The 50755-nt window shown below is 45.8% G+C and carries 39 protein-coding genes (1 of these 39 running past the window's edge); 15 read left to right on the top strand and 24 right to left on the bottom strand.

Going from position 1 to position 50755, the window contains the following annotated elements; translation table 11 throughout:
- Nucleotides 1-117: 117 nt before the first annotated feature.
- The 12 genes from R7R78_RS13385 to R7R78_RS13330 all read right to left on the bottom strand — a co-directional run bounded on the left by R7R78_RS13385 (nucleotide 118) and on the right by R7R78_RS13330 (nucleotide 13326).
- Nucleotides 118-762: an START domain-containing protein gene (locus R7R78_RS13385; protein WP_017820098.1), complete on the bottom strand. Its 645-nt coding sequence runs from the start codon at nucleotides 760-762 to the stop codon at nucleotides 118-120.
- Between the two features lie 77 nt (nucleotides 763-839).
- Nucleotides 840-2024, bottom strand: coding sequence for a multidrug effflux MFS transporter (locus R7R78_RS13380; protein WP_225473773.1), 1185 nt, complete (start codon nucleotides 2022-2024; stop codon nucleotides 840-842).
- Nucleotides 2021-2665, bottom strand: coding sequence for a recombinase family protein (locus tag R7R78_RS13375; protein ID WP_005383444.1), 645 nt, complete (start codon nucleotides 2663-2665; stop codon nucleotides 2021-2023). The genes R7R78_RS13380 and R7R78_RS13375 overlap by 4 nt, the downstream gene beginning before the upstream one ends.
- A gap of 146 nt (nucleotides 2666-2811) precedes the next feature.
- Nucleotides 2812-3819, bottom strand: a complete 1008-nt coding sequence (locus R7R78_RS13370) for a LacI family DNA-binding transcriptional regulator (RefSeq protein WP_005374731.1) — start codon at nucleotides 3817-3819, stop codon at nucleotides 2812-2814.
- Between the two features lie 217 nt (nucleotides 3820-4036).
- Entirely contained in the window at nucleotides 4037-5770 is a 1734-nt protein-coding gene (locus tag R7R78_RS13365; protein WP_206970575.1) for a sodium:solute symporter family transporter, read from the bottom strand.
- The gene (locus tag R7R78_RS13360) at nucleotides 5763-6758 is read right to left on the bottom strand and encodes an ester cyclase (protein ID WP_017634491.1); all 996 of its coding nucleotides are present in this window, start codon (nucleotides 6756-6758) and stop codon (nucleotides 5763-5765) included. The genes R7R78_RS13365 and R7R78_RS13360 overlap by 8 nt, the downstream gene beginning before the upstream one ends.
- Before the next feature lie 49 nt (nucleotides 6759-6807).
- Nucleotides 6808-7782, bottom strand: a complete 975-nt coding sequence (locus R7R78_RS13355) for an ester cyclase (protein ID WP_017820104.1) — start codon at nucleotides 7780-7782, stop codon at nucleotides 6808-6810.
- A 524-nt stretch (nucleotides 7783-8306) separates the two neighbouring features.
- Complete coding sequence (locus tag R7R78_RS13350) at nucleotides 8307-9587, bottom strand: TRAP transporter large permease (protein ID WP_225473771.1); 1281 nt, start codon at nucleotides 9585-9587, stop codon at nucleotides 8307-8309.
- Nucleotides 9584-10147 carry a TRAP transporter small permease gene (locus R7R78_RS13345; protein ID WP_025768663.1) on the bottom strand — a complete coding sequence of 188 codons (564 nt, stop codon included), beginning with the start codon at nucleotides 10145-10147 and terminating at the stop codon, nucleotides 9584-9586. Before R7R78_RS13345 ends, R7R78_RS13350 begins: the two co-directional genes overlap by 4 nt.
- A gap of 58 nt (nucleotides 10148-10205) precedes the next feature.
- A complete protein-coding gene (locus R7R78_RS13340; RefSeq protein ID WP_225473769.1) occupies nucleotides 10206-11201 on the bottom strand; it encodes a TRAP transporter substrate-binding protein in 996 nt (331 codons plus the stop codon).
- A 268-nt stretch (nucleotides 11202-11469) separates the two neighbouring features.
- Complete coding sequence (locus R7R78_RS13335) at nucleotides 11470-12426, bottom strand: LacI family DNA-binding transcriptional regulator (RefSeq protein ID WP_025768661.1); 957 nt, start codon at nucleotides 12424-12426, stop codon at nucleotides 11470-11472.
- Nucleotides 12427-12576: 150 nt separating this feature from the next.
- The gene (locus R7R78_RS13330; RefSeq protein WP_005374748.1) at nucleotides 12577-13326 is read right to left on the bottom strand and encodes an HpcH/HpaI aldolase family protein; all 750 of its coding nucleotides are present in this window, start codon (nucleotides 13324-13326) and stop codon (nucleotides 12577-12579) included.
- A 289-nt stretch (nucleotides 13327-13615) separates the two neighbouring features.
- Between R7R78_RS13330 and hisD the strand changes: the two genes are divergently transcribed.
- The 4 genes from hisD (at nucleotide 13616) to R7R78_RS13310 (ending at nucleotide 17447) form a co-directional block, all read left to right on the top strand.
- Nucleotides 13616-14908 carry a histidinol dehydrogenase gene (gene hisD, locus R7R78_RS13325; protein ID WP_005374756.1) on the top strand — a complete coding sequence of 431 codons (1293 nt, stop codon included), beginning with the start codon at nucleotides 13616-13618 and terminating at the stop codon, nucleotides 14906-14908.
- 1 nt (nucleotide 14909) lies between these two features.
- On the top strand, nucleotides 14910-15644 hold the full coding sequence (locus R7R78_RS13320; protein ID WP_025768659.1) for an SDR family NAD(P)-dependent oxidoreductase: 735 nt from the start codon (nucleotides 14910-14912) through the stop codon (nucleotides 15642-15644).
- A gap of 83 nt (nucleotides 15645-15727) precedes the next feature.
- Nucleotides 15728-16732, top strand: a complete 1005-nt coding sequence (locus R7R78_RS13315) for a cupin (RefSeq protein ID WP_005374765.1) — start codon at nucleotides 15728-15730, stop codon at nucleotides 16730-16732.
- A gap of 1 nt (nucleotide 16733) precedes the next feature.
- Entirely contained in the window at nucleotides 16734-17447 is a 714-nt protein-coding gene (locus R7R78_RS13310; RefSeq protein ID WP_054576565.1) for an alpha/beta fold hydrolase, read from the top strand.
- Between the two features lie 69 nt (nucleotides 17448-17516).
- Here R7R78_RS13310 and R7R78_RS13305 read toward each other — a convergent pair whose 3' ends face one another.
- The 3 genes from R7R78_RS13305 to R7R78_RS13295 form a co-directional block, all read right to left on the bottom strand.
- Complete coding sequence (locus R7R78_RS13305) at nucleotides 17517-18602, bottom strand: porin (protein WP_054576566.1); 1086 nt, start codon at nucleotides 18600-18602, stop codon at nucleotides 17517-17519.
- A gap of 177 nt (nucleotides 18603-18779) precedes the next feature.
- Complete coding sequence (locus R7R78_RS13300) at nucleotides 18780-19796, bottom strand: nuclear transport factor 2 family protein (protein WP_005374772.1); 1017 nt, start codon at nucleotides 19794-19796, stop codon at nucleotides 18780-18782.
- A 101-nt stretch (nucleotides 19797-19897) separates the two neighbouring features.
- Complete coding sequence (locus R7R78_RS13295; RefSeq protein ID WP_053303918.1) at nucleotides 19898-21193, bottom strand: MFS transporter; 1296 nt, start codon at nucleotides 21191-21193, stop codon at nucleotides 19898-19900.
- Between the two features lie 339 nt (nucleotides 21194-21532).
- Here R7R78_RS13295 and R7R78_RS13290 point away from each other — a divergent pair, with 339 nt between their 5' ends.
- Together R7R78_RS13290 and R7R78_RS13285 are read left to right on the top strand one after the other, a co-directional pair.
- Nucleotides 21533-23074, top strand: a complete 1542-nt coding sequence (locus tag R7R78_RS13290; RefSeq protein WP_225473766.1) for a sodium:solute symporter — start codon at nucleotides 21533-21535, stop codon at nucleotides 23072-23074.
- An 11-nt stretch (nucleotides 23075-23085) separates the two neighbouring features.
- Nucleotides 23086-24456 carry an L-serine ammonia-lyase gene (locus R7R78_RS13285; protein WP_167415830.1) on the top strand — a complete coding sequence of 457 codons (1371 nt, stop codon included), beginning with the start codon at nucleotides 23086-23088 and terminating at the stop codon, nucleotides 24454-24456.
- A gap of 78 nt (nucleotides 24457-24534) precedes the next feature.
- Here the strand turns inward: R7R78_RS13285 and glgX are convergent, their stop codons facing one another.
- A complete protein-coding gene (gene glgX, locus R7R78_RS13280) occupies nucleotides 24535-26526 on the bottom strand; it encodes a glycogen debranching protein GlgX (protein WP_033906651.1) in 1992 nt (663 codons plus the stop codon).
- 446 nt (nucleotides 26527-26972) lie between these two features.
- On the opposite strand from glgX, the gene R7R78_RS13275 reads away from it, so the two are divergent.
- From R7R78_RS13275 to R7R78_RS13255, 5 genes are all read left to right on the top strand, one after another.
- Nucleotides 26973-28244 (top strand): maltoporin, encoded by a 1272-nt coding sequence (locus tag R7R78_RS13275; protein ID WP_005374784.1) that lies wholly within the window; start codon nucleotides 26973-26975, stop codon nucleotides 28242-28244.
- A gap of 100 nt (nucleotides 28245-28344) precedes the next feature.
- Nucleotides 28345-29154 carry a MalM family protein gene (locus tag R7R78_RS13270; RefSeq protein WP_005374786.1) on the top strand — a complete coding sequence of 270 codons (810 nt, stop codon included), beginning with the start codon at nucleotides 28345-28347 and terminating at the stop codon, nucleotides 29152-29154.
- A gap of 316 nt (nucleotides 29155-29470) precedes the next feature.
- The gene (locus R7R78_RS13265) at nucleotides 29471-29977 is read left to right on the top strand and encodes a hypothetical protein (protein WP_017634473.1); all 507 of its coding nucleotides are present in this window, start codon (nucleotides 29471-29473) and stop codon (nucleotides 29975-29977) included.
- Between the two features lie 120 nt (nucleotides 29978-30097).
- On the top strand, nucleotides 30098-31711 hold the full coding sequence (locus tag R7R78_RS13260; protein ID WP_225473765.1) for an alpha-amylase family glycosyl hydrolase: 1614 nt from the start codon (nucleotides 30098-30100) through the stop codon (nucleotides 31709-31711).
- Nucleotides 31712-32042: 331 nt separating this feature from the next.
- A complete protein-coding gene (locus R7R78_RS13255; protein WP_225473762.1) occupies nucleotides 32043-33659 on the top strand; it encodes an endonuclease in 1617 nt (538 codons plus the stop codon).
- A gap of 99 nt (nucleotides 33660-33758) precedes the next feature.
- Here R7R78_RS13255 and pulA read toward each other — a convergent pair whose 3' ends face one another.
- Nucleotides 33759-37748, bottom strand: a complete 3990-nt coding sequence (pulA, locus tag R7R78_RS13250) for a pullulanase-type alpha-1,6-glucosidase (RefSeq protein WP_225473760.1) — start codon at nucleotides 37746-37748, stop codon at nucleotides 33759-33761.
- A 546-nt stretch (nucleotides 37749-38294) separates the two neighbouring features.
- On the opposite strand from pulA, the gene R7R78_RS13245 reads away from it, so the two are divergent.
- From R7R78_RS13245 to pdxY, 3 genes are all read left to right on the top strand, one after another.
- A complete protein-coding gene (locus tag R7R78_RS13245) occupies nucleotides 38295-39491 on the top strand; it encodes a tetratricopeptide repeat protein (protein WP_042522199.1) in 1197 nt (398 codons plus the stop codon).
- Nucleotides 39492-39631: 140 nt separating this feature from the next.
- On the top strand, nucleotides 39632-39820 hold the full coding sequence (locus tag R7R78_RS13240; protein WP_005374817.1) for an AbrB/MazE/SpoVT family DNA-binding domain-containing protein: 189 nt from the start codon (nucleotides 39632-39634) through the stop codon (nucleotides 39818-39820).
- A 101-nt stretch (nucleotides 39821-39921) separates the two neighbouring features.
- Nucleotides 39922-40791, top strand: a complete 870-nt coding sequence (pdxY, locus tag R7R78_RS13235; RefSeq protein ID WP_042522192.1) for a pyridoxal kinase PdxY — start codon at nucleotides 39922-39924, stop codon at nucleotides 40789-40791.
- Between the two features lie 65 nt (nucleotides 40792-40856).
- On the opposite strand, the gene sstT is transcribed toward pdxY, so the two are convergent.
- From sstT to malT, 7 genes are all read right to left on the bottom strand, one after another.
- The gene (sstT, locus tag R7R78_RS13230) at nucleotides 40857-42074 is read right to left on the bottom strand and encodes a serine/threonine transporter SstT (RefSeq protein WP_213869934.1); all 1218 of its coding nucleotides are present in this window, start codon (nucleotides 42072-42074) and stop codon (nucleotides 40857-40859) included.
- Nucleotides 42075-42430: 356 nt separating this feature from the next.
- A complete protein-coding gene (gene rsgA / locus R7R78_RS13225) occupies nucleotides 42431-43507 on the bottom strand; it encodes a ribosome small subunit-dependent GTPase A (RefSeq protein ID WP_225473757.1) in 1077 nt (358 codons plus the stop codon).
- 275 nt (nucleotides 43508-43782) lie between these two features.
- Nucleotides 43783-44091: a PTS transporter subunit EIIB gene (locus R7R78_RS13220; protein WP_005384641.1), complete on the bottom strand. Its 309-nt coding sequence runs from the start codon at nucleotides 44089-44091 to the stop codon at nucleotides 43783-43785.
- Nucleotides 44081-44695, bottom strand: coding sequence for an SCO family protein (locus R7R78_RS13215; protein WP_017820122.1), 615 nt, complete (start codon nucleotides 44693-44695; stop codon nucleotides 44081-44083). Before R7R78_RS13215 ends, R7R78_RS13220 begins: the two co-directional genes overlap by 11 nt.
- A gap of 9 nt (nucleotides 44696-44704) precedes the next feature.
- Entirely contained in the window at nucleotides 44705-45130 is a 426-nt protein-coding gene (locus R7R78_RS13210; protein WP_017820123.1) for a hypothetical protein, read from the bottom strand.
- A 243-nt stretch (nucleotides 45131-45373) separates the two neighbouring features.
- Entirely contained in the window at nucleotides 45374-46291 is a 918-nt protein-coding gene (locus R7R78_RS13205) for a DUF368 domain-containing protein (RefSeq protein WP_017820124.1), read from the bottom strand.
- A 578-nt stretch (nucleotides 46292-46869) separates the two neighbouring features.
- On the bottom strand, nucleotides 46870-49578 hold the full coding sequence (gene malT / locus R7R78_RS13200) for an HTH-type transcriptional regulator MalT (RefSeq protein ID WP_225473755.1): 2709 nt from the start codon (nucleotides 49576-49578) through the stop codon (nucleotides 46870-46872).
- Between the two features lie 734 nt (nucleotides 49579-50312).
- Here malT and R7R78_RS13195 point away from each other — a divergent pair.
- A protein-coding gene (locus R7R78_RS13195) for a glycogen/starch/alpha-glucan phosphorylase (RefSeq protein WP_005374836.1) crosses the window boundary here: on the top strand, nucleotides 50313-50755 show its 5' portion. The gene runs 2011 nt beyond the window's last position; only the first 443 of its 2454 coding nucleotides appear in the window; its start codon is at nucleotides 50313-50315; its stop codon lies off the right edge, out of view.

The raw sequence follows: 50755 nt of genomic DNA, 5'->3' as shown, positions 1-50755 counted from the left end.
TTGGCGCTGGACTAAACAAAGGCCCCCTTTTAGGGGGCTCACACAAAGCCACCTTCTTTAGAAGGTGGTAATTTACTATTATGTACCGTATTAAAAAGCGAGTGGGAAGAGCGACGCTTACTCATCTATTTGAGGATGAGAGTATTGCTGATATTCAGGTAACTCTTTTCTTAAATTACTAAATGTCGCCCATGCACTTTCTTTTGAGAGTTTGTTGATCAGCCAGTTTGGCAATAGACCTCCGGGGTCAGCAAACGCCTTGTATTCCACGAGTGTTGTATCGTTTGTGAGTTTTTGTAACTCCCAAGTCGCATCAACCGAGCGAATTCGAACATAACCATTTTGTTCAGCAAGATATGAGTCAGGTGCGCTTTTGATTTCTATCGTGAATCCCAGCTCATCGACCCAGTACTTTGAGTAGGTGACCATATCCCGATTTTTGGCAGGCCATGGTGCTTTAAACTGGGTGTAAACGATGTTCTCGGTGGCCGATATCTGATTTAAAACCCGGCTATGACTGGCATTGTCAATCCAGTTCGGGATATTGTCACTGTCTTCCAGTAGCGTTAAAAATGCACCATAGCTGGTGGGTGTGAACATCCGGGCACGGATCTCAACTAAACCGTCACTATGTTCTCGGGAGTAAATTGTGATTCCATTCTTGTCACTCTCGAACTGCCAGTTCTCGTTGGCGCTCGCATCAGTGCCAGCGGATATCAATGTGGCGAGTGTTAAGGCGCCCATTCTTAAATGCAACATCATGTTAGTATCCGCCAACTTTTCCTAAATTTAAGTTTATACGATTTGTCGTAACTATAAGGACAATAGTATGTTTTTTGTTATCGTTCTGAAGGTTGCTCTGCACTGAAGCCACGTTGAATGTTGGTGAAGGTAAGCGATGCAAATATTACGATAACGATCGCTAGATGCCATGCTTGACTCAATCCAAGCTGCACCAGAGTTAAGCTGACCAATGAGGAGACGACCATTTGTCCACCACCAGACATTGCCGCTGCGGCACCTGCTTGCTTTTTATAAGGTTGCATTACCATCGCTTGTGCACAAGGTAGGGCAATACCATTACCCAAGATCATTAATAGCTGTCCTAGCATCAGAAATAGAGGCTCAACAGGACAGAAAAATAACCATATTGCGGCAGCGAGGTGAAGAAATGGGGTGCAGAGCAGCATTTTTTTATTGCCAATAATTGGCCTTACTCGGTTACAAATCGTGGTACCACATAACATACCCAAAGCGGGAATGAGCGCCCACATCGCGTATTGAGCGGAGGTCATACCAATTTGATCTTGCATGATAAATGGCATCACAGAGACTGTTGTAATCATTAAGCTGAAGTTTAACCAACTGATACTGGCGAAACTCATAAAGTAACGAGACGTAAGTAAGTTCTTGTATTGGAACAACATTTTTCGGGGTGACGGAATGACAGAACGTTTTGCGATGGTTTCTGTGAACTTAAAGGCGATGATTACCCAGGCCAGCGAGACATAGCCCAACAGAGAAATAAACACCATACTCCAACCGAAGTGGAAGTTGATAAAGCCGCCAATCACAGGTGCAATAAGTGGCGTGATTGAAGCCGCCATGGCGATGTAAGACATTGCCACTGGGAGTTCATCCCCGCTAAATCTATCTCGAGTCGACGCCCTCGCGAGTACCGCGCAGCATCCTGTACCTAACCCTTGTAAAAAGCGCCCCATCACCATCCCTGTATATGTGTCACTGAAGAAAATAATCATCAGCAGACCAGACATCGCGATGAGTAAACCGGTAAGTAATACTCTTTTTCGTCCTAAAGCATCTGACACTGGCCCGTAGATAAATTGAGAGGGGCCAAAGCCGAGCAAATAAATACTCACAAGTAGTTGAGCTTGGTCGAGGGAGATGGAAAAGTCTTTTGCTATCCATGGCAAAGAGGGCATGACTAGCCCCATGCTCAACTGGCCAACACTAATAATAAGACAGGCGAGTAGTATAGTATGAAAGTTGATTGGGCGACTCATGACTGGTCTCCATTCAAACAACCTTTTTGGCGTCGTGATCTTAAGCCGCCTTCGTCATCCACTTCATTTAGCTTTGCTTTGACCCGCTTCACAGTCGATAGACTGACTTCGCATTGCTCTGCTACGTTTTGCAATGTGTAGCCTTCTAGCAGTAACGTTGCGATCTGTTGGTGTTTGGTTTTGTTTGCGGGGCGGCCGCGAAACTTCTGTTTCCATAACTCTGGCTGCTCTTTAATGGCCTGTCGCCCTTGCTCTGCGGCAAACAGGCGATGTTCAGTCTGCACTTTCCCATATCCAGATAACACTGTGAGTAGTGTTTGAGTTTGAACAGAACCTGGATCAAAAGTTATTGATTCACATACAGTTTTCAATGTTACCCCTTTATCGAGTAGCATTTTTATCGTGTTCAATGCTTGACTAAAGTCGCGACCAAATGCGGTCAGCCACCAGAGCACAATCGTATCCCCAGCTCTGACGGAATCGAGCAGTCGTAAGAATGCCTCTCTCTCGGTTGGAGGCATGCAACCACGAACCTTATCCTCAAAGTGCTGAGCTTCGGGCGCAAAAGCTTTTAGAGTATTAAGGTGCTCTTGGTAAGCTCGATTTTTTGGCGAATAACGAGTGTAAAGATACGTGGTCATAAGGATTATGAGCCTCTTTTTGTTTGGTTCATATAGTGTAATGGCTCATAAATATACATGGGTTCATTAATGCTTACAACACTAAATGAGCCGTTTGGGAGTCAGAGGCAAATAAAAAAGCCAACCGAATGGCTGGCTATAGCTATTTAAGCTTTTGTTGTCTGTCGCTCGATTAACTTCACTGGCACCATCATTTTTACTAGGCTGCCGTTTTTCGTATTAATTTGATCAACAATGATCTTCACGCACTCGCGAGCGAGGCGACGGAAATCCTGGCGGAATGTGGTTAATTGATAGCTTAACCATTCTGTCTGAGGAATATTATCAAAGCCAATGACTTGTAAGTCCTGAGGAATGCTCAACCCGCATTCTATACGGGCGATATCCATGACCGCCATCGCAAGGTTATCGGTTGCACAGAACACCGCTTCAGGCCGATTTTTGTCTGCCAGTATGGCACGGACTTTATCAAGTGAGCTCGCGTAGTCATAGCTGGCTTCAATGATGCGTGGCGTCTTGCCGGTTAGGTCTTCAAATTCAGAGCAGAAGCCGCTTTGACGTTCGTCATTCGTAAAGGTTGGCACTTCTCCCGTCAAATAAACCGCGTTCTTCACGCCACTTTTGTGCAGAAGTTGCGCAGCTTGTTGGCCTGCTTCGTAGTTGTCACTGATAACGTAGCTACTCCTAGTACCTTCAACAACTCGTGCGTATTGAACAATTGGGATATTAAACTCTTCACATTCTTCATAAAGGGACTTATTGAAGGTTGCGGAAGCGGCAATGACACCATCGACGCGATACTGGAAGATATTTGGGATTGAGTGGCCCTCTTCTTCATCCACTTGCCATGGAATCAATACGGCAGAATAACCTTTTTTCTGTAACTCACTGGAAATTAATTGCAGTGTTTTCATATGGATAGGGTAATCCGCATCAGGAAACACTAAACCTATCAATTTCGATTCGTTTGTGGTCAGGCTACGTGCAAAGGCGTTAGGGCGGTAGTTAAGGGCTTTAGCCGCTTCAAAGACTTTTTGCTTGGTCTTTTCGGATACTGAGCTACCCGGAACAAACACGCGCGATACAGTAGATTGAGAGACGCCTGCCATCTTTGCCACATCTTTTGATGTGACTACGTGTTTAATTGATTTCATGAATAAAACTTAGTTGCCAGTAATTGAGGTCATAAGACTAGCATAAATAGGTACGTATTCATAAATGTTCTGACGGGGTATCCTAAGTAGAATAATGGCTTTGGAGTGTTAAAAAGCAAAATGTGGGTTAACCCATTTAGTTTGCTTTGAGCTAGCACTAGATCTAGTGCGTAGATACTGTCCGTTTGTTGGACGTACAGTATCTACGTAAAGAACATTAATTTGCTTGTTTGACTGCAACTTTACGTTTCGGGGAGAGGAGTGAATACCCCATGTATCCGATGCAAGCGGTTGCGACAAGAATAGAGCAGCCACGCATAAAGTTAATCAGCATAGGAGCGTTGTCGGTAAACGCGTTGATTCCCCATAGCATCACGAGTGAGAATACAAACATTACTAGCAAGCCATAACACGGTGCATCGATTTTACCAGGAATGACGTACCATCCATCTTCCTTAATCGGCTTGTTTAAACGAGCGTACTCCGCTTGCTGGCCTTTAATTGTGTAAAGGTGCATTTCTTCCTGTTTGCCTGTTAGGAGAAGGCTTGCGGCGTAGGCGACAACGGCATTCACAAGGACGCCAATCACGCAATACCAAGGCCACGCAATATCGGTCGCAACGGCTACATACCAAATCACCAAGAAGCTAGCAGCAACGCCAATCAACAAGCCTTTTTCAGTAATGTGTTTTGAGTAGAACCCAAGGACAAACATACAGAAGCTCGCACCGACAAAGTAAGAGCCTGCCTTACTCAGCACTTCCAGTACCGAGCCTGTGCTGGTGGCAAACATGATTGCTGGAATGATGACCAAAATTGCCCATGCAACTGTAAAGAAGCGCGATACCTTCAAGTAATGCTCTTCCGACTCGTTTTGCTTGTAGAAGCGTTTGTAAAAGTCAGCCACAGAAACGGTCGCCATTGAGTTAAATGCGGAATCGAGACTCGACATACTTGCCGCCAGAATCGCAGCGGCAATGATGCCCATCAAGCCTGGCATTCCATATTCACTCGCATAATGAAGAATGATGGTATTGCCGTTTTCAAACTCTTTACCGTCGTAATAAGCGTTGAACAGGACGCCAAGCAAGATAAAGACAAAGTAAATAAAGAAGGCCACGTAGCCCATCATCAACATTGCCTTTTTCGCATCGCCCATGTTTTTCGCGGCCATACAGCGTTGTACCATCATCTGGTTACCGCCATACACGGTGGTGTGGAACATCGTCATTGCGATAACGCCGGCCCATACCGTCGTTACTTGGCTTAGGTCAAAACTTGTTTGTAGGGCATCTGTCATTCCTTTCGCTTTGAGTTCTGCCATGACCTCCGTCATCGGGGCAGGCATGCCATTCCACACGGCTTCAATGATGATGAATGCGCCAATAAATAAGATTACTGCTTGAATCACATCGGTCCAAATGACAGCCGCGATACCGCCCATTACGGTGTAGATAAGGGCAATTGCAGTGACGATCATGATGCAGTACATCACGTCGATACCAGTAATGAACTCTAAAATCATTGCTGTCGCGTAGAGTACGGCTGCCGAGCTCAATGCTTGTTTGATAAGGAAGATAAACGACAAAGTCAGTCGTGAAGCCTTACCGAAGCGTCGTTCTTGATACTCGTAGATGGAGGTTAAACCGTTGTTGTAGAAAAACGGCATAAACACAGCCACGATGAAGAAGATCACCAGCGGATAATTGAGGTGAATCGCGATAACCGACAGGCCTTCTTTGTAAGACCAAGCTGGCCCGCCAAGGAAAGACATGGCACTCACGTAAGTACAAACGACAGAAATACCGATCGCCCACCAAGGGATGCTCTTATCACCCAAAGCGAATTGGCTAGCTGAAGTGACTCGCTTACCAATCACCGCACCCAGTACTAGCGTTAGGGCGATGTATCCCCCAAGGATGCTCCAGTTAAGTGCGCCAAACTCATGCATAATTAGGTCCTTCTAACTGTTCTTTCATTTGTGCAAACACGTCATAGCCAAGTTGCAGCAGGATATGAACGATGTCGATCGCCACCCAGTTTTCCTTCAGTAAATCGCCTTCGCGTCGCCAAATGTCCATAACGCGAAGTTCGATGTGTTTTCCGGTTGGGGCAAGACCGAGCCAGCCACTGTGACCAGTGTGAGTACCATGCATATGTGGCCAACCACCTGTGGATACGTAGTCATTTTTGGCCAAAAAATTGACCTCAATATCGACACTTCGATCTGGGAACGCAAACACAAATGGCGCTTGATGGTGGTTACGGAAACCTTTGATACCGCGCGTAGTACCAATACCAGCAGGGCCGTACCACATGAAGTCATTGTGCCAGTAGTTTTCTAAATCCATCGAGAAAAGATCTTTGCCATCAAAACGACCCAAGCAAGACAGCATATCTTCAACCAGCTGGGCGCTCTTTTCACTTTCTTCCAAAGACACAACAGATTGTTGAATACCGTTAGAAGTTGCAGGAGAAGGAACCAAGCCATCGTGACCTAAGCTTTTACGAAGAGGGTTGCAGCCTGCTTGATTCATCGCGTCGATGAAGTCTGGGATCATGTAAGATTCGGTGATTTGGTCGTTCTCCACACACACCATTTCGGTGTAACGCAAGTAGAGTGTTTTCCCTGTTGCTGGGATGCCAAACAGTGGTTGTTCAAATGTACCGATAAAGTAGCCGGTAGAGTTGTACCAAGTGCGGCCTTCGTATTCGCCGTGCATAACAATTATTGGTCGGCGCTCGGCGTCAGGCAAAGCATTAACAAGTGGTGAGAGGAAAGATTCGTGGGTTGCATCTGGGCCATTAAGATCGTTCACAGGGTGCGCCACGCACCATTTTACGTCAGGGTTCAAAGTTTGCAGAGCGGCCTGTTTTTGCTCGATGTCTGCGGCTTTGAAGTAGTTCTGGTAGAACTGTTCGATGATGTTGAGTGACATGTTGCTTCCTTACTGTCTGTGATTTTAATAAATAGTGTTTAGTCAGCCGTTAGCCTTGCTGAAGCAGGATTTGCTTCCAGATTGCGGTCTCGTCAAACAAAGTGAATTCGCGACGAAGACCCCAAGGGCCAAACTCAGCGTGGCTGATCCCCATGATGTAAACCTCTTTTCCTGAAGGCTTACCAAACATCCCATATCCCTCATGCTTACCGTGCAAAGACCATCGAATTGCCGCGCGTGGTGACATCATGTCGTCATCTCGGCCAATACGATGGTGAACGGTAAATTGAGCATTTGGGAAAGACGCACGAAGTGCCATCCAAAAATGATCGACTTCCGAGTGTGATAGGGCAGTTTGACCGCCAGTGTATTCGCCGATGCAAGCGCGGTCGTACTCTTTCGGTACTATTGAGAACTCGGCATTCATAAGGCTTCTGAGAATTGCTTCGTATCGCTGACCATATTCGTTGTCGTTGCCTACGCCCAAATAAGGTCCAGGAATGTCGACTTCAGGTGTGAACGGAAATGGGCTTGATTCCACGCCACCTTCAAATTCGATTTGTTGGCGTGCAAACTCTTCTGACGTCATGCCCAGTTGCTTCGCGATATCGGCTTGATCGCGAACCAACCATTCGTCATTGATTTGGTTATTGATAGCGTGGCAATCTGCGATAATACGGAAACGAAGTTTGCGGTTCGAGGCTTGCCCGTAGAAGCCGTTGCCACTGTGTGTTGCAGTAGAGATGATTCGATGAGAAGAAAGCATGCCTTGTTCCGGGGTGCCTGACCAAATGACGTCTTCGCCATATAGCGTGCGATCGGGAAACTCGGCCAGTGTCGCCATTGTTGCACTGATCACCCCTTCGTTTCCTTGAACGATAGAGAGTGGAGTACGCACAACAATGTCGGGAGAGTAGTAGTGTTCTAAGGTGTTTAAACCTCGGTCTTCCCAAATCTCTTTTGTGATACCAAGAATGTAGTCGGGAAAATCACGCCACTTTTCATCGAAGCCAACCATGGCCATAAATCACCTCCGTAATTGAATAATTATGTTTGAATTATGTTTTGATTACGTATTCAAAATATATCATGTTGCCATTTTGTCAACGGATTGTTTTTCGATTGTTTAAATAGCGTGCTGATGATCAGGTTTTTAACAATTGAGCGGAAAATAAACTAAAAAAGTACAGGAGAGATGGAAGCTATCTCTTATCGAGACGTGTTAATAAGAAAGGAGGTCAAAGTTTTTTGTATGAATTTCATAATATCTTATTGTTTTTTAATCGCTTAATTTATTTTGATCTGTTTGAATGGAAACAAATGATTAAGCCAAAACTGATAATCATGCAGATCAAGGCACCCAAATAGACTTTATCGCTAATATTCAGCTATTTTGGTGTCAATTATCCTTATATCTTTCAAATTTTCCTTTTGCATACGAATGCTTAAAGGCTTTTTTATTAAATCGGAAGTAGATAACGAATAAGCCACTAGAAAGGTGTTTATCTAGTGGCTATAACAGTCATAAGCGCTCTATGAGTGCAACGATCAGGATAAAAGCGCAGGTAACGATAGCGAGATGGCAGGGATGAAGGTAATCAACATCAAGGCCACTATCATTGCACCAATCCAACCCATGATGGCTTTAGAGAGCGACTCTATCGGTACTTTGCCTACCTGACTTGCCATAAACAGGTTGGCACCCAGAGGAGGCGTAACAAAGCCAATGGCTAAGTTCACGATCATCACGATACCAAAATGAACTGGGTCCATGCCGAGTGCTGACGTAATGGGTAACAGAATTGGTGTGAGAATAACAATCGCTGCCAGCGTTTCCATAAAGGTACCGACGAGCAACAACAGGACATTGATGCAAAGCAGTATCAGAAGTTTGTTTTCGGTAATCGATAGAATGAACTGAGCGATCTCAGTCGGCAGACGCTCTAGCGTCAATATGCGGCCAAACGTCACGGACGCACCCACAATGACGAGCACTGCGCCAACTAACAGTGACGACTCTAGAATGATTTTCACAACTTGCGCTGGTTTGAGCTCTTTATAAACAAACATGCCAAAGAATAAGCCATAGAGCACGCCAATCGCTGCGGATTCGGTAGGCGTGAAGATACCGGAATAGATACCGCCGAGAATGATTACGGGTAGTAGCATTGCCCAACTGGCTTCTTTTAGTGCATCAAGACGCTCTGACCAAGTGGCTTTGCGTTCGTTACCTGTGTAGCCCCGCATTTTTGACACAATTAGACAATAGCCGATCAATACCATACCGACGACCAAGCCAGGAATGATGCCTGCCATGAACATTTTAGTTACCGAGACTTCAGCTGTGATCGCGTAGACGATCATCACCACAGAGGGTGGAATAATGACGCCAATTCCGCCGGAGGACGCGATTAAAGCACCTGCAAAGCTGCGGTCGTAGCCTTTCTTCACCATCGAAGGAATCATCGTCAGGCCGATAGCGGCAACAGTGGCAGACCCTGTACCAGAGATGGATGCGAAGAACATACACGCCACAATGGCCACGATACCAAGCCCGCCAGTAAAGTGGCCAAAGAAGACCTCCGCCACATGCAATAATCGTTTTGAGATCCCTCCTTGGCTCATAAGGTTACCTGCTAAGGTAAAAAGAACGACGGCGAGGAGAGGGAAGGAGTCGAGCCCTGTCACCAAGCCTTGTACTAAAAACTCGATGTTAAGGAATGGCAGGCTTAATATCGCGACCATACTGGCTGCCGCCAGAGCAATACCGACCGGAACGCCAATGAGCAGAAGCAGACCAAAGCTGCCAAACAAAAGTGCAGACGTCATGCGTTAAACTCCAATAGTCGGTTAGAAGTACGATACTTTGCTTTGATATGGCGATAGCGTTGGCGAGAAAAGCGAACTCGTTCATTGCTGGTGGAGCACGCGTTCACACGTTGATAAATGCTTGTCACTAGGCGCGCGCAGCTTAATAGTGCGCAAACTAAAACAGAGGCATACAAACACGCAATAGGAATTTCCATTGCGGGTGCAATCTGACCGAGTTGCAGGCTGCGGTTTATAACCTTAAATCCAAACCAGGCGACAGTTGCACTAAAGGCAAGGTAGATAAGATCAGAGACAATCAAACTGAATTGCGTCCAATTGCCCGGAAGTTTATCGATGAACACACGAATGCGGATGTGTCGATCATCTCGGATACAGTAGCTGATGCTCAGGTACATCGCCCATACGAATAAATAACGAGCCAGCTCTTCAGCCCACGCGATCGTTGCATCGAACAGGCGTAGGGCGATTTGCAAGCACAGTAAAGTTGTCATCGTTGAGATCGCGATAACGATAAGGGTTGGTTCTAGGTATTTGTCTAGTAAGCGAAACCACTTCATGTTCACCTCCAAAACGAGAAAGCACGACCTGTTGCCAGATCGTGCAAAAGAGTGGGAGTTATAGGCGTTCTATCTCGGCCATCACGTTGTCAAACAAGTCTTTACCCGTTTTACTGCGCAAGTCCTGGTACACGGCCGCATTCATTTTCTCTTTCATGATGCTGCGTACCTCGTCTGGGACGATGTTAACCGTCATGCCTTTTGCTTCGAGCTCTTTGATTACTTCTCGGTTTTGCTGCGCGGCGAGCTCACGCTGTTTTGCGATGGTTTCTTTGCTTACTTCACTGATCAGCGCTTGTTGTGCGGCCGGCAGTGAATCCCAAAACGATTTGTTCATGAACAACACGTAGTTGGTGTATATATGGTTAGTTAAAGAGAGATACTTTTGTGCCTCGTAAAAACGTTCGGCATAAATAGAGTAGATAGCACTTTCTTGAGCGTTAATCAGGCCTTGTTGTAACGAGGTGAAAATTTCTCCCCAAGACAGAGGTGTTGGCGCAGTACCAATAGATTTCCAAGCGCTTATTTGAGTGGGGTTAGATGCCGAGCGAATCTTTAGCCCTTTCAGGTCCTCAATACTATCAACTGGCTGTTTGTTGTTGGTCACGCTACGAAAGCCGACCTCCATAAAGCCAAGTCCATGAAAGCCTTTTGATTCCATAGCATTCAACAATGGTTGTCCGATCTTCTCACTGTCGAGCGCTTTGTGTGCTTGCTCTTCGCTATCAAAAAGGTAGAACACGTCGAGCACGTTAAACTCTGGGACGTAGGGAGAGAGTAAAACTGACGCACCAAACGTCATTTGTAAGTTGCCTTGCTGTACGAGTTCAGTCGTCTCACGCACATCGCCTACTTGTCTTGCCGGATAGATTTCAACTTCTATCTCACCGTTTGAGCGAGCTTCCACTTCTTGTTCGAAATAGAGCATTGCTTTGTGTACGGGAGAGGTTTCTTGACTGTCATGAGCAAGACGAATAACACTGGTTGCAAACGTATTCATACTGCTAAATGCAAGCCCCAGTGCGGTAAGTGAAGTAAGGATTGCTTTCTTCATCGTTCTTCCTTGTTTCTGGTATGACATGCCATGGGCATTCGTTGGCAAGTCACACAACTTTTTATGTTTTTATAAATTAGTTGAGCAATTCATATCCATTTTGCATACGAATCCAAAATAAAACATTAAAGTAACAAGTCAATAACAAGATTGATGAATTGATGAGGTATTAAATAACGATTGGTGAAAATTTAATCGTGATCACAGAAAATGCCTTACTCGAAAGCAAGGCATTTTGTTTTATGAAGAATGAATAAAAATGGATTTATTAAATGGTGCTACTACGTTCGATCAAGGTGCCTTGCTCGAAAAGGTATTCGCCAGTTGCATCCAGGTTGCCGTTGATTCGATTCATCAAGTCTTCAACCGCTCGTTTAACAATTTTGTCGACTGGTTGAGCAATGGTGGTCAAATCATAGCTCGGCCATGCAGACATCGGAATGTTATCTACACCCATCACAGAGAAGTCTTGGGGGATCTTTGCTCCGGCTTGTCGCAAGCCATCCATCACACCCATGGCGAGGATGTCGTTTGCACAAAAAATTGCATCGGGTTTGCTAGTGTGCGACAAGATCGCTTTCGCCGCTTCTAAGCCTGCTTCAAAGCTGTACTTGGCTTGGATAAAGGTTGGTGACGGGGAGCCGAGTTCTTGCAATTTTGAAGAGAAACCCAGCCAACGCTCTTCACTGGTCATGGAGCCAGCATCGCCACTGATATAAGCACACTGTTTTGCGCCTTTCTGCGTTAAATACTCGGCTGCTTGTTGGCCCGCCAATCGGTTATCAATACCAGAGCTATTGGCATTAATACCCTCGGCGTAGCGGTTAATCAAGCTTAAATGAACGCCAAACTTTTCGCATTGGGCAAACGCGCGTGAGGTTAAACGGCTGGTGGCGATAACGAGTCCGTCCACTTGGTATTCAATGGCGCGTGAAATGGCGAGATCGAGGTCGTCCTTGTCGATAGGGCAAAGCACAACTTGTCCGCCTCGCTTTTGAATTTCGACAGCCAAAGCACGAGATTGCATGTCGTACATTGGGTTTGATTCGCTATCTAACGCAATCGCCACTAAGCCTGAACGATTCGAAATCAGACCTCGGGCGATGGCATTCGGTGTGTATCCGAGCTTAGCTGCGGCATCCATCACCATTTTGCGTTTCTTCTCGCTAATACTCGCAGTCGGGCTGAATGCTCTAGATACCGTCGATTGAGAGACGCCGAGCATCTTCGCGACGTCGATCGAAGTTACTTTCGCTTTAATGGTGATACTCCTTATTTAAGGCCATTGAACCTTCTCATACGTGCTGAGTGTATGGGCTAGGGGATTTCTGTGTCTAGAGCATTACATTGATAAGGCGTAAATATCAGAGAAAACTCAAGAATTCATCACATTTCTCTCTTGTTTGAAGCCATCAATGATCATTTTGTGTTCAGACCCAACACAAAAGAAGCTAACGCCGAGTTCACGCCATTCCCGAGCTTGTTGAGCCGTCGCGACAAACATGCCAACAGGTTTATTGGCGGCTCTGGCCGCTTCGATTACTCGCATACTTGCTTGTGCGACTTTCTCATCATGAACGCTATCAGCACCATAAGCGACAGTGAGATCAACTTGGCCAATGAAGAGCGCATCAATTCCTTCAACATTGGCAATCGCTTCAACATTTTCAACCCCTTGAGGGTCTTCAATTTGTGCAATGACAATCGTATTCGCACGGCTGTCTTTTAAGTGTTCAACCATGGGCTTAGTGGCGTATTGCGCTGCTCGACTGGAACCAGCATACCCTCGGCCACCTTCTCCGTAATGGCAGATTTTCGCCAGTTGCGTCGCTTGCTCAGCAGTACAAACATGGGGAATTTGTACACCCGCCGCGCCACAGTCAAGCGCGTTCAAAATGGTTGAAGGAGCGCTGTCTTGTACTCGTACCACGCACGCGAGGTCATTCGCTCTGGCCGCCATGATGCACAGATCAAGCGAGGAACGATCGAAAGGTGCGTGCTCTGCATCCAGTACCACAAAAGGCAACTCTGCCAGTGCCAATACCTCGATAATGTGAGGATGAGGGGTTTTAACAAATGTACCTAATAGCGTTTCTTTAGTCAGACGTTGCTTAAAATTGCTCATAATTCTCTCCTTTGCAAAGGTATGCAAAAACTAACATGTAGAAATATAAATGATGAGTAAAAATGATGTGATCTAAAACTCATTTTTGATTAAAAATTAAACTCAATCAAGGTGCTTATTACTTGATTTTATTTGTTTAAATTAATCAATACAAAGGCTTAAGGATTATTTTTGTGGTTTGTTGACTTAACTTGTCAAATGTTAATTAAGTGTTTAATCTGATTTTGCATTCGTATCCAAACGCATAAAAATAACCGTTCGTCAGCCTCAATGTTCAAGGAGAAACCCAATGGCACGCATTTTAAAAAACGGAATCACTGAAGAAGCATCAGCATCAAACGACGCAAAAGTGCGTCAGATTGTTGAAAACATTCTTGCTGATATTGAATCGAAAGGTGATAGCGCTGTACGTGAGTTGTCTGAAAAGTTTGATAACTGGTCGCCGGAGCAATTCCGCCTGTCAGAAGAGCAAATCCAAGCCTGTGTGGATGCGCTTGATGAATCGACTCGTCATGATATCGAGTTCGCTCAGCAACAAGTTCGAAACTTTGCTCAAATTCAACGTGACTCAATGAAAGACGTCGAAGTAGAAACCATGCCTGGTGTGGTACTGGGGCATAAAAATATTCCAGTCAACAGCGTGGGTTGTTACATCCCTGGCGGTAAATACCCATTGGTTGCATCCGCTCACATGAGTGTACTGACGGCGAAAGTCGCGGGCGTAAAACGTGTTATTGCTTGTGCACCACCGTTTAATGGCCAGCCGAATGTGGCGATTGTCGCTGCGATGGCAATGGCGGGTGCGGATGAAATCTATTGCTTCGGTGGTGTTCAGGCGGTAGGTGCAATGGCTCTGGGGACGGAGACTATTGCACCGGTCGATATGATTGTAGGGCCGGGTAACGCATTTGTGGCAGAGGCAAAACGTCAGTTGTTTGGTCGCGTCGGTATCGATTTGTTTGCAGGGCCAACGGAAACCTTGGTCATTGCTGATGAGAAAGGCTGTGACCCGGAATTGGCTGCGGCAGACTTGCTTGGTCAGGCTGAGCATGGTTACAACTCTCCCGCTGTATTGTTGACCAATAGCGAAACATTTGCGCAAGAAACCATCAAAGAGATCGAACGTCAGTTAACCATTCTCCCAACGGCTGAAGTTGCGGGTAAAGCGTGGGCAGATTACGGACAAGTTATTGTGTGTGATAGCTACGAAGAAATGGTGGAAGTGGCAGACGATATCGCTTCTGAACACGTGCAAGTGATGACGGAAGATCCTAAATACTTCCTAGATAACATGACCAACTACGGTGCCTTGTTCCTAGGTCGTGAAACCAACGTTTCTTACGGCGATAAATGTATTGGTACCAACCATACACTGCCAACGAAGAAAGCGGCGCGATACACCGGTGGTCTTTGGGTAGGTAAATTTATCAAGACCTGTACTTACCAGCGTGTAACGGAAGCTGCGTCGCTAAAAGTCGGTGAGTACTGCTCTCGCTTGTGTGCACTCGAAGGTTTTGCTGGCCACAAAGAGCAAGCGGATATTCGTGTGCGCCGTTACAAAGGCAAAGTGGAAGAGGCGTAATATGTCGAAACTTGCCTTAGTCACAGGCGGCAGTGGCGGACTGGGTGCCGCCATTTGTCGCAAGCTAGCTGAATCGGGATATCGCGTAATTCTGACTTACAACAGTAATCAGAAAGCGGCCGAGGATGTGCTTTCCTCGCTGCCACGTAACGAGCATCTAGCATTCAAATTGAACGTGGCAGATTCTAGTGCGATTGAACAGCTTAAACATCAAGTCAGTGAAATAAGCGACAAGCTGGATTTGTTGGTCAACTGTGCGGGGATGACGAAATTCGTCGCGCACTCTGATTTGCAAAGTTTAGATGACCAGCTGTTTGACCAAATTTTCCAAGTGAACGTCCGTGCGCCTTTTGCCATGGTTCGAGCGTTTGAGCCTTGGCTTAAGCAAGCCAATGGTTGTGTGGTGAACATTACTTCTATCGCGGCACAGACTGCGATGGGGAGCAACATTGCTTACTGTGCAAGTAAATCTGCCGCGGAGAACATGACCCGTTCTTTAGCTCGCGCTCTGTCTCCCGAGGTTCGAGTTCTGGCTGTTGCTCCAGGGCTTGTCGACACTGAGTTTGTCAAAGGCTTGGATGACGCATGGCGTAATCAACAAGAACAATCCACACCGCTTAAGCGTTTAGCCAATGATGAAGAAGTCGCTCAAGCCGTGTACGCCGCTGCAGATCTTCTGACCTTCTCGACAGGCAATACCATCGCGGTTGATGGTGGGCGACCTTTAGGTCTGTAACACACTTTAGGTTTGTAACTAACTTTAGGTTTGTAACTAACAATTCAAAGGCTAGGTCCAAACAAGGACAACAAGGATTTACAATGACTCTACAATCTAAAATGAATAATAACCTGGTCCGCTACATGGAACTGATTCCGGGTACGAGTGCGTTTATTGATGCGCGCACGCCAGGCAGTGATCTCAAAGATAACTTTTGCATTATCGGTGCTGGGGTGGCAGAGAGCAGTCGTCAGCATGTTCATATTCGCGATACGGCGGGCTTTAATATTGGTGCTGCAGGCCAACCGCCGGGCATCAAAAATTCGTTGCACTCTCATCGTACCGCTGAGCTTTTCTTGGTGTTCAAAGGTCAGTTCCGTTTTTATTGGGGGAACGATGGAGAGCATGAGGCGGTGTTGTCTCACGGTGACGTCATCTCGATTCCAACCAATCTCTTCCGTGGATTTGAAGTGGTTGGCCGCGATTACGGCTTTATGTTCTCGGTACTTGGCGGCGACGATTCAGGTGGCGGCGTTATTTGGCATCCAAACGTTATTAAAGACAGTCAAGGTTATGGTTTATACCTCAAAGCCGATGGCACACTCGTGGACACCATTAATGGCGACCCGGTGCCACAAGAATCAGAATTGATGCCGCTGCTTACCGAAGAAGAGCTCGCGACCTTCGATACCTACACCGCAGAAGAGATGATGCCATTTGTCGCTCTGCAAAAAGATTATCGTGAAATCAAAGGCGATTTCGGCGGAAGCAACGTGAAACAATACGCCTTAACGGGTCATCCTTTGGCGAGTTATGACTTCCAAGTAAAGAGTGAAGATGAAGTGAGCATCATGGCTTATGAGCTTTCTGAAGGTGGCTCGATTCCTCAACACTGCCGAGAAGAAAAACAAGTGCTTATCAACTTTGATGGCGATACTGAAGTGGTCCTCACGCATCAAGGCGAACAAGCGAGTGTTGTTTTAACGCGCGGTGATGTGCTGAATGTTCCAGAAGGTGCGTCTTATTCACTGACGAACTTGCGTGGTAATAGTTTGACGTATTGCATTCTTGGGTCTGATCAACCAAAGCCGCTGGCAGGAGAATAAAATGACACAACCCACCTCGTTAGTTTGGCTACCCGGACTACTTTGTGATGGCACATTGTTTGAGGAAGTCAACCGAGCGTTGCCAAGTTGGGTTGAGCCTTCATGCCCGACGCTGGCTTCATTGCCGTCAATGGAACAGCTGGCGCAGAGAGTGTTGCAAGACGCACCGCAGGAGTTTGTCTTGGGTGGCTTATCAATGGGTGGGATTCTTGCCTTTGAGGTGTACCGTCAAGCGCCAAACAGAGTCAAAGGCTTGATCCTCATGGATACCAATGCAGCAGATGAAAAGCCAGAGGTGACACAAAAGCGTGATGCACTGGTTAGCCGTGCGTTAAGTGGTGAGTTTGAACGCATTACACCTGATACTCTGATGCCTGTGCTGATTCATCCAAGCCGTTTGCAAGACAAAGCGTTAACTGAGCGTATAGAAGGCATGGCGGTCAATGTAGGTTTGGAGGCATTTGAAGCGCATGCTAAAGCGTTAGCAACTCGCCCGGATGCTCGACCTTTATTGGCGGACATTCAAGCTCCTACGTTGGTGATAACAGGTAAAGAAGATAAGCTTTGTCCGCTAGACAATCATCTGCTCATGGAGAGATGCATCCCAAACGTCACGCTTCATGTTATCCCGGAGTGTGGGCATCTATCTACGCTTGAGCAGCCTTTAATTGTTAGTGAAGTGATGACTACTTGGCTTCAAGATAACTTTGCTTAGTGTTGATAAGAACTTCATCACTCACCACCTTAAGGTTACTTGGGTATAGGTGGTGAGCGATGAGTATTATCAGAAGTAGTAGCGAATACCTGCCGCGAATTGATCATCACGGTTTTCGAATTTGCTGCCATCGTACTGATCTTTACCTAGGTCGAACTGGTATTCAGTCCAAACTAGGAATTTGTTCTTCTGGAAGTGGTATTCAAGACCAGGAATCAGCAAGTTACGCTCGTAACCTTGTGTCTCGTCACCACGATCTTCCATGTAGTTGTAGTTCAACGTTGGGCGTAGGCCGTTGTCGAAGTGGTAGTAAGTGTAGACTTCGCCACCTAGGGTATCGAACATTACGTCCGTACCGCCTTGGCTCACTGCTTCCCAGTTTTCGCCAACGTGGAAAGTCGCACCCGCGTAGAAGCCACCGTTGCTGTAGTTTGCGCCCAATAGCATGATGCGCATGTTGTCGCCGTTTTCTGCGCCAACGACGCTTGCGTCTAGATCCGCAACTTCATTTTGATGGTAAGCCGCACCCAGTGTTACGCCATCAACCGGTTTGTAAGTGATCGACGCACCCATGCCGTTTTTCAGTGAGGCTGTCGCATTGCTTGCTAGAGCAACATCTTCACGCGTGGTTTGGTAAGTAAAGCCGTAGCTCACTTTTTCATTGATTGAATTACGGTACGTGATTGAGTTTTCCGCACGACCAGCACCGGATGCGATACCCCAGTCAGCTAGGTTGTAAACACCTGAGCCACGAGTACCGAATACACGACCTAAATCGGTGTACCATGCTACGTCGTAGAAGGTAGACCACTGCTTAGTACCTGCAGCAATCTTGCCATATTTTTCGTGATCAACACCTGCGTATAGCAAGCGGTCGTAAATGTTTTCGCCGTTCGCGCCAGAGTTGTAGCCCCATTCCGCGTGACCGAAACCAGTCCAGCCGTTATCCAGACCCATTTGGCCTTTCAAACCGAAACGTGAGCTGCCGCTGTTCCATTCGCCGTTGTCATCACCGCCACGGTCTTGGTAGCGAAGATCGAAACGGCCATCGATGGTTAGGCTGTCGCCAGCGTCATTAACAAAAGTGTGTGCAGCAAAGGCTGAGCTAGAAGTAAGCGCTGCTAAAATCACTGCAGAAAGGGTCGACTTTTTCATCATCAATCTCATTATTCAGGGCGCAGAAAGCCACCGTGCGTTCATGCCCGTTTTGAATAAGGGTTCTATCTTGAGGTTGTGCCCCATCCTTGAGGCACGAGTTGGGAGCATGTCGCCTGAACCGAGAGGGTATTCAGGCAACATAAAGGCGGGTTGACAATCCGCCCCTAGGACTTCTTATAGAGAAGGGTTTAGGATCTGTTGAGTACGTTCGAACACGTCTAGACCTTGCTGTTTTAGCCAGTAAGGAAGGTCGATCAGTACCCAGTTCTCAGATAGCTTGTCGCCGTCACGGTAGTAAACATCAACCACTTGCATGTCTGCACGTACTTCACCACCTGTCATACCTAGGAAACCACCGATTGGTGTGTTAGATAGGTTTGGCCAGCCGAAGAAACAAGAGAAGTTACCTTCTGCGAAACGACATACGTGGCCATTAAACTTCTTGTCTTTCAGGTTGTTACGGAACGGCAATTGGTGCTGCTGTTGGTAACGAGGGATTGTGTAAGACGCACCGATACCACATGGACCGTACCAGATCATGTCTTTAGACCAGCTCTTTTCAAGAACTTCTGGTGGGCAACCCATAGCGCCGCTGTCGTTTAGTGCAGATAGGTCATCAACCATCTTGTTCACTAGTGCTAGTGTTGCTACGCCTTCTTCTGGTGCTGCGTCTTCGAACAGTAGGCCGTCGTGGTTACGAGGACCAGGGTATACGAAGTGCTTACCTGTTGATGGTGGTAGTGGGTAACAACCCGCTTGGTCCATCGCTCCTAGAAGGTCTAGGAATAGGCCAGTCTTAGTGATCTTGCCGTTTTCAACACAGTTAAATTCTGCGTAACGGATGTTCATGATCTTGCCAGTTGGGCGCATGCCTAGGTATTCAGCGTCGAATAGACCCATGAAGTGACCCATGCTCATTACCCAGATTTCACCTGATGTTACTTCGTTCTCACCACCGATGAAGATGTCTTGACGACGCTGCATGCGAGTCATTGATTTCATCAAAGGAGCCCAGAAAACGTCAGCCGCTGCTTGAGCGCCTTGTTGCTCACGGAATGGGTAAACACCACGCCATAGGTAATCTTCTGAAGTGTGTGCTTTTAGTACTTCTGCCACGTTCTCGTGAGTTGCGTTTTCCATTGCGCTGAAGTATTCACGTACAACGCGTTTCGCTTCTTGATATTTAGACATAATAAACTCTCTTATTTGCTGTCGAGTCGGCTTTGGGAACAGGACTCGAAATTAAGTTTTTTCATCCGGCCGGGGAGCCAGCCGGAGTTTTTGAAATTCAGTTACGCTTTTGCTGCTTCGGCTTTTTTGCTCTTATCGAACACGCCGCCTTTTAGTGTCTCTGGCAGTGATAGCCATAGAAGACCAGCAAGGATCCATACGATTGGTGAACCCCACATTGCGGTTTGTAGGTCGGTACGTTCTTGGATGAAGATAAGTACCATTGGTGCCCACATACCGAGGATACGACCGCCGTGGAATAGCGCTGCGCCGTAGCTACGTAGGTGTGCTGGGAACAGTTCTGAGAAGTAACCACCCCATACCGCTGAAGAAGACAGGCCGAAGTTGTAAATCAGGCCGAGTAGAGCCAGCATGTTTAGGCCGCCAATCACCATGTCGCCAGGTGCAACAAAGAAGATTGAAACCATGATGCCCGCGAGGATGAAGCCAAATGCGTTCACCTTACGACCGAATTTGTCAGCCGCCCAACCCCAGAACCACGCACCAAAAAGTGAGCCAAACGCTGAGATAGAGAAGATGAGACCGATGGTTGCACCGTCGAACATACGTACATCACGTAGGTAAGTGGTTACGAAGCCACCAAAGAACTGGAAACCGTAGAAGTTAAGGCCAGCCAGCAATAGACACGTTAGTGTGATCTTACGGTAAGGCTTGCTTAGCATTTCGCCCCAAGAGCCTGTTTTCGCTGGTGCGTCTGATTCTTCCGCTTTTGCTTGTTCTTCTTCACCGTAAGCGATCACTTTGCTGTCGTTAGGTAGTACAAAGATCATGACCACAGCGGCTGCCAATGGTGGGATACCACCTACAAGCATTAGGCTTTCCCATGGTGCATCGATGCTTGCAATAAACGCTGCATACGCACCCATTACCATCAGTGCTACAGAGAACATAGAAGACGCGAATGCCGTCAACTTACCACGTACCGTTGGCGTAAATAGGCCGATCATTAGGCTTACTGCCACGGTGAAGTAACCACCCAGTGACAAACCAATGATGAAACGCATTGCTGCCCATGTTGTGTAGTCGGTGAACATCATATTGATGATCGTTGCGCCACCGTTTAGGGCTGTGATGGTAATAAGAGTGGATTTCTTACCAAATTTTGTTGCGAACCAAGCACAGCTCAATGCACCGATAAGTGCACCAACCGACTGCCATGTATAGAACTGGGCAGTGTCTGACAGGCTAATACCATCATACGCTTCAACGATGTATGGGCGTACGTAGTCAATAATTACAAAGTTATAACAATAGAAAAAGTAACCAACCAGTATCGCTAGATAGGCAGCTACCCTTTGAATCATAGGAACTTCGCTCATGTGTCTTTTGGCATTCATGACCGATAAACCTCTATTTCACTTAGGATTTGTTGCTATTCAAACTTAAAGAACACGATCTTATTGGGATCATCTTCGATTTCGTGTCGTGGTGAATCATAGTTTTTTTAAGGTCATTAGATCCGTGATCAATATCAATTTTAAAATGAATGCGTACCCAATTAGTGGTTTTTAGTGATAGGAGTCTCATTAAATCGGTCTTTTTGGCATTTTTGAATATATAACCGTCTATATTGGTGACTATAGTCACAGTTATGGCGGGATTATCGTTTAGATATGCTTTTTTAAAGTAATATCCAAGCACAAATAATTAGCACCCAGAATTATGGAAACCCTTAAATGGTTACGTACTCAAGTTTTGTGGTGATTGCGTTATACGTGTTAATCACCATATTAATCAGCTATTTAGTGAATAATCGCTACAGCAATGGTGGCGACTTTTCTACGGGTGGAAAGCAATTTGGCTGGTTTACGGCAGGTGTTTCGATACTTGCGACTTACATTAGTGCGATGACGTTTGTAGGGATGCCAGGTTGGGTTTATAGCTCTGGCATGGAAGCGATGAGTATTCACCTTAACTATCCCATCGTTATTTTTTTCACTGTCATTTTCTTTGTACCTGTCTTCTATAAGCTGGGCCTGACTTCGATTTATGAATATCTTGAGCACCGCTTTGGGGTGTATGCAAGAACCATCAACTCGATTGTGTTCATTGTGGTTCAATGTATATCTGCGGGTGTGATTCTGTATGCCGTGGCGCTGATCTTAGTGCAAGTTCTGCCTATCAGTATTTCTGAAGCCATTATCTACATTAGTATTTTCACCGCTTGCTATACCTATGCGGGCGGAATTTCCACGGTGATCTGGACCGATATGTTGCAATCTGCAGTATTGGTAGCAGGCAGCATCGCTATCTTTGCCATTCTAATGACAGAGATTAATGCGGCAGATTACCTTTCTCGTGATCACTTGAATATCATCAACTTAGACTTTGATTTAGGCGTAGATACCACACTCTGGGCAGGCGTGGTTGCCGTGAGCTTTTTGCATTTGAGTGTGTACGGCACCAACCAATTGATCATCCAACGCACGTTAGCGACGAGATGTGAAAAGACGGCGCAGAAGTCGATGCTGTTGTGTGGTTACGGTGCATTTTTTGTGTACTTATTCTTCGCGGTACTCGGTGTTCTTTTGAGTGTTTTCTATCAAGATCAATCGTTTGAAAACAGCAACGAAGTGATTTTGGATTTCGTCTTCAACCACACTAACCCAATCGTCGTTGGTTTGATCATTTCCGCATTGGCGGCGGCCGCAATGTCGACCTTGGATTCTACCTACAACTCAATGGCGACCGTCGCAACGTTTGATATCTACAAGCGTTTCGTTCGCAAGAGTGCCGATGATGAGCACTACGAAAAAGTCGCAAGAAAGATGAGTTTGCTCGCTGCGGCTATGGTGGTAGTGCCAGCTCTTCTGGCTGTATCGAATGAATCGGTACTCAAAACCATCGCTAGCCTGACTTCCATCTTTGTTGGTATCCGTCTTGGGTCATTCGTGCTTGGCTTATTCTGGGCAAAAGCCAATGAGAAAGGCGTGATCGTTGGCAGTATCATGAGTGTGATTGCGGTGTTTACTGCGATGTATCTCGACGTGGCTTGGCCGTGGTTCGCGCCAATTGGTACATTCGTCTTCCTTTTGTTTGGTGTGTTAGTGAGCCGTCGTTGGGGCGCTGTGACTGCCGAGCAACAAATCTTTATCAATAATCAAAAACATCTTTTTGCAAAGCCAACCGCAAGCCATTACGGGCTATTGGTGTTCGCTGTGGCGACCATCGCCGCTTGTATGGTTCTCCCTGATTGGCTTTATGCTGCATTGTCGTAATAGGTAAGTTTATGCTGTCCATCTTTGATATTTACAAGATTGGTGTGGGCCCTTCTAGCTCTCACACCAATGGTCCCATGATCGCGGGTTACCACTTTACTCGTTTGATTGAATCTAACTTGGCAAAAGTAGTTCGTATTCAAGTCGATTTATACGGCTCACTCTCGTTAACGGGGATTGGTCACCATACTGACCGTGCAACCATTTTGGGTCTGTTGGGTAACAAACCAGATACCATCAAAATCGCTTCTGCGAACAAAGCGATGCGCAAGGCGATTGAAGAGGGCATGATGTCTGTCGATGGCCGTCATGAAATCGAATTCAACTACAAAACGGACATGTTGTTCCATGAAGAGAACCTTCCTCTGCATGAGAATGGAATGACGATTACTGCGTTAGATGCGCACGGCAATCAGGTTGGGTTTGAAACTTACTACTCTATCGGTGGTGGTTTCATCGCAACGGCGGATGAACTGCAAAATGGCAGTGCGACTGCTCCCGTAGAAGTTGAGTTCCCATTCTCCAGTGCAGACGAAATGTTGGCACAGGCAGAGAAGAATGGCATGAGCCTTGGCGGCATGATTCTGAAAAACGAACAAGCGCTTCAGGATATGGAAGCCATCAATCAACGTGCAGAACAGATCTGGCGTGTGATGACGCGTTGCATGGAGCGTGGTTTCGAAACAGAAGGCATCTTGGATGGCGGCTTGAATGTGACCCGCCGTGCGCCTAACTTGCTGAAGAAGCTTGAAGCAAATGCAGCAATCGAAAACGATCCAATGGAAATCATGGATTGGATTAACCTGTTTGCTTTTGCTGTAAGTGAAGAAAACGCCGCTGGTGGACAAGTCGTAACGTCTCCAACTAATGGTGCAGCAGGTGTGATTCCGGCGGTATTGATGTACTACCATCGCTTCATCAAAGAGCTGGATACCAAACAACTTAAAGACTTCCTTGCTGTATCCGGTGCGATTGGCATTTTGTACAAAACCAATGCGTCTATCTCGGGTGCTGAAGTAGGCTGTCAGGGCGAAGTTGGCGTGTCTTCCTCTATGGCGGCAGCTGGCCTGACCGCGCTACGTGGTGGCAGCAATGAGCAGATTTGTATTGCGGCCGAGATTGCCATGGAGCACTCACTAGGCATGACTTGTGACCCAATCGGTGGCTTAGTGCAAGTACCGTGTATTGAGCGTAATGCAATGGGCGCAATGAAAGCGATCAATGCTTCTCGCATGGCATTAAAGCGTAATAGTAAATGTTTGATCTCATTGGATAAGGTGATTGAAACCATGTATCAAACGGGCAAAGACATGAACAAGAAATACCGCGAGACGTCACTGGGGGGATTGGCTTTGATTCACCTAGCGCCGCCTTGCGAATAATGAGTTAAGCAAGTCTAACCAACAAAAAAGCCGATGCACTGAGAAGCATCGGCTTTGTTTTTTCGGAGCGTTTATAACTTAGCTATGCGTTTGCTCACCTTTTGGTGTGCTTTGGTTTGGTTGATAGTGCAAAATCACCATCGAGGTGGGTGACAGCAAGACTTCGCCTTCAGCATGTCCTGGGTTGAGATTACGTACGTTTGTATCACAGATCGTCACCCATTCTTGCTTTCGCTCATTGGGGAGCTTAAAGCGCGCTGTGGCGTTAGTTTGGTTGATGAGGTAGACCAGCTCTTGCCCTTCTTTACCGATACCAAGGTGAAGTGCGACAGAGCTTAAACGGTTCCAATCATCGTGCTCCATTAAGCGACCGTCTGTACGGCGCCAGAAAATACGGTTGTTATTGCGGTTTTCGCCACTGAAAGCTCGGATAAATGGCACCATGTATTGATTTCGGTTGGCGACCATTTGTGACATCCATGCTTTGAAATGTTGCTTGCGTTCTGTCTCTTCCCAGTTCAGCCAACTGGTTTCGTTATCTTGGCAATAGGCATTATTGTTACCGCCTTGGGTGTGAGACAGAACATCAGCAGTGAGAATGTGTGGGATACCGAAGGCAAACAGCAAGCTAGCAATAAGGTTGCGTTTTTGCTTCTCACGCGTGGCGATGATCATCAGATTTTCGGTCTCGCCTTCAACACCGTAGTTTTCTGAACGATTGTCACCGTGACCGTCGCGATTTTCTTCGCCATTGGCTTCGTTATGTTTGTGCTTGTAAGACACTAAATCTTGCAGTGTGAAGCCATCGTGATACGTGATGTAATTTACGGTGAGTTTGTATGGCCAGTTCGCTGCACTGTAAATGTCACGAGAGCCCATTAATCTAGTGGCAAACTCTTTTAAATAGCCTTGATCACCGCGCCAAAAACTGCGGGAAATATCACGCAGTTTGTCATTACATTCGTTCCAACCAAATGGAAAGTTACCCACTTGGTAGCCATTTGGACCAATATCCCAAGGTTCGGCAATCAATTTGGTTTCACGCAAAATTGGGTCTTGCGCAACGGCTTTAAAGAAAGCTGCTTCTGGGTTGTAATCATCGCCCTGTCGACCTAACGTTGCAGCCAAGTCAAAACGGAAGCCATCGACTTTAAATTCGCTAACCCAGTAGCGCAATGTATCCATCACAAGGTTTAAGGCTGGTTGGTAGGTGAGATCCACTGTATTTCCGCAGCCAGTGTAATTGGCGAAGTGGTTGCCATGTTTGATGTAAAAACAGGAATCGAGGGCCTTCAGGTTGAAGATTGTAGGGCCTTCACCACCTTCAGCAGTGTGGTTGTAAACCACGTCGAGAATCACTTCGATGCCGTTTTTATGCAATTCGCGAATCGTTGTTTTTAATTCCGTAACGGCGTCTTGTTCTGCGTAGCGCGGATCGGGCACCATAAAGAGATAAGGGTTGTATCCCCAATAATTGACCTTTTCCATCTCTAGTAGGTGAGGCTCATGCATGCATGCTGCGACAGGTAGCAATTGCAGCGTGTTGATGTTTTGCTGTTTGTAAAAGGCCAGCATTTCAGGTGATGCAAGACCTAAATAGCGCCCCTTCAGCTTGTCCTCAACCTCTGGGTGGCGTTGGGTAAGCCCTTTGACGTGCGTCTCAAACAACACCATCTCTTCTCTGGGTATACGCGGGTGATCCGTGTTTTGCCAGTCAAAATCATCTTCGATAACGACGCACTTCGGCATATCGAAACTTTTGGCTGGAGAGTAGGGAGGATGATAGTGGAGGGCTTTATCTATTGATTTTGCGTACGGATCAGAAATTAACAGTGGCTCGTCCTTGTGGGAGACAAGGTAACCGTATTTTTGCCCCGGCTTAATATCTGGAATAAAAGTATGACGTATGCCAGCGTATTCATTCGGTAAACCGTGAAGCTCGTAGCTGCCATCGTCTGCAAACAATGCCAGTTGAATGTCTTTTACGCCCGGAGCATGAATAGAGAAGTTACAGCCTTCTTTATTCAATGTTGCGCCCAGGGGGTAGGGGCGAGAGAGAAGTCGTGTCATCGGAGATACTTTATTTAATATTTATTGCTACCTTTAGGAAACTATAAGTTAAAAACTTTGTCTTACTAAGGTCAACCACCCTAAATATAAAAATATTCGTGTAATTTAATTACTTTATGTGACGGCTTAGAGTCAAAAATATGAAATGGCTATCACTTTGTAGCGGCTCAAAACCGAACAAACTTACTAATTCCTCCCTAGATTGGTGATCTGACTCGAAAAAACACCATTCGGTAAATTTTCTACTCCCTTCTCATCCCCCTTAAATTAGTTTAGGGCGGAGGAAGTCATCCTTGTACGCCTCGGGTAATCTCACAACTGTTGAAACAAACGGGGATTCGTTCCCATCTTACCTCTCTTTCTTTAGGTGTGTTTTTACTGCCTATATTCACCTAAAAGAGTGAGCAGGGAAGACAGAATTATAAATACCCTTAATGGAGTTAAGAATGAAAAAAGTAAGTGCAATTGCTGCTGCTGTAGCTGCAACTTTAGCTGCTGGTTCTGCATTCGCAGTGGATTTCCACGGTTACATGCGTGCTGGCGTTGGCGTGAACGCTGACGGTGGTCAACAATTAACATTCGAAAAGAACAAGATCGGTCGTCTAGGTAATGAAAGCGATATCTACGGCGAGATTCAACTAGGTAAAGAAGTTTACAACAACAACGGCAAAACGTTCTACGTAGACTCTATGGTTGCAATGACTTCTAACGGTTCAAACGACTGGGAAAGCACTTCTGCTAACTGTGGTTTGGATAACGGCGAAGTGAAATGTGTAGACGATGCACAATTCGCACTACGTCAGTTCAACGTTCAAGCTAAAGGCCTACTAAACTTTGCTCCTGAAGCAACGCTTTGGGCAGGTAAACGCTACTACCAACGTCACGACATTCATATCTCTGACTTCTACTACTGGAACATCTCTGGCGCGGGCGCTGGTGTTGAAGGTATCGAAGCAGGTCCTGGTAAAGTTTCTTTCGCTTGGGTTCGTAACGACCGCGGCGATATCGCAGACCCAGGCAACGATGGTGGCGCAACAAACGTAAACACTCTAGACGTACGTTACGCAGGTCTTCCTCTATGGGACAACGGTTCTCTAGAAATGGGCTTGAACTACGCAATTCTTAACGAAACTGACGCTGCGCCAAACGGCACTAAAGATGCGAAAAACGGTGTAATGTTCACAGCAGAATTGACTCAAGGTCTAGACGCTGGTTTCAACAAAACAGTGCTTCAGTACGGTACTGAAGGTTACTCAAAAACAATGGCATTCTACGGCGACGGTAGCTGGTACGGCGCAGAAGCTGACAACGGTGCATCTGGTTACCGCCTAATCAACTGGGGTGTAATCGGCATGGGCGACAGCTGGGAAATGGGTCACCAGTTAGTGTACGGTGTTGGTGAAGACATGTGGGCTGGCCAAGACAAGTGGGAAACAATGTCTGTTGTTGTTCGTCCAATGTACAAATGGGATGACAACCACAAAACTATCTTCGAAGCTGGTTACGCTATCGACGATAACGACGGCGAAGAAAACAAATACGGTAAGCTAACTGTTGCACAAGCATGGTCTGCTGGTTCTAGCTTCTGGGCTCGTCCTGAAATCCGTGTTTACGCTTCTTACCTAACGGCTGACAAAGAAGACAACTCAAACACATTTGACAACGGTCGTTCAGACGATACGTTCCAATTCGGTGTACAAGCTGAAGCTTGGTGGTAATCATCTAACCACTAAGTCCTAAATTGTCCTAGAATGATACAGCCAGAACTTATCTGGCTGTATTTATTTAAAAAACAATAAAGAGTCGAGGTAGACAGTAATGAAAAAATGGCTTGCTCCCGTACTGCTGGGCATGTTGGCTACTGGTTGTGCGTCTGTAGAACAAGTAGAGATGAGTCCAAAAGGTCAGCAACAAGTGATCACGCAATCGGGTGATATTCAATGGGTACCGCTTAACGTGCCTGTGGTTACTGAATTCGCTTTGACTGATAAAAGCCAAATGTTGTTGGATGGTAACAGTGCTGGCGCTATTGCAGCGTTTGCTCTTCCAGGTAACCGTGGCAGTCTCGATATCAAATTAGAGACATTCGTAAGTAAAGAACTTCAATTTTATGCTCCTAATGTCGCAGTGATGAACTCGGCAGGAGAAACCATTTACCAAGCAGATTTTTCAAAGTTTAAGTACGAACCAGCAAAACTGTTGGACAATGATAAATTCGTACTTGATCTCAATGTGATTCCAGACATGACAGGTAACGATCTGCATGTGTTGGTTTACACGACTTCCGCCGATCTAAAAGGAAGTACACAAGTTTTACACCCTGCAAAAGCCTTCGCCATGGCGCGCCACACTCAGCCGCCAGATATTGCAGACCCTCTAGCGAAACATAGCCCACTTGGTCAGTTCCGCTTTTCGGTATCCGCGAATGATATTGTGAATACTAAGATTGTTGCGAAAAACGACAACATTCCCCAAGGTACGGACCTTACTAGCTACTACTACAGCTCCATTGAAGCGGCAGTCGCAGCGAATGATATTCCGAAAGCGCTCACTTTGCTTGATGAAGCAAAAGAGCTGGGTATCGAAGGTGCACAACAAGTGTTTGTGAAAGCCGTAAATAGAAAATAATCAGATAAAAAAGGTCAGCGAAATGCTGACCTTTTTCATAGAAAATAAACCAATAAAAATACCCCTACATAGAGTTACCTTATTCACATAATTATTTTTATTACTTTGTTTTTTATATAGGTTGGATCAATAATTAATGGCAGTTCCTAACTTATTTTTTGTACTTAGGAAATAAACAAACTTCTCGAAGTGATTTAAATTCGCAATCTGACGATATTTATTTGGCGTTTGATATCTCCATTTTAATAACGATTAATATTTCTTTTAACCGTTGAGTTTATTTTGCTTTGGATATACTAAAAAGGAATTACGTGAAATGAACATGATGAAGACCTCTCTTGCTGCTGCCCTACTTGTTGCCTTAGTAGGTTGTCAATCGACGGCAGAACCTGAAGCGGCCACAGAGCCAGTTGTTAATATGTCTCAAGACGAAGTGGTTGCTTTCATGAAAGCGTGTGACAACCCAGATAGCACAGCGAAAGGACCTATTTCTAAACCACTATTTGTGGTGGGTACGTTTGCGGATTCCGATTGGAAACACGTGCCTCAGCGTCAATACACCTACAAAGGGAATAATTTCTACCAAGCCGTGGTTCAAGAAAAAGTAGGCTCCTACAAAATGCAGTACGCGACCGAGTTGTGGTTCCCACAATTTACCGCAAAAGGTAATAGAATGAACGTTGGTGAATTAACACCATTAACATTTGGTGGTTACGGTACGGATACTTCGGTTGATATTAAAGAAGATGGTAAATATGTATGGAGTCTTCAGTTTGAAGGAAAAGGCAAACCTGTTCATGTCATGGTAAATAAGTGCCAATAATATTCAATTAAATTATTTAAAATCTATTTTTATTTATTAACCCCTGCATGAAACACATGTCGGGGTTAATTTTATTACTCAAATTTCCGTAGTTTATTTGAGTAAGTTAGGGAGAATAAAATGCGTAATATCCTACGTAACCATCGCCTGTCTCGATCGTTGCTTGCGTTAAGTGTGATTGGTGCTTTATCTGCGTGTAATTCTTCTGGTGGTGGCGACACTAATAGCAGCACTCCGCTACCGGATACCAGTTATGCTTGCCAAGCCAATGTCATGGCGCAAAGTAACCAACTTCGTACTTATCAAATCATGGTAGAGAGTTTTGTGGATGGTGATGCGAGCATTGGTCACGGTACAGGTTATGGCACCAGCCATCATAACGGCGATTTGCAAGGAGTGATTGATTCACTCGATTACATCCAAGATTTAGGGATGAACGCGATTTGGTTGACGCCAGTTTTTGAATCGGAAGCGATAGCGGGCCAAGAACACTGGGCCGATCGTCTGGATGCCACGGGCTACTTTGCAACGGATTACTTCACCATTGATCCACGTTTTGGTGATTTAGAAACGGCGAGAACCTTGGTCGAGGAAGCACACAAACGCGGCTTATACGTGTTTTTTGATGGTGTATTTGGTCATCACAAAGATGGTTTGATCAAACCATCTCCCTCCGGTTTGTTGCCATCGGGATCGAGCAATCCCGTTGATTACCCGGCCAGTCTCGATTTCTACAAAGAAGTGGCAACGTATTGGATCAAAGAACTGAAGATTGACGGCTGGCGTTTAGATCAAGCCTATCAAGTTCCGACAGACGCTTGGACACAACTTCGTAAAGCCGTCGATGAAGCCTCACAAAGTGTGACGTACACCAATAGCAAAGGCGAACAAGTGAATCCGTTGGGCTATATGGTGGCAGAGATTTGGAAAGGGGAGTCTGAGATCGCGAATGAGGCGTATGGATCGAACAGCGATCCAGCACTGTGCTCTGCATTTGATTTTCCTATGCGCTATCGCATCGTTGAAACTTTGGCCGTGAATGAGAGTGGCGTGGGTGGTCGCGGTGTGGATTGGCTAGACAACGGTTACAGCACACACAACCAATATCCAACACATGCGCAGCCGAATTTGATGATCGGCAACCATGATTTAGTGCGCTTTGGTGACTTGTTACAGCGTGGAAACTTGGCGGATGTGAATGATGTGGAATATTGGTTACGCCATAAAGCCGCGTTTGCTTTCCAAGCGGCGTACACCGGGCCAATCACGTTGTACTACGGTGATGAAATCGGGGATCAAGTGGATGGTTTTGCCGCAAAAGAAGACAACAGCACCTGTGCCATTCAAGGTTTGTGCGATGATCACGTTGCGCGCAGCAGTGCGAAAATTGAAGGCGTGACGGCGACGCTTGATGCAAACCAAGCCGATCTCAAAGCTTATGTGACATCGTTGATGACAATGCGCGATGCGCATCCTGCACTTTATCAGGGGTCACGCACGAATTTAGTTGCGAGTAACGGCAGTTATGTGGACTTGAAACAATCTGGTTCGGACAAAGTCTTGTTTGCGCTAAATACCTTAGAGAGCGCTAGAAGCGTCACTCTTACTCAGGAGAGTGTTGGTACTGGTGAGTTGGTGGATTTGCTCACGAATGAAAAAATTACTCCGAGTAATGGTCAATATCAGATTCTGATGTCGCCACTACAAGGACGATTCTTTGCGGTAAAACCTTAAGGAATTATCCTGAATTGATGCTCACCAGTTGAGCTGACCACAAGCTTTCTTATAAACAAGCCAAGTGTTGTTGCTGACCCCCATAGGCGCACACTTGGCTTTTTTCTGTCTGTTTTACTTTTCCCTTAATGGTTTTACGACGATGTAGCCAACAAGTTGCTTCGCTTTTTGTATTGGCGTTTGTTTTCAACAGATGGATATTTGTGAGATAAGCTGCACATTAAAAAGTAAATTAACACTTGTGCAACGTAAAAATGTGACTGAAGGATTATTTATGCCCCACTAATATGTTTATCGTGTCTGGGATTTATATAACTAATGGAAAAGTATAATGAAATCCATAACGAACTCCCTCTGTCTCCTTGCTGCTGTTAGCTCTCCGTTTGCATATAGCCAAATTATCAACGGTGACTTTGAACAGTGGAATGGCAATGTACCTACGCAGTGGTCAGTGATTGACGCTGGCATCGCGGTGTCGCCAAGCAGCGAACAAATCAAATCGGGCGGCCTGGCTGCTCAAGTCGTCGTGAATACAGGTACCCAAAGCAACACTGACCTTTTGCAAACCATTAATGTGGAGCAAGGGAAAACCTATCCGTTTTCTGTCTCGGTTTATCACACCGAAGGAAATGTAAAAGCACGTCTGGTGGTTGATGGTTATCACAATTACTCAGATCCGCAGCAGGTAAACCAGTGGCAAGAGCTGGCGCATAACTATACTGCGAGTTCGAACAAGACCATCAATGTCGGGTTGCGTTTTTATGACGAGGCCGGGTTTGATGGCTCAGAAGTTGTCTACGTCGATAATTTTCAACCGACCGAGACAAGTACACAACCTCCTGTAGAAAGCTGTAGTGATCATGAAGTGCTTCTTACACTCACGACGGACAACTATGGCTCAGAAACTAGCTGGGAGTTGAAAAATAGCCAAGCGCAAGTGCTTTTCTCTGGTCAGGGGTATGAGTCGTCAACCACTGTTGAAAAGACCATGTGTTTGGCCGATGGTAACTACCAATTTACGATTCAAGACAGCTATGGCGACGGCATTTGCTGTAGCAATGGTTCGGGGTCTTACGCGTTGAAGGTGGGGGATAATACGCTTGCCTCTGGCGCTGAATTTGCGAAAAGCGAAACCACCGACTTTACGTTAGGTGGCTCAACCACGACCCCACCAGTGGTTGATGGTTACTACCAAGCGGCGTCTGGCAAGACGGGCTACGCTCTAAAAACGGCGCTGTTTAACATCATCAACAACCACACTAGCCGAGGTTATTCTGCGGTGTGGACCTTGGTAAAAGATGCTGATATTGATCGCTATTACGAAAATGATGGCTCTATTCTCGATATGTATTCAGAGAAACCTGCGGGCAGTGATGCTATCAGCTTCACGAAAGTGACAGACCAATGTGGTCAATATAGCCAAGAAGGGGATTGCTACAACCGTGAACACTCGTTCCCGAAAAGCTGGTTTGGCGGTAAAGTTGAACCGATGAACTCAGATGGTCACCATTTGTTTGCGACCGATGGCTATGTGAATGCGAAGCGCAGTAACTGGCCATTTGGTGAAGTGGGCACCGCGACGTACGTGTCTAGTAATGGTTCTAAACTTGGTCAAGCAAGCACAGGCCTAGGTTATTCCGGTACGGTGTTTGAGCCGATCGATGAGTTTAAAGGCGACTTTGCTCGTGCTTATTTCTACATGGCAACCCGCTATGAAAATGTTGTAGGTAACTGGGAAGGCAATTCAAGCAATGCGGATGCTGTCCTTGATGGTTCAAGTTCAACGGTTTTTGAACCTTGGATGTTAAACATGCTGAAACGTTGGCACAAAAATGATCCTGTTAGTGAAAAAGAACAAAACCGCAATCAACAAGTGTTTGATTTTCAGGGCAATCGTAATCCATTCATTGATCATCCTGAGTTTGTTGAACAGATTTGGGGAAACTAATACCTTCTTGATTTTGGTATCCACCATTTAGTGACGCCAACAAAACAAAGGGGAAGCGTGATGCTTCCCCTTTTTTATTACGGATGTTTTTAAATGAAACTAGTTTTTCGTTACCGTCACGATTGGCGCCGACTTGTCAGCCGCGTTGAAGTGGAAGTTGTAATTTCCTGCTTCTGCAATCGCAATTTTCAGGTTTGCACTACCGCCACCGACTTCCATCGTTAGCGCTTTACCAAGCTCAACACTGCCTTCGCCACCGAAGTTGGTGTCTGCTGCCCAGTCTGCGCTCGCAACTTTCATCTCGTAGTTGCCCGCCGCTAGGTCAATGTCTAGCGAGTAAACGTCATTTGCTACATAGCTGAACTTCGCAGTTGAGTCTTGCGCTGGAGTGTCCCATGTGGTGATAGTGCCACGTAGGTAAAGTGCTGTTTCACCGAACGTCGGTGCATCTGCTGACTTCGTCACTGAAACGACAGGTTTTTCTACGCTTTCATCTTGAGCATGTAACGCGTTCAGAGTGAAGTTGTACTTACCAGTTTCAGCGACAGACAACGTACAGTTCCCCGCAGAGCCTAAGTCTAGTGAGCCAGAAGCCAAATCCGCAGCATCACAACCGATGTTTGGATTTGCCCATCCTGAGTCCGCAAATTTGAACTCGTGTTCACCTGCTTCAAGAACGCCAGTTACAGAGTACATGCCGTTGCCAATAAAGGTCATCGCCCAGTCACTGCTATCTGACCACTCGTTCATGGTGCCTTTGACGTAAACCACAGTTTCGCCGTAAGGAGGAATGCTCGATACGTCTTTATTGTCCGTGTTTACTGGTAGGCCAGCACCTTGTGCGCCGTTTTGTGGCTGCACGAATACCGCTGTTGTCAGTGCTGGTACTGTGAACGTTTCATTGGTGAAGCTTGCACCTTTGACGATGTCATCCGCAGAGTTTTGTTGAACTTCATGCAGTTCGAAACCAGTTGCGCCAGCAACTTTGAAAGATTTCTCAGTTGATGTTGAGTTCACAACGGCCACGACAGCATCGTAGTTCGAATCTAAATCGGCACCCGCTGATGTACCATCGTCGATAGACATCACAATCAAGCCTTCCACTTGGTCTTTCCCTACGTTGCGGAAGTCCACACGGTTCATCACTTCTTGCGCGGTATCTAGGCGGAACAGTTCGCTTGTGCTACGGATTTTTAGTAGCTCTAGGAATTGTTGCTTAGTCAGCTCGATGTCGGTTGAATCTGGTTTCGCCGTGCTGTCACCAACGATGGTTTTGATCAGCTCCCAGTTTGCACCGTCTTTGTCTTCACGTGGTAGACCAACGTTCCAGTTATTGTCGCTTCCGTCGAAGAATACACGGTTGAACCAGTCACCAGAATCGTACGAGTCGCGCTGCATAGATTTAGAGCGCAATAGCTCAGAACCCATGTGGATAAATGGAATGCCTTGACCAAGCATCACCGTTGATAGGGACACAGACTGCATACGTGCACGCTCGGCAGATGAAGTGCCTGTCGCAATCTTGTAGGCGTTGTTATCCCACAATGTTTGGTTGTCGTGCTTAGACACGTAAGAGATGTTCTCTGATGGCACTTTTGTGTAGCCTGCAGGCGCACCATTGTAATCAACGTTCTTACCCAGTTTGGTTTCGCCTTTGTAATCAAGAAGGATGTAATCAGCCAAGTTACCAGCCATACCTAGACGAACCAGATCTTGGTTGTGTAAACGACCATTCACCGACTCTGCGTCAGTTTTGGTTTCTTCGTTAGGATAAGCGGCGTTACCAAAGCCTTGGTTAAAGCGAAGTGGGTGCTTACCTTCAGAATCTACACCGCCATCAAACGGGCTTCCGCCACGAACTGCGTCACGCAGACGATCAGAGAAAGTACCGATTTCTGTCCCCGCCATGTTGACTTGTGTCGCCTGATCGAAGCGAGCGTTTTGCGCGACTTCACCAAAGTCCCAACCTTCGCCGTAGAACAAGGTATTCGGGTCAATTTCACGGACTTTTTCAAGTGCGTAAACCATCACATCTTTCGGCTGGTGGCCCATAAGGTCAAAACGGAAACCATCGACTTTATAGTCATCCGCCCATACCATCAATGAGTCAACCATTAGTTTACCCATCATCAAGTTCTCGGTTGCGGTGTTATCACAACAGGTTGAGTTTTCGACGCCGCCAGTGTTGACGTTTAGGCGGTGGTAGTACCCAGGGACAATCTTATCCAGTACTGATTTTTCGTTCACACCAGATGCATTTGTGTGGTTGTACACGACGTCCATGACCAGTTTCAGATCCATTTTATGCGTCGCTTGAACCATTTCGCGGAACTCAAGAATACGCTTAGACCCGTTAGGATCGGTCGCATAACTGCCTTCTGGCACGGTGTAGTGGTAAGGGTCATAACCCCAGTTGAAGCTGTCTAGCATGCGAAGATCGTTCATCAACGCTTGTGCTTTGCCCGTTGTTGGGTCGTAGCTATTTAATACCTCTTCAATTACTTTGCCGTCATCTTCGGTCTCACAAATGGAGGCTTCTGGCTTGATGCCACAAAGTTTACCCACGGTGTCGGTGATATCGACTCGCTTGTCAGCGTCTTCATCCACGGTTGCAATATCAAACGCAGGCAGGATATGTAGCGTTGTTAGGCCAGCATCTTTTAAAGCTTGTAAGTGAGATACAGACTCACGCTCAGGTTCTGTAAGCGCCAGATATTTGCCATCAAGACTTGGTGTGCCTTTGCTGTCGTTAAAGCTGAAATCACGAATGTGTGACTCGTAAAGGACGTGGTCTTCGTCTTTTTTAACCGTTGGGCGTGCGTAGTTTTTCCAATCTTGAGGCATTAAGCTTGGATCATCTAAATCAACCACTTGCGAGTATCGTGAGTTCTTAGACAAGCTCATTGAATATGGGTCTGTTACCAAACGCGTTTCAACGACGCCAGTTGTTGGGTGGTATACCTTAACTTGGTAGCGATAATATTTGTTGACAACGTTGCTTTGTGCCTCAGAAACCCAGATACCTGTTGCTGGGTCTTCCGTCATGGCAACGGTCGCTTCTTCTGCTAAGTTTTCATCGTAGATTATCAGATCAACATCTTGGGCAGTTGGTGCCCATAGTTTGAAGGTTGCGGCACCGCCTTCCACAATCGCACCGAGTTCTTGACCGATCGCGTTACCTGCCTTGGAATCGGCAAACACCGCATCCAAAACGCCCGGTTTTTGCACTTCAGTTGCAGAAATGACGTCACCATTTGCGTTGTAAGCCACCATAACGATTTGTGACTTCAGGATCGTACGCAAGGTCGCGTCATCGACATCGATACCCGCAGCTTGAAGGCTAGCAAGGTGACGGAAGCGTGATTTCAGACCATCAGACAACTCACCAGCTTTTGTCAGCTCAACCGCTGTACCGCCAGAGATTTGCTTATCTTCATCCATTTTGATGTCATTGCTAAGGCTGTAGAACAGCTTCATGGAATCCGCACTGGTCGCCGCTTCCCATGCAATGGTGTTGGCGTCTAACCAATGGGCTTTTTGACCATCAATATCAACAGGGCGCTCTTCTATTGGCTCGTAGTAAAGTTCACTGCTGCCGTGGAAGCCAAACAAACCTTTCGATTCGCCGATTTTCGTCAACTCTACTTTTGAGTTTGCGCTGCCGAACGCTTTCTCATCACCTTTGTGCAGAATGAAGTTCATGCATTCGTGTGGGTCAGAGGCGTCTGGGTTTATTTTCAGTACGTAGTAAGCACCGTAGGTGTCGTTGATGCCATCGAATGGGTGTGGCGCAGACCAATCCGTTCCTGTTCCCGGAATGCCCATTGCGTCTAAATCTGTGCTGGTACAGCCCTCACCGTTCCATAGGTGCAAGCCCCAACCTTCGTAGTCGCTTGCTGTTGAAGCTGATGCTACGTCACGTTTGTAATAAATGACGACTTCGTTCTCTCCCGCAGGGTACAAGCCTGAGCCAGGGTTCGTCGTATCTTCGTTCGTGCTATCACTACCACAACCGCTGATTACCGCGACGGAAATCAAAGGCAGTACGGTTTTGGCAATTGTTGATAATTTAAATGTCTTATTGTCCACGTTTACAAATCCATTGTTATTGAATTGATATTGAGCTGCGCGCTGCCTTCGCTGACTCAATCATCAAGAAGGTTTTGCACACGCTAGAAAGGCAGATGCCAAAAAAGGAAATGTTCAATTAGATGCTAATACACTGAATCATCAGCAAAATGTGAGAGCAGGCAGTTAAGTTTTTTACAAGTGAAAATTTTCTGTCACAGTCGATTTTGTTCACAAATTAAATAATAAAACAGACGCATAGTGAGAGGTTCTGCACATCATTAAAATGTAAATTTTTATGGGATGAGTAAGGGGGGATGATAGGGGATGAGAATGTCTCAGCCCCAAAACCGTGATTAAGTTCTATAAAAATGAGGGCTATATTTTTCTTTTAAAAATAAGTTGCAGTGATGTTGAGTAAAATACCGCCATTAAGTATTCGCAAGCTTCAGATTTTCGCTAAGTGGTCGTTATATAATGAAGGTAGTCGGCATTACGTCGGCGCGTAATCATAAGATTTCCCTGAAAGGGAGTTGAATTGGGCCCTGAAACCAAAAGAGGCTATTTATGAGTAGTATGGGCATTGCCATTGCGGCAACTGGCCTTTCACTCGTCCTGATATTTGTGTGGATGATCTCGTTGTCGATGCGGAAACAGAGACTCGAGGCAGAGAGGAAAGCTCGCGAAGCCGCTTATCGAAAGGCGATGCATAAAGCGCGAGAGCAAGAGCGTAAAGAGCGAGAGTTCAAAGCAGAAACCGGGCATATCCCCACCATTTTATTTCTAGCGAAAGAAGCCGAAAAGGACAACATTCGTCAAGCGCTGTATTGGTATGATAAAGCCGCTAAACTGGACAATGTGACGGGGATGTACGGCATTGTTCGCTTAAGTGAACGCATGCGCGAAGATGTGATTTTAAAAGAGCAGGCAAACTTCTGGCGTACCGCAATTGCGGGAATGGAAGGGGATACCGAAGCGAAATTTTCGACGGGCAAGGCCTTGGTCTTTGGTCGAGGAACTGAAAAAAATATCCCAAAAGGTAACCAACTGATTGAAACTGCCGCCGAAGAAGGCTGCATTGATGCCATGATTTATATGGGGGAATGGCAGCTTTCACCAGACAATAGTGCAGGACGCAGTGCAGATGCGCTTTACTGGTTTATGAAAGCGGCGGAAAAAGACAGTGCGGATGGCAAAATCCAAGTCGGCTTATGTTACCTAAATGGCATTGGTACAGAAAAAAGCATGGTTAAAGGTTGCTACTGGCTGGAACGGGCCGCGGAAGGTGGCAGTGCTAAAGCGATGTATCATGCTGGCGAAGCGTGGAAGGATAAAGGTAAAACGGGTAATGCAATTGCTTACGTTTGGCTGTTTCTTGCTGCTAATATGGGCTACCAACCTGCACGTACGTTGCGTGATGAAGTGGCAACCAATATTGGTGTTGATGTTGTCGTTGGATTGCAGTCCATAGCGAAGCCGTTGCAAAGAAAGCTGGCCTCAGGAATGGTTAGAAAGCACTCTATTATTCGAGCCCTTAACAAAGTGTACAAACGCGAAGCGTATTTTCCTGCGGAAGAGGAGCTCAATGCGGTGTTGAATGATGAGAATAAAGACGCCTCCGAAGCTTGGGAGGAGACATCAACACTAGATTTTCAGCCTAAGATGACAACGGTAACAGCAGAAGACCAGGCAAGCACATCGCCTAACGAAAAAAAACTCTCTAAAGAGGCGCTCGATTTCACTCAAAACTTCCTTCAGCCATAACCTATCTTATCCAGAAGCCTCAAGATTGAGGCTTTTCTTTTGTCTTTAAAATGTTACGCCAAACCCAAGTCAGCTTAATGTATTTGAGGCTAGACATCCAATGACGTGAAAACTCATTTTCGACATTTGGAGGACGAAAGATGATAAGTCAACCTGTTAAAATCGGTGACGACACCGCCGTAGTCATTCCAAGCGTAATCCTGGCTCAGCTCGGGATAAGGGAAGGAGATACCCTAGAAATCGCACTGAATAAAGACAAAATGGAAATTAAGAAGATGGTGTTGAAAACCAACGCTCCAACTTACTCTGAAGATATTGAGGAGAATTGAGTTAGAGAATCTTGGTTTGTCGGATACACTACTGGTTTCGCAAAACTGGCGCTTGCCGCTGTCTTTGAACTATCGATAACTACAATAAGAGGTAAGGTACTATGCAAGGTATCCTCTCTATACAATCTCATGTTTCTTTTGGTCATGCTGGTAACAGCAGTGCTGTTTTCCCAATGCAACGCATGGGTTTCGAAGTATGGCCGATTCATACCGTTCAATTTTCTAACCACACGCAGTATCAAGAAGGCTGGACTGGGCGAGCGTTTGCGGCTGAAGACATCAGCGAGTTAGTTCGTGGACTTGGTAACATCGGCGCGCTGGAAAAGTGCCAAGCGGTATTGACGGGCTACCAAGGTAGCGCAGAGCAGTGCCTTGCTGTTGAAGATACCGTGACGAAAGTGAAGCAAGCGAACCCGAACGCACTTTACGTTTGCGACCCTGTGATGGGCGCGCCAGACAAAGGCTGCATTGTGGCTCCGGGCATTGCTGAAAATCTTCTAACGCGTTTGATGCCAATGGCGGACGTGATCGTTCCGAACCAATTCGAGCTAAGTCAATTTGCTGAGATGGAAATCCACTCACTAGACGATGCGATCACCGCATGCCAACGTGCGCTAGAGAAAGGTCCAAAAGTGGTGCTAGTTAAGCACCTTTACTGCCTAGAAAATGGCAGCTTTAACATGCTATTGGCTACGCAAGAAGGTATTTACCTTGCGAAGCGTCCTCAATTTGAGTTTGCTAAACAACCTGTTGGCGTGGGCGATCTTATTTCAGCTATCTTTACCGCGGGACTCTTAAAAGGCTGGTCTCCTAAACAAGCTTTCCAACATTGTCACGACGCGTGTTACGGTGTGTTGAGTGCAACGTACCATGCGGGTGAGTGGGAACTGCAAACTATTGCGGCGCAGCAAGAGTTTGTTGAGCCAAGCAAACACTTCCCGATTGAAGAAGTGGCTCTGGTCACCGCATAATTGAGCGCAATTAAACAAAAAAGGGGAGCCATCATCGGCTCCCCTTTCTATTTGTTCTGTCAGTCTTACTGAGCTTTTTGCTGCTCTGATTTACAAACTGCTGCCGTAAAGACAACGTCTGTTGAGCTGTTTAGCGCAGTTTCTGCAGAGTCTTGAATCACACCGATAATGAAGCCAACCGCTACAACCTGCATTGCTACGTCGTTTGAGATACCAAACAGGCCACACGCAAGTGGGATAAGTAGTAGAGAGCCACCTGCAACACCTGATGCGCCGCATGCAGAAACCGCAGCTACAATACTTAGAAGTAGCGCAGTCAGTAGATCAACTTCGATACCCATAGTGTGCACAGCTGCAAGCGTTAGTGTTGTGATAGTGATTGCAGCACCAGCCATGTTGATGGTCGCACCTAGAGGGATAGATACTGAGTATGTATCCTCGTCCAGTTTTAGCTTCTCACATAGTGCCATGTTTACTGGAATATTCGCCGCACTTGAACGAGTGAAGAACGCAGTTACACCACTTTCACGTAGACAACGGAATACAAGTGGGTAAGGGTTTTGTTTGGTTTTAGCGAACACGATCGCTGGGTTTACAACGAGTGCGATGATCATCATTGCGCCAAGAAGAACCGCCAGAAGGTGTGCGTAGCTTGCTAGTGCGCTAAAGCCCGTTGTCGCAAACGTTGAAGCAACCAAGCCAAAGATACCAAATGGTGCAAGACGAATGATAAAGCGCACAATGTGAGACACGCTGTGGCTTAGATCTTCAAATACGGCCTTCGTTGTTGCCGATGCGTGGTGTAGTGCAAGACCCAGACCCACACCCCAAGCAAGAATGCCGATGTAGTTTGCTTCTACTAGTGCATTTACTGGGTTGTCGACCAGTTTAAACAACAATGTGCGTAGAATTTCAGCAATACCTTGAGGAGGCGTTGCACCTTCAGCGCCGGTGACAAGCGTTAAATTGGTCGGGAAAAGGAAGCTTAGAACCACTGCTGATAGCGCCGCGAAGAATGTACCCATCAGGTACAGTACAACGATTGGGCGCATGTAAGTGTGTTGGTTTTTCTTTTGGTTTGCAATTGAAGCGGCAACCAAAATAAACACAAGGATTGGCGCGATCGCTTTAAGCGCACCGACAAAAAGGCTACCAATTAATCCCGCGCTTTCGGCATGGCTTGGAGAAATTGTCGCGAGCAAAATACCAAAGACGATACCGACAAGGATCTGGACGACGAGGTTACCACGAGCATATCGGGCAACGAGGCTGTTGTGTTGCATACATCATTCCTGCAATTTTATGCCAGAGTGGCAGGGCAATAGTCCATCATTACACGGCGATAATGCCCTTATATTACAAGGGGTGAGCATTGCTTCTGGTCACTAAGACACATGATTATCAATTATCCTGTTTTTATAAATTCAGCCATTTTCTTGCTGAATATCACATATCTTAGCTTGGTAATATTTTGTGTCTAGTTTTAGTTTGTTTTTGGATTAAATGTTTGCTCAATGTTATTTAAATAAGATTTTTATGTTGAAAATTATCATTAGTTATGAGTAATGGTTTTTAATAAAGTTGTTAAAAAGGAGACTTTCGTCTCCTTTGATTTTATTGACAACTCAAACGCAACAAATTAATAACTTTGTTGGCGCCTGCGCTTATCACTCATGGCATTTCGAGTGAGTTTCCCGAATTGTCGACTTTGAGCTCGTTGCTCTGCCAAAGTCGCACCGTTAAAGGCTTGTTCTCGCAATAGTTTTTGATAGTTATTGAAACGACGAACTTCCAGTTTGCCATTTTCAATCGCAGTTTGAATTGCGCAACCCGGCTCAGTTTGATGCTGGCAATCACCAAAGCGACAACGCTGAGCGAGAGCCTCAATGTCAGAAAATGCCTCACTGACCCCCGATTCACAATCTACTAGTTGAAGCTCGCGCATTCCCGGAGTATCAATCAAGATGCCGCCATCAGGTAATAGATGGATAGAGCGCGATGTAGTTGTATGTCGCCCTTTGCTATCGTCTTCACGAATATGCCCAGTTGCCTGTTCTTGTTGCCCGAGTAATGCATTAACAAGAGTTGATTTGCCAACGCCTGAAGAACCGATAAAAGCGAGGGTTTGTCCTTCTTTGCACCAGGTCATGAGTTTAGAAGCACTCTCTATTTCTAAGCCGTTGACTGTCTCTATAGCTAATAGAGGGTCGAGCTTCTGTACTTGGCTTTTTAGTTCATCAGTATTGTCACACAAATCGGCTTTGGAAAGCACGATGACGGGTTCGACTTCGGCTTCATGAGCCAAGGCAAGATAACGTTCAATACGACTTAAATTGAAGTCGTCGTTAAGGGAACACACGATAAACACTGTATCCACATTGGCTGCGATGAGTTGCTCTGCCACTTTGCTGCCAGCGGCTTTGCGGCTAAAGAGGCTCAAGCGATCCAGTAAGCGAACAAATTGCTGATCTTCATTTAAGATTACCCAGTCTCCGACGGTCATATTGGGTAAAGAATGGTGGGTATTAAGATGAACTTGCCCAGTTTCTGTTGCCAATAAATAACCACTTCGGTGATGCGCAATTACACGAGCAAAGATAGTGTTGTCGTAATCGTCTAATGTCAGTTGTTGCTGAAAAAATGGTTTCCAACCCAATTGTTTTAGAGGGTTTGAAGTTGAAACTAATGTGTCACAAAAAGTATGTGTTTGATTCATTATTGAATTATCCCAGACGCAACAAAGCGCCTTAATACAAATCGCATTAGGGTCTAATTCGGATAGAGTTGACCCCGGTGAAGACCGGGCAGAGAAGGGGAGTTGTGGCTATGCCACAGAGTTGGTGCTGTTAGGGTTACCCTTGCGATGCCCAGTTAGTGTTATTCAATACAATCATCTTGTGTCCTCTTCGTTGGTTAATAAATAAGTGAGTTAATTAAGCCAAAAGAGTATAGCCGCCGTTTTTTAAAGAGGGTAGCTATACTGCAAAAATATTAACTTTGTTTTGTGATGCGCTCTTCCATAATCTGCGAATACGTGTTGGCTTTTAAGCCGTATATGATTTGGACATGACGATCATCCAATATCACGACGCCATGCGCGCCATGATTTTTGAGTGCGTTCTTATCGATGACGGACGTCGCTCTGAGGGTAAGGCGCAGCCGAGTCGCACATGCACCAGTTTCTAGCAGGTTCTCTATGCCCCCAATGGCGTCAATGATCGTATCGACGTCTTGTTCGACATTGGGGTTGGTATGAGTTAGGAAATTGAAAAATTGCTTCAGCACTGACTTAACCGTCATTTGAAGAGCCTTCGGTCGTTAGTTTTGAAATGGCTTCAACAATCGGTGCCGGTGAGAGTGTATGCGGTACTTTAGTGATTAACGTGCCATCCGGCTTCAAGAAGTAAAAGTAAGAGCTATGATCCAGCGTGTACTTTAGTTCCGAGCCTTCCAATTCTGTCTTACGGAAAATGACACCATAGTTGTGTGCCAAAGGTGTCGTTACATCAAGTGGTGCCGATAGGCCTTCAATCATTGGATGGAAGTAATGGGCATATTTTGCTGATGCATCGGCCTCATCACGCTCTGGGTCTAAAGAAATGAACATCGGGCGTAGTTGTGCTTTTTGCGCGTCGTCAATTTGATTCAGTGCCCCTGCCAGCATTGCAAGAGAAGTTGGGCAAACGTCTGGGCAGCGAGTAAAGCCAAAATAGACAACTCGGATGCGAGGGTCATTCACATCGAAGATATTGACGGCTTGGTTATTTTCCCCAAACAATACCGTTTGTTGAGAGGTGGAACTGTCCACTAGCTCTGGCTTCGTGTTCTGATTATCTAAATAGCTCTTTACGCCAAACCCGAGTGCGAAAGCAGCTACGAGAAATAGGGACCAATTGCGGCTCATAACGATTCCTTATCTTTGCATTTTTATAGCAGGGTAAACGGTATTCTCTCCATCACTGAGTTCACCAACCCAAGTCATCGCATCCTCCGTGCAAACCGGGAGAATGATGTCACCTTGATATTGGCCAGGAGCGATTTGCTTCAGCAAAAACTTAGGCTCACCCATCTCCATTTCTCTTCCTGAAAGACTTAGGATGAGTTGCTTAGCATCGCTTGTATGCCACTCAACATTTAGAGTGGTAGGAACCAAGGGTTGAGCAGTTTCTGAGTTTAGTGTCATCGTAACATTTTCTTGGACGCAAGAGGTTGTAGAGAGAAAGCAGTATTCATCTATTGACTTGCTTTGAGTGGAAGAAGAAAAGCTTTTTATTAGAGTCGGGGCATAAAATCCCGCAACTAATGCGGCTGAAACAGCGGCGATTTGTAACACTTTCATGAAGGTTCAGCATTTATCACTTAACATTACGAGCATCGTAGCACAGATGCGCCGCTCGCCAACTCGTGACCTCGGTAAATTGTGCGTTATACCTCGGTGACCAGCTTCCTAGTAACGCGACGGACTTTATTGCATCAAATACAGCAGAGTTTTCAATTGAGATGTTTTGCCCTTAGCCAATAGATAAAAACGGAGCCAATTGGCTCCGTTTTTATTTGGTTCAGTATGTGTTTGATACCAAAGTTATTTATCTGAATCTGCGAATTTCTCTAGACCCAAAACCAGAGCAATGGCTGCAAGCATCATTACGACAGCAAGTACTAACTGAGAAGGTTGTGATGTCACGTGTTCAAATTCAAATGGTGATAGGTTGTGCTGTAGCAATGGCACTTGTTCGCCCTTCGAATTGGTGCGCCAAGTGATGGTTTCTTTCCATGGCCAAATCTTTGGCAACGTACCAATCATTAATCCAGTCAAAAACATCAGGGTGAAATCACGGAACTTGCGTAGTAACCACGACAATAAGTGAGAGAAGGACAGTAAACCGATCACGCAGCCAGACAAAAATAGCGCTAATGTATCGACTTGAAAACCTTTCACTGCGGCTAATACAGGAGCATACATGCCAATCAGCAGCAAAATAAAACTGCCAGAGATACCCGGCAAGATCATCGCACAAATCGCGATAGCTCCAGCGAATAAGGTGTTAATGGCCGTTGGTTCCATGTGTAAAGGTTTGAGCACAGTAATACTATAAGCAAACCCGACACCAACGAGCAGAATGACAAAGCGGACAAGATCGCGTTGCTCAACCTGACGAATAATGTGATACACAGAGACCAAAATCAGACCAAAGAAAAATGACCAAAGTGGGATCGGGTGTGTGTCAAGAAGCCAAGTAATCAACTTTGCTAGCGTTGCAATACTGGTGAAAATGCCGGCAAACAGAGCGATAAGGAAGAATCCGTTGATGTGATTAAACGCGGCTTTAAACCCTTCTTTTCGCCAGATAGAGAAAAGTGAGGGGTTAATGCGTCGAATGCTTTCAAGCAGCGTATCGTAAATACCAGTGATAAACGCGATGGTGCCGCCAGATACACCAGGTACAACATCTGCTGCACCCATGGCGATTCCCTTGAAGAAAGTAATTAAGTAGTTCATTGCTCTAATGCTAAGTCGTTTCGATGGCAGAGAGTATACAAACATTGCGATGAAAAAAGTATGAAATAGTGCTGTAACTACTTGGTTTTATATCCAATCTATTGCCTATCTTTATTACCCGCCAAGAGACAATGCCGCCGTAACGAGCTTTTAATGCTTGGTTTACATTTTTGAGATGATTAACTCTACTATCAATTATCAATCTTGGTTGCATTATGCAATTGCAATTTGCATTATAAAATTGCATTTTGATAATTTGCGCGTGAATAAATCCAGCTTATATGAGATCTTGTGCCCAAAAATAAGTCTTTTCTTTTTGGCATGATTAATGCATAATACTGCTCGACCCTTCTTAAGCCGAGGGTCACCTAGCCAACTGACGTTGTTAGTGAATACAATTTGTTCACACTAAATATAAGCCAATCGCGATTATTGCGGTTGGCTATTTTTTTATATGAACAACGTTACTTACGTGCTTTGCAAATTGCACTTCTCTTTCTGTCAGTCATAAAAAAGGGCTGACGTGTTATGTCAACCCTTGTGTTTTACTTTACGTTTTAACCCGTTTATCGAGCAGTTCAGTATCCCATTAACTTTAGCAAATTTTCAGCTGTCACAATGGCTTCTTTACGATTAGCAATATTAAGCTTTTGGTACAGGTTGCGAATGTGGGTTTTAATTGTCGTACCTGCCACATCCAGCTCTTGTGCGATTTGCTCGTTACTAAAGCCTGAATAAATCAGTCCCAGAACCTGCCATTCGCGTTGTGTTAATGGGCTGGTACGTACTAGCTCTGGCACATTAGGGTGATTCACCAACTTTTCAATAAAGTCTTCATCAAAGTGAATTGACCGGCTACGTTGATTCGATGAAATGTCCTTCATTAACTGTTGAGCACGGTGACGCTCAAGATCGCCCAGTTCATGGCGGAGGCTCAACTTCTCCAGCAGACCGCCAATGGTTGCACCATCAATCAGGAAGTTTCCGACCATGCCAGTTTGGTTCGTCATTACTAATGCTTCTTTTAACAGAGCCTTGGCTTGCTCCTCATCTTTTTGGCGAGCAGAAAGGACCGCTTCAACCACTAAGTTGCGATTAGTATCTGTGATTAGGTTAGTGCGACGAGCTTCACCTTGGAGGAAATCTAACGCAGCACGAGCGTCGGTATATTGGCCTAAGTTAATGTGGGCGCGGGCAATGTTACGCCATTGCAATTGAGAAAAGTGGTTGCATGCCGATTCAGGACGAACCGCAGTGTTGAGCCATTCTTGCATTGCATCGGTATTCCCGCGCGCTTGCCAAAATAGAATCAACGATAGTGAAGCGTTTGCAGTCCAATCTACGTGGTAAGTCGACTGTTTCATCAAGTGTTGGATGTGCTCAATGAATTTACCGGCTTTGTCTAATTCACCGCGTCCAATCGCAATACGCGCCAACATCGAATAGCTATGTAAGTGCTTGCTTGGTGAATGGTTTTCGAGAATTTGCAGACCTTTGTACGCGCATTCTTCCGCTTCATCAAGTCGGTTCCAGCACCAAAGTACTTGCGCGCGAATACGCAGCAAAAATTCATGAAGAGGAACATGCTGAAGCTGCTGATCTTCAATCAGACGAAATGCGGAATCTTGTAGTTCAAAGGCAGCTTGCACGTAACCTTGTGCAATTAAAATCTCGCTTTGCTGCAATATTGCCCATAACGCTTGGTGATATACTTGATACTGACGAGCTAGCTTTTCAGTTTGTTGCATCATCGGCAAAGCACGGTCTAGTTTACCTAGCACGTGGTTAACTTCACCAACAACCGAAGTCGCCACAATTCGGCTACGGTAAATAGTGTTATCAAGTTGGCTAAGCGCTAGCTCCGCTAATTCGAGAGCTTTTTCTGGTTGGTTACTGTTGATAGCCACTTGAGCAAGCAACGCGTTTGCTTGACCTTGATAATGAATATCTAACGCAATGTTACGCTTTTTGTGTTCCTCTTCCGCTTCTTCAAGCAGGTGGCCCACTTGGTTATAACGATGCTGACTTTGAGCCAACCATGCTCGGAGCATCGTAAGTTTTGGGTGGCTGAACAACAGATCATCGTCCAACTTGTTAATTGAGCTTTCCAGTGTGCTGAGTTCGCCTTGGTTAAACATCTTCCAGCCGAATTCGTTTAGGATCTCTACCACTAAGTCCTTATCATTCGATTTTTGTGCATGATGAATCGCTTGGTGTGGTGCTTTTTGCTGTAACCAAGCGATAGCAGCATTGCGGTGGAGATCTTTTTCTTGCTGAGGAATACGAGCTTGGCGCTCATGAGATAAAAACTCGCCAAATAAGTTATGGAACCGGAACCAGTTCTGTTCCCCTTCGAGCGGGTAAATGAATAAGCCGTAACGGTTAAGCGATTCAATCATTCCCAGTGCGTCTTCGCGTTGGGTAAGGGCAAACACTAGCTCATCATTGAAGTGGTCAAGCACGGATACTTGCATTAAAAAGTGACGAGTTTCGTGATCGAGTAAGTCAAACACTTCTTCGACCAAGTAATCCCACAAGTGCGCGTGATTGAACTGCGATACCGACTCTACAGTTTGCGCCAATGTGCGGTTTTGATGTTGGGCTTGTAATGCGATCAACTGCATCGCCGATGGCCAACCTTCAACATAGGTTCTTAGGCTGTTCGCCATGTCTTCATCAATACCATCGGCGATACGCTGGTTAAAGAAGCGAGTGGTTTCTTCGGTATCAAACGCCAACATCTCGTTGCCAATTTCGATCATTAAATCACGAACACGTAAGTTTGCAGTGCCTAGAGGCGGCGCTGCACGACTGGTTACCACAACGGTGAGGTTGTCTGGCATGTGCTTTAAGAAGAAACGCATGGATTCATGGATTTCATCATTCGTGATTAAATGGTAGTCATCAAGCACCACGTAGCATTCTTGATGAAAGTCAGCCATTTCAGCGAATACTTCGCTAAATAGGGAGCGTAAAGACGAGATCTGACGTTTTTCCGCCAGTTTTTGTGCGTTAGCGCAACTGAAGTTGGTGGCTTTGTTTAATGCTTGAAGCAGATAGTTTACAAAGCGAAAGCCGTCGTTATCGCTGTCATCAATGCTGTACCAACCGACGTTTGGCTTATCGGATAGCCACTGCGCTGCCATTGTTGTTTTTCCGTAACCTGCTGGGGATCGGAATAAAACCAATTTGTAGTAAGGCGCTTGCTGTAGTAAGTCCAACACTCGTGGGCGCACGATGGCATTGTGCAGGCGTCCTGGTCGAGTAAGCTTAGATGGAATCCACATTAGTAGTTATGTCCTTATTTATGTATACCCAAATGACAGCAACGTGATCATTCTAGTAAAGCCCCCTTGAAAGCCGTCTTACTGAATGATGTCATCAGCATCAAAAACACTGTTTGAATACCGGATAATGTCGCTACTATTGGGGCTTGCGTCCGTCTGAAAAACCATTCCATACGGTCACTTAGATATAAAAGCTAGCGAAAACTAGAAATAACTCACATCGCCTAATTCTAGTTTGTATAAAAAGCGTACAATCCTGTGAGCTGAGAGGGATGTTACGACATCAGAAATGTTCGTTACTTTGATCCACTTCCTAATTCTCAAGGGTTGATGGATTTACCATCAACTACGCCCTTTATTTGTGATTGTCGTCACTTAAATGTCGTTTGTTTCGTTAGCGTTAAGATCGCGTTGCACATAGATTACGAAAAGTTCTTCTACGCTGACCGAGTTAATGTGACCGATATTACAATTTTCACATCATCAGATGAGTGGACTATAAAAAGCGTCATGAACGGGTTTTAACCTTTCTCACATTCCATTGTGATCAAAATCACTAAGAACTGGTGCAAAGTTCACTTTGTTGAGATTTGGATCACTAACCTAGCAATGGTACCCCCTCTACGCCCTCAGCCCTCCTCCTTCAAAGGATGAGAATTAGGAGGATGTTTATTCACAGAGGTAAATGCACGATGTATGGCAGATGAATTACCAAAAGACGTGAGAATTTCGTAATGAAACCTACTCAACAAAAACAATTTGACAAGAAGTCGTTCCAAGAAAGCGTAAAGAAACACCTATCTGTAACTTACGCTCATACGATTGAAAACGCAGACAGCCGCGCATGGTACCTAGCAATGGGGCATGCTCTGGCTGAATTTACTACTCTAGATTTGCTTGCGACAGAAGAAGATCCACGCATTAAAAGTGCGAAGAGCGTTAACTACCTTTCGCTAGAATTCCTTATCGGTCGTTTGACTGGTAACAACCTAATCAGCATGGGTCTGTACGAACAAGTAACAGAAGCAATGGCTGAACTGGGTTACAACCTAACTGATCTGCTAGAAGAAGAGCGCGACCCATCATTGGGTAATGGTGGCCTTGGTCGTCTGGCTGCGTGTTTCATGGATTCATGTGCGGCACAAGAATTCCCAACTGTCGGCTATGGTTTACATTA

This window comes from Vibrio sp. 2134-1 (assembly GCF_033339495.1).
The sequence above is the reverse complement of the archived record's forward strand: the minus strand, read 5'-3'. Positions and strand labels throughout refer to the sequence as shown.

Bases quoted from the DNA above. Each gene is read 5' to 3' on its own strand.
- R7R78_RS13320 (WP_025768659.1), top strand. From the start codon at position 14,910: ATGTCGAAACTTGCCTTAGTCACAGGCGGCAGTGGCGGACTGGGTGCC.
- R7R78_RS13345 (WP_025768663.1), bottom strand. From the start codon at position 10,147: ATGAAGTGGTTTCGCTTACTAGACAAATACCTAGAACCAACCCTTATC.
- hisD (WP_005374756.1), top strand. From the start codon at position 13,616: ATGGCACGCATTTTAAAAAACGGAATCACTGAAGAAGCATCAGCATCA.
- R7R78_RS13290 (WP_225473766.1), top strand. From the start codon at position 21,533: ATGGTTACGTACTCAAGTTTTGTGGTGATTGCGTTATACGTGTTAATC.
- R7R78_RS13330 (WP_005374748.1), bottom strand. From the start codon at position 13,326: ATGAGCAATTTTAAGCAACGTCTGACTAAAGAAACGCTATTAGGTACA.
- R7R78_RS13340 (WP_225473769.1), bottom strand. From the start codon at position 11,201: ATGAAGAAAGCAATCCTTACTTCACTTACCGCACTGGGGCTTGCATTT.
- R7R78_RS13315 (WP_005374765.1), top strand. From the start codon at position 15,728: ATGACTCTACAATCTAAAATGAATAATAACCTGGTCCGCTACATGGAA.
- R7R78_RS13365 (WP_206970575.1), bottom strand. From the start codon at position 5,770: ATGCATGAGTTTGGCGCACTTAACTGGAGCATCCTTGGGGGATACATC.
- R7R78_RS13205 (WP_017820124.1), bottom strand. From the start codon at position 46,291: ATGAACTACTTAATTACTTTCTTCAAGGGAATCGCCATGGGTGCAGCA.
- sstT (WP_213869934.1), bottom strand. From the start codon at position 42,074: ATGCAACACAACAGCCTCGTTGCCCGATATGCTCGTGGTAACCTCGTC.
- R7R78_RS13275 (WP_005374784.1), top strand. From the start codon at position 26,973: ATGAAAAAAGTAAGTGCAATTGCTGCTGCTGTAGCTGCAACTTTAGCT.
- rsgA (WP_225473757.1), bottom strand. From the start codon at position 43,507: ATGAATCAAACACATACTTTTTGTGACACATTAGTTTCAACTTCAAAC.
- R7R78_RS13295 (WP_053303918.1), bottom strand. From the start codon at position 21,193: ATGAATGCCAAAAGACACATGAGCGAAGTTCCTATGATTCAAAGGGTA.
- R7R78_RS13255 (WP_225473762.1), top strand. From the start codon at position 32,043: ATGAAATCCATAACGAACTCCCTCTGTCTCCTTGCTGCTGTTAGCTCT.
- malT (WP_225473755.1), bottom strand. From the start codon at position 49,578: ATGTGGATTCCATCTAAGCTTACTCGACCAGGACGCCTGCACAATGCC.
- R7R78_RS13360 (WP_017634491.1), bottom strand. From the start codon at position 6,758: ATGTCACTCAACATCATCGAACAGTTCTACCAGAACTACTTCAAAGCC.
- R7R78_RS13350 (WP_225473771.1), bottom strand. From the start codon at position 9,587: ATGACGTCTGCACTTTTGTTTGGCAGCTTTGGTCTGCTTCTGCTCATT.
- R7R78_RS13240 (WP_005374817.1), top strand. From the start codon at position 39,632: ATGATAAGTCAACCTGTTAAAATCGGTGACGACACCGCCGTAGTCATT.
- glgX (WP_033906651.1), bottom strand. From the start codon at position 26,526: ATGACACGACTTCTCTCTCGCCCCTACCCCCTGGGCGCAACATTGAAT.
- R7R78_RS13385 (WP_017820098.1), bottom strand. From the start codon at position 762: ATGATGTTGCATTTAAGAATGGGCGCCTTAACACTCGCCACATTGATA.
- R7R78_RS13335 (WP_025768661.1), bottom strand. From the start codon at position 12,426: ATGCTCGGCGTCTCTCAATCGACGGTATCTAGAGCATTCAGCCCGACT.
- R7R78_RS13260 (WP_225473765.1), top strand. From the start codon at position 30,098: ATGCGTAATATCCTACGTAACCATCGCCTGTCTCGATCGTTGCTTGCG.
- R7R78_RS13355 (WP_017820104.1), bottom strand. From the start codon at position 7,782: ATGGCCATGGTTGGCTTCGATGAAAAGTGGCGTGATTTTCCCGACTAC.
- R7R78_RS13215 (WP_017820122.1), bottom strand. From the start codon at position 44,695: ATGAGCCGCAATTGGTCCCTATTTCTCGTAGCTGCTTTCGCACTCGGG.
- R7R78_RS13210 (WP_017820123.1), bottom strand. From the start codon at position 45,130: ATGAAAGTGTTACAAATCGCCGCTGTTTCAGCCGCATTAGTTGCGGGA.
- R7R78_RS13265 (WP_017634473.1), top strand. From the start codon at position 29,471: ATGAACATGATGAAGACCTCTCTTGCTGCTGCCCTACTTGTTGCCTTA.
- R7R78_RS13245 (WP_042522199.1), top strand. From the start codon at position 38,295: ATGAGTAGTATGGGCATTGCCATTGCGGCAACTGGCCTTTCACTCGTC.
- R7R78_RS13220 (WP_005384641.1), bottom strand. From the start codon at position 44,091: ATGACGGTTAAGTCAGTGCTGAAGCAATTTTTCAATTTCCTAACTCAT.
- R7R78_RS13305 (WP_054576566.1), bottom strand. From the start codon at position 18,602: ATGAAAAAGTCGACCCTTTCTGCAGTGATTTTAGCAGCGCTTACTTCT.
- R7R78_RS13300 (WP_005374772.1), bottom strand. From the start codon at position 19,796: ATGTCTAAATATCAAGAAGCGAAACGCGTTGTACGTGAATACTTCAGC.
- R7R78_RS13370 (WP_005374731.1), bottom strand. From the start codon at position 3,819: ATGAAATCAATTAAACACGTAGTCACATCAAAAGATGTGGCAAAGATG.
- R7R78_RS13380 (WP_225473773.1), bottom strand. From the start codon at position 2,024: ATGAGTCGCCCAATCAACTTTCATACTATACTACTCGCCTGTCTTATT.
- R7R78_RS13375 (WP_005383444.1), bottom strand. From the start codon at position 2,665: ATGACCACGTATCTTTACACTCGTTATTCGCCAAAAAATCGAGCTTAC.
- R7R78_RS13285 (WP_167415830.1), top strand. From the start codon at position 23,086: ATGCTGTCCATCTTTGATATTTACAAGATTGGTGTGGGCCCTTCTAGC.
- R7R78_RS13270 (WP_005374786.1), top strand. From the start codon at position 28,345: ATGAAAAAATGGCTTGCTCCCGTACTGCTGGGCATGTTGGCTACTGGT.
- pdxY (WP_042522192.1), top strand. From the start codon at position 39,922: ATGCAAGGTATCCTCTCTATACAATCTCATGTTTCTTTTGGTCATGCT.
- R7R78_RS13310 (WP_054576565.1), top strand. From the start codon at position 16,734: ATGACACAACCCACCTCGTTAGTTTGGCTACCCGGACTACTTTGTGAT.